Origin of the sequence: Tenacibaculum sp. (assembly GCF_048269885.1) — a bacterium.
GTDB lineage: Bacteria > Bacteroidota > Bacteroidia > Flavobacteriales > Flavobacteriaceae > Polaribacter.
Genome location: NZ_JBLWTZ010000008.1, coordinates 1 through 57,671, shown reverse-complemented (window position 1 = coordinate 57,671; position 57,671 = coordinate 1). Strand labels below are relative to the sequence as shown.

General features: G+C 33.0%; 50 protein-coding genes. 21 read left to right on the top strand and 29 right to left on the bottom strand.

Annotated elements, in window-relative coordinates; genetic code table 11:
• Positions 1 to 164: 164 nt before the first annotated feature.
• The 20 genes from ACN0WY_RS07750 to rpsL all read right to left on the bottom strand — a co-directional run bounded on the left by ACN0WY_RS07750 (position 165) and on the right by rpsL (position 12,190).
• Entirely contained in the window at positions 165 to 1,280 is a 1,116-nt protein-coding gene (locus ACN0WY_RS07750; protein ID WP_417799997.1) for an acyltransferase family protein, read from the bottom strand.
• 104 nt (positions 1,281 to 1,384) lie between these two features.
• A complete protein-coding gene (locus ACN0WY_RS07745; protein WP_417799996.1) occupies positions 1,385 to 2,251 on the bottom strand; it encodes a LytR/AlgR family response regulator transcription factor in 867 nt (288 codons plus the stop codon).
• 66 nt (positions 2,252 to 2,317) lie between these two features.
• Positions 2,318 to 2,587 (bottom strand): 30S ribosomal protein S14, encoded by a 270-nt coding sequence (gene rpsN, locus ACN0WY_RS07740; RefSeq protein ID WP_028890738.1) that lies wholly within the window; start codon positions 2,585 to 2,587, stop codon positions 2,318 to 2,320.
• Between the two features lie 4 nt (positions 2,588 to 2,591).
• A complete protein-coding gene (gene rplE / locus ACN0WY_RS07735; protein WP_047789827.1) occupies positions 2,592 to 3,143 on the bottom strand; it encodes a 50S ribosomal protein L5 in 552 nt (183 codons plus the stop codon).
• Positions 3,144 to 3,145: 2 nt separating this feature from the next.
• On the bottom strand, positions 3,146 to 3,454 hold the full coding sequence (gene rplX, locus ACN0WY_RS07730) for a 50S ribosomal protein L24 (protein WP_125068409.1): 309 nt from the start codon (positions 3,452 to 3,454) through the stop codon (positions 3,146 to 3,148).
• 14 nt (positions 3,455 to 3,468) lie between these two features.
• Positions 3,469 to 3,837, bottom strand: coding sequence for a 50S ribosomal protein L14 (gene rplN, locus ACN0WY_RS07725; RefSeq protein WP_047789829.1), 369 nt, complete (start codon positions 3,835 to 3,837; stop codon positions 3,469 to 3,471).
• Position 3,838: 1 nt separating this feature from the next.
• The gene (gene rpsQ / locus ACN0WY_RS07720) at positions 3,839 to 4,096 is read right to left on the bottom strand and encodes a 30S ribosomal protein S17 (protein ID WP_099215304.1); all 258 of its coding nucleotides are present in this window, start codon (positions 4,094 to 4,096) and stop codon (positions 3,839 to 3,841) included.
• An 18-nt stretch (positions 4,097 to 4,114) separates the two neighbouring features.
• Complete coding sequence (gene rpmC / locus ACN0WY_RS07715) at positions 4,115 to 4,306, bottom strand: 50S ribosomal protein L29 (protein WP_028890733.1); 192 nt, start codon at positions 4,304 to 4,306, stop codon at positions 4,115 to 4,117.
• 12 nt (positions 4,307 to 4,318) lie between these two features.
• Complete coding sequence (rplP, locus tag ACN0WY_RS07710) at positions 4,319 to 4,750, bottom strand: 50S ribosomal protein L16 (protein ID WP_330489038.1); 432 nt, start codon at positions 4,748 to 4,750, stop codon at positions 4,319 to 4,321.
• Positions 4,751 to 4,769: 19 nt separating this feature from the next.
• On the bottom strand, positions 4,770 to 5,486 hold the full coding sequence (gene rpsC / locus ACN0WY_RS07705) for a 30S ribosomal protein S3 (RefSeq protein WP_099215303.1): 717 nt from the start codon (positions 5,484 to 5,486) through the stop codon (positions 4,770 to 4,772).
• Between the two features lie 11 nt (positions 5,487 to 5,497).
• Complete coding sequence (rplV, locus tag ACN0WY_RS07700) at positions 5,498 to 5,902, bottom strand: 50S ribosomal protein L22 (protein ID WP_115900428.1); 405 nt, start codon at positions 5,900 to 5,902, stop codon at positions 5,498 to 5,500.
• A 9-nt stretch (positions 5,903 to 5,911) separates the two neighbouring features.
• A complete protein-coding gene (gene rpsS, locus ACN0WY_RS07695; RefSeq protein WP_028890729.1) occupies positions 5,912 to 6,190 on the bottom strand; it encodes a 30S ribosomal protein S19 in 279 nt (92 codons plus the stop codon).
• A 6-nt stretch (positions 6,191 to 6,196) separates the two neighbouring features.
• Complete coding sequence (gene rplB, locus ACN0WY_RS07690) at positions 6,197 to 7,021, bottom strand: 50S ribosomal protein L2 (protein WP_330489037.1); 825 nt, start codon at positions 7,019 to 7,021, stop codon at positions 6,197 to 6,199.
• A gap of 11 nt (positions 7,022 to 7,032) precedes the next feature.
• Positions 7,033 to 7,323, bottom strand: a complete 291-nt coding sequence (gene rplW / locus ACN0WY_RS07685; protein ID WP_330489036.1) for a 50S ribosomal protein L23 — start codon at positions 7,321 to 7,323, stop codon at positions 7,033 to 7,035.
• 8 nt (positions 7,324 to 7,331) lie between these two features.
• Positions 7,332 to 7,961, bottom strand: a complete 630-nt coding sequence (gene rplD, locus ACN0WY_RS07680; protein ID WP_330489035.1) for a 50S ribosomal protein L4 — start codon at positions 7,959 to 7,961, stop codon at positions 7,332 to 7,334.
• Complete coding sequence (gene rplC, locus ACN0WY_RS07675; protein WP_047789835.1) at positions 7,961 to 8,578, bottom strand: 50S ribosomal protein L3; 618 nt, start codon at positions 8,576 to 8,578, stop codon at positions 7,961 to 7,963. Before rplC ends, rplD begins: the two co-directional genes overlap by 1 nt.
• A gap of 287 nt (positions 8,579 to 8,865) precedes the next feature.
• The gene (gene rpsJ, locus ACN0WY_RS07670) at positions 8,866 to 9,171 is read right to left on the bottom strand and encodes a 30S ribosomal protein S10 (protein WP_024740605.1); all 306 of its coding nucleotides are present in this window, start codon (positions 9,169 to 9,171) and stop codon (positions 8,866 to 8,868) included.
• Between the two features lie 5 nt (positions 9,172 to 9,176).
• The gene (gene fusA / locus ACN0WY_RS07665; RefSeq protein ID WP_330489034.1) at positions 9,177 to 11,294 is read right to left on the bottom strand and encodes an elongation factor G; all 2,118 of its coding nucleotides are present in this window, start codon (positions 11,292 to 11,294) and stop codon (positions 9,177 to 9,179) included.
• A gap of 6 nt (positions 11,295 to 11,300) precedes the next feature.
• On the bottom strand, positions 11,301 to 11,777 hold the full coding sequence (gene rpsG / locus ACN0WY_RS07660; RefSeq protein ID WP_028890723.1) for a 30S ribosomal protein S7: 477 nt from the start codon (positions 11,775 to 11,777) through the stop codon (positions 11,301 to 11,303).
• Between the two features lie 32 nt (positions 11,778 to 11,809).
• Complete coding sequence (gene rpsL / locus ACN0WY_RS07655) at positions 11,810 to 12,190, bottom strand: 30S ribosomal protein S12 (RefSeq protein WP_028890722.1); 381 nt, start codon at positions 12,188 to 12,190, stop codon at positions 11,810 to 11,812.
• A gap of 387 nt (positions 12,191 to 12,577) precedes the next feature.
• Here rpsL and ACN0WY_RS07650 point away from each other — a divergent pair, with 387 nt between their 5' ends.
• From ACN0WY_RS07650 to rlmB, 7 genes are all read left to right on the top strand, one after another.
• Positions 12,578 to 15,838, top strand: a complete 3,261-nt coding sequence (locus ACN0WY_RS07650) for a SusC/RagA family TonB-linked outer membrane protein (protein WP_330489033.1) — start codon at positions 12,578 to 12,580, stop codon at positions 15,836 to 15,838.
• Between the two features lie 11 nt (positions 15,839 to 15,849).
• The gene (locus ACN0WY_RS07645; RefSeq protein ID WP_417799995.1) at positions 15,850 to 17,286 is read left to right on the top strand and encodes a SusD/RagB family nutrient-binding outer membrane lipoprotein; all 1,437 of its coding nucleotides are present in this window, start codon (positions 15,850 to 15,852) and stop codon (positions 17,284 to 17,286) included.
• Between the two features lie 230 nt (positions 17,287 to 17,516).
• Positions 17,517 to 18,218, top strand: coding sequence for a hypothetical protein (locus ACN0WY_RS07640; RefSeq protein WP_330489031.1), 702 nt, complete (start codon positions 17,517 to 17,519; stop codon positions 18,216 to 18,218).
• A gap of 257 nt (positions 18,219 to 18,475) precedes the next feature.
• On the top strand, positions 18,476 to 21,766 hold the full coding sequence (locus ACN0WY_RS07635) for a SusC/RagA family TonB-linked outer membrane protein (protein ID WP_417799994.1): 3,291 nt from the start codon (positions 18,476 to 18,478) through the stop codon (positions 21,764 to 21,766).
• Between the two features lie 12 nt (positions 21,767 to 21,778).
• Complete coding sequence (locus tag ACN0WY_RS07630) at positions 21,779 to 23,287, top strand: RagB/SusD family nutrient uptake outer membrane protein (protein ID WP_417799993.1); 1,509 nt, start codon at positions 21,779 to 21,781, stop codon at positions 23,285 to 23,287.
• Positions 23,288 to 23,371: 84 nt separating this feature from the next.
• Positions 23,372 to 24,106 carry a hypothetical protein gene (locus ACN0WY_RS07625; RefSeq protein WP_417799992.1) on the top strand — a complete coding sequence of 245 codons (735 nt, stop codon included), beginning with the start codon at positions 23,372 to 23,374 and terminating at the stop codon, positions 24,104 to 24,106.
• Between the two features lie 80 nt (positions 24,107 to 24,186).
• Positions 24,187 to 24,924 (top strand): 23S rRNA (guanosine(2251)-2'-O)-methyltransferase RlmB, encoded by a 738-nt coding sequence (rlmB, locus tag ACN0WY_RS07620; protein WP_330489027.1) that lies wholly within the window; start codon positions 24,187 to 24,189, stop codon positions 24,922 to 24,924.
• Between the two features lie 29 nt (positions 24,925 to 24,953).
• Here the strand turns inward: rlmB and ACN0WY_RS07615 are convergent, their stop codons facing one another.
• Entirely contained in the window at positions 24,954 to 25,655 is a 702-nt protein-coding gene (locus tag ACN0WY_RS07615; protein ID WP_330489026.1) for a rhomboid family intramembrane serine protease, read from the bottom strand.
• Positions 25,656 to 25,731: 76 nt separating this feature from the next.
• Here ACN0WY_RS07615 and ACN0WY_RS07610 point away from each other — a divergent pair, with 76 nt between their 5' ends.
• Entirely contained in the window at positions 25,732 to 27,003 is a 1,272-nt protein-coding gene (locus ACN0WY_RS07610; RefSeq protein WP_330489025.1) for a replication-associated recombination protein A, read from the top strand.
• 37 nt (positions 27,004 to 27,040) lie between these two features.
• Here the strand turns inward: ACN0WY_RS07610 and ACN0WY_RS07605 are convergent, their stop codons facing one another.
• From ACN0WY_RS07605 to radC, 4 genes are read right to left on the bottom strand one after another with little or no spacing between them, the layout of a single operon-like run.
• Entirely contained in the window at positions 27,041 to 27,784 is a 744-nt protein-coding gene (locus tag ACN0WY_RS07605) for a hypothetical protein (protein WP_417799991.1), read from the bottom strand.
• A gap of 36 nt (positions 27,785 to 27,820) precedes the next feature.
• Positions 27,821 to 28,510, bottom strand: a complete 690-nt coding sequence (locus ACN0WY_RS07600) for a YjjG family noncanonical pyrimidine nucleotidase (RefSeq protein WP_417799990.1) — start codon at positions 28,508 to 28,510, stop codon at positions 27,821 to 27,823.
• Positions 28,503 to 29,810 (bottom strand): polysaccharide deacetylase family protein, encoded by a 1,308-nt coding sequence (locus tag ACN0WY_RS07595; protein WP_417799989.1) that lies wholly within the window; start codon positions 29,808 to 29,810, stop codon positions 28,503 to 28,505. The genes ACN0WY_RS07600 and ACN0WY_RS07595 overlap by 8 nt, the downstream gene beginning before the upstream one ends.
• Before the next feature lie 27 nt (positions 29,811 to 29,837).
• Positions 29,838 to 30,524 (bottom strand): RadC family protein, encoded by a 687-nt coding sequence (gene radC, locus ACN0WY_RS07590; protein ID WP_417799988.1) that lies wholly within the window; start codon positions 30,522 to 30,524, stop codon positions 29,838 to 29,840.
• A gap of 148 nt (positions 30,525 to 30,672) precedes the next feature.
• Here radC and trkA point away from each other — a divergent pair, with 148 nt between their 5' ends.
• From trkA to ACN0WY_RS07545, 9 genes are all read left to right on the top strand, one after another.
• Positions 30,673 to 32,019: a Trk system potassium transporter TrkA gene (gene trkA / locus ACN0WY_RS07585; RefSeq protein ID WP_330489020.1), complete on the top strand. Its 1,347-nt coding sequence runs from the start codon at positions 30,673 to 30,675 to the stop codon at positions 32,017 to 32,019.
• The gene (locus ACN0WY_RS07580) at positions 32,019 to 33,518 is read left to right on the top strand and encodes a TrkH family potassium uptake protein (RefSeq protein ID WP_330489019.1); all 1,500 of its coding nucleotides are present in this window, start codon (positions 32,019 to 32,021) and stop codon (positions 33,516 to 33,518) included. The genes trkA and ACN0WY_RS07580 overlap by 1 nt, the downstream gene beginning before the upstream one ends.
• A 282-nt stretch (positions 33,519 to 33,800) precedes the next feature.
• Positions 33,801 to 34,391: a phage tail protein gene (locus tag ACN0WY_RS07575; RefSeq protein WP_417799987.1), complete on the top strand. Its 591-nt coding sequence runs from the start codon at positions 33,801 to 33,803 to the stop codon at positions 34,389 to 34,391.
• Positions 34,392 to 34,584: 193 nt separating this feature from the next.
• A complete protein-coding gene (locus tag ACN0WY_RS07570; protein ID WP_417799986.1) occupies positions 34,585 to 37,614 on the top strand; it encodes a T9SS type A sorting domain-containing protein in 3,030 nt (1,009 codons plus the stop codon).
• Positions 37,615 to 37,638: 24 nt separating this feature from the next.
• The gene (locus ACN0WY_RS07565; protein WP_330489017.1) at positions 37,639 to 37,818 is read left to right on the top strand and encodes a hypothetical protein; all 180 of its coding nucleotides are present in this window, start codon (positions 37,639 to 37,641) and stop codon (positions 37,816 to 37,818) included.
• Positions 37,819 to 37,948: 130 nt separating this feature from the next.
• Positions 37,949 to 40,804 (top strand): lamin tail domain-containing protein, encoded by a 2,856-nt coding sequence (locus ACN0WY_RS07560; protein ID WP_417799985.1) that lies wholly within the window; start codon positions 37,949 to 37,951, stop codon positions 40,802 to 40,804.
• A 21-nt stretch (positions 40,805 to 40,825) separates the two neighbouring features.
• Positions 40,826 to 41,005 carry a hypothetical protein gene (locus tag ACN0WY_RS07555; protein WP_417799984.1) on the top strand — a complete coding sequence of 60 codons (180 nt, stop codon included), beginning with the start codon at positions 40,826 to 40,828 and terminating at the stop codon, positions 41,003 to 41,005.
• A gap of 65 nt (positions 41,006 to 41,070) precedes the next feature.
• Entirely contained in the window at positions 41,071 to 42,189 is a 1,119-nt protein-coding gene (locus tag ACN0WY_RS07550; protein WP_330489014.1) for a hypothetical protein, read from the top strand.
• Positions 42,179 to 43,231: a nucleotidyltransferase family protein gene (locus ACN0WY_RS07545; protein ID WP_417799983.1), complete on the top strand. Its 1,053-nt coding sequence runs from the start codon at positions 42,179 to 42,181 to the stop codon at positions 43,229 to 43,231. Before ACN0WY_RS07550 ends, ACN0WY_RS07545 begins: the two co-directional genes overlap by 11 nt.
• Here the strand turns inward: ACN0WY_RS07545 and ACN0WY_RS07540 are convergent.
• Positions 43,228 to 44,583 (bottom strand): UDP-N-acetylmuramate--L-alanine ligase, encoded by a 1,356-nt coding sequence (locus ACN0WY_RS07540; protein ID WP_417799982.1) that lies wholly within the window; start codon positions 44,581 to 44,583, stop codon positions 43,228 to 43,230. The genes ACN0WY_RS07545 and ACN0WY_RS07540 overlap by 4 nt on opposite strands.
• Before the next feature lie 223 nt (positions 44,584 to 44,806).
• On the opposite strand from ACN0WY_RS07540, the gene ACN0WY_RS07535 reads away from it, so the two are divergent.
• The 4 genes from ACN0WY_RS07535 to ACN0WY_RS07520 all read left to right on the top strand — a co-directional run bounded on the left by ACN0WY_RS07535 (position 44,807) and on the right by ACN0WY_RS07520 (position 55,529).
• A complete protein-coding gene (locus ACN0WY_RS07535; protein ID WP_417799981.1) occupies positions 44,807 to 50,926 on the top strand; it encodes an alpha-2-macroglobulin family protein in 6,120 nt (2,039 codons plus the stop codon).
• Between the two features lie 40 nt (positions 50,927 to 50,966).
• Positions 50,967 to 51,440, top strand: coding sequence for a hypothetical protein (locus ACN0WY_RS07530; protein WP_330489010.1), 474 nt, complete (start codon positions 50,967 to 50,969; stop codon positions 51,438 to 51,440).
• A gap of 265 nt (positions 51,441 to 51,705) precedes the next feature.
• Entirely contained in the window at positions 51,706 to 54,453 is a 2,748-nt protein-coding gene (locus ACN0WY_RS07525) for a TonB-dependent receptor (RefSeq protein ID WP_417799980.1), read from the top strand.
• 2 nt (positions 54,454 to 54,455) lie between these two features.
• Positions 54,456 to 55,529, top strand: coding sequence for a phytase (locus ACN0WY_RS07520; RefSeq protein ID WP_417799979.1), 1,074 nt, complete (start codon positions 54,456 to 54,458; stop codon positions 55,527 to 55,529).
• Between the two features lie 75 nt (positions 55,530 to 55,604).
• Here the strand turns inward: ACN0WY_RS07520 and ACN0WY_RS07515 are convergent, their stop codons facing one another.
• From ACN0WY_RS07515 to ACN0WY_RS07505, 3 genes are all read right to left on the bottom strand, one after another.
• Positions 55,605 to 56,195: a hypothetical protein gene (locus ACN0WY_RS07515; protein WP_417799978.1), complete on the bottom strand. Its 591-nt coding sequence runs from the start codon at positions 56,193 to 56,195 to the stop codon at positions 55,605 to 55,607.
• A gap of 63 nt (positions 56,196 to 56,258) precedes the next feature.
• Positions 56,259 to 56,918 (bottom strand): hypothetical protein, encoded by a 660-nt coding sequence (locus ACN0WY_RS07510; RefSeq protein WP_417799977.1) that lies wholly within the window; start codon positions 56,916 to 56,918, stop codon positions 56,259 to 56,261.
• A gap of 3 nt (positions 56,919 to 56,921) precedes the next feature.
• Complete coding sequence (locus ACN0WY_RS07505) at positions 56,922 to 57,566, bottom strand: hypothetical protein (protein ID WP_417799976.1); 645 nt, start codon at positions 57,564 to 57,566, stop codon at positions 56,922 to 56,924.
• Between the last annotated feature and the right edge of the window lie 105 nt (positions 57,567 to 57,671).

The window sequence follows — 57,671 nt, the reverse complement described above, 5'->3', positions numbered from 1 at the left end:
TTTAATCAGTATTTACTTACAAGGCATAATTTACCCTATAAAAACAGTGTGCAAATATACGTAAAGTTTTCAAAAAAAAAAGAGATTTTTCAATTATCGATTTGACAATTAATTTATTGCTAAATTTTAATCGCTTTCTTCAGGATTTAAATAGTAGTTATCTTTTACTTTTTTACAGTCATATTTTTCATTCCAAAGAAAAATCTTATCCTCTTAAACGGATAAATTATCAATACATATATTAACGAAATCACAACTAGTGAAACACTAAAAAGAAGTGTTATTTTGTTAAAAATAGATGCGTTAATCTTCAAAATATAATAACCTAGCGCAATAATAATTGTTTGATGCAGCATATAAAAAGGATAAATAGCTTCGTTTAGTTTACTTAATACAAAGCTATTATTGTTCAAATATTTTTGACTATAACCTAATGTGCAAAGAATTACGGACCAAACTAAACCACAAACCAAATACCAGAGATTCCATCGTTGTTCTAAAGAAATATAAGGTGAGATAATATCAGATGGTAAGAAATAATAAAAGTAAAACACAACAGTTGAAGCGAATGCCACATACAAATACTTTCTTCTGTTACTATAAATAGTTAACCAAAGAACTTCCATACTCGCTATAAAAATACCACTTACAAAAAAGAAACCATAATATAAAGTTGAAGAAAGATTAAAAATACTTTTTGAATCACTAGGAAAATAATACTTCCCTATTACTTTCAGAATTATCAAAACTATACACCAAGAAAAAACACCATACTTAAAAGTTAGTTTAATAAGTATTGATTTAAATCTTTTACTCTTAGAAGACCTGACAAAAACAATCAAAGGAATTACGAAAAGAGACAACCAAAAAAGATTTTCAATAAACCAAAGATGGTTTACATCTAATCGAGACACAATACTAAAGTAACTTTCAAAAAATGAATTATGCTCATCATGATTTTCAAAATAGGTTTGTGGAGGAATTAATACCAATACACCAAAAATTAATGGAATTAATAATCGTAGACTTCGTTCTTTTACAAAGTGAAACCAGTGTCTTTTCGAAAAGGCAAAAATGGTTCCTACTCCTGAAATTAAGAACAGTAATGGTAAACGAAACTGTTCAAAAAAAACCATAAGATTATCAAGTAATTTACTTGATTCTTCATTCATAATATGAAAATCGTCACCATTAAAAGGCATGCAAACATGATGAACAAAAACAGTAAGAACTGAAATCACACGTAACCAATCTAAATCGTATCGTCTTTTAGTTTTCATAAATATTTAATTATATCTGTACGAAACTAGCTACGATTTAGGTGTATGCAACAGGTTATTTAAGAATTGGGACGACTAACAAAAGAAATGTTATGAGTAACAAGCTAAGATATTAAACCATTTAATTGAGCTTCAAACTTTGAAATCATAGACCTTGAAACCGGAACAATTTCAGTATGGTTTTTTAATACTATTTTATAGCCTTGTGTATTTCCTTTAATCGATGCTATTTTATTCAAGTTTACAAGAAAAGAACGATGTGTTTTACAAATAAATGCAAATTCGGATAATTGGTTTTCTAAACTTTTCAATGTTAATCTCTTTAAAGACTTACCATCAGACAAGAAAATCTCTGTATAGTTTTTGTCGGATTTAGCATTTAAAAAATCACTTAAGGTTAAGTCAAAATCATCACTCTTTACTGAAGTTATAATTTTTATAGTCTCATCTTCATTATGCGGTACAAATAAATGATGAGTTAAATTTCTACTACGCTTGTTATAGATATTCTTTAATCTCTCAATATTTACTGAAGTTATAATGAACAACAATAAACTTCCAACCAACAAGGTATTTCTTATTTCCTCAACTAAATAACTGAATGACCAATTATCGTCTTTATCATAAATAACATCCCTGATAAGAAATTGTCCTACACCAATAATGATTAGAAGAATTAATAAAAATAATAGTTCATATTTAACTAACCAATCATCACTTTTACTTCGAAACCCATTTAAAACTAAAACTAATATTAAAAAAACTATAAATGAAACTAATGAGTGAATAAGAGAGATTATAAAGTAAGGATATTTTAGCTCTTGAAAATTAACTTCAAATGGCTCAAATAAAAAACTAAATACTGTAGAGAGTATTAAGATTACCATACCTAATACCAAAGCATTTTTGAAATTATAGTAATAGGGGTATTGATTGTTTAAAAACTTATTCACTTTATTCTTACTTTTCATGCAAAATAAAAAAAGGTGCACAAACAACATGTTGTACACCTTTTTTATATTGTAATAACTGATATACTACCAGCTTGCTTTCTTTACTCCTGGAATTAATCCTTGGTTAGCCATTTCACGGAAAGTAACACGTGAAATTCCGAACTGACGCATATATCCCTTAGGACGTCCAGTTAGCTTACAACGATTGTGCATTCTAATTGGTGATGCGTTTTTTGGTAACTTTTGTAATGCTTCATAGTCTCCAGCTTCTTTTAAAGCTTTTCTCTTTTCTGCATATTTAGCAACCATTTTAGCTCTTTTGCGCTCACGCGCTTTCATTGATTCTTTAGCCATCTTATTAATTCTTTTTAAATGGTAATCCTAATTCTCCTAATAATGATTTAGCTTCTTTATCAGTACTTGCAGATGTTACAAAAGTAATATCCATACCACTAATTTTTTTCACTTGATCAATATTAATCTCTGGGTAGATGATTTGTTCAGTAATTCCTAAATTGTAATTACCTCTACCATCAAAACCATTTGCTTTGATACCGTTAAAGTCTCTTACACGTGGTAAAGAAGCGGTAACTAATCTATCTAAAAATTCGTACATTTTATCTCCTCTTAACGTAACTTTTGCTCCAATAGGCATTCCTTTACGTAATTTGAAGTTTGCAACGTCTTTCTTAGAAATGGTAGGTACTGCTTTCTGACCAGTAATCGTAGTTAACTCATCAATAGCATATTCTATTAATTTCTTATCTGCTATAGCTGCACCAACACCTTTACTTACAACTATTTTTTGTAATTTAGGTACTTGCATTACATTGCTATAACCAAATTCATCAGTAAGAGCTTTGATAACTCTGCTCTTGTACTCTTCTCTTAATCTTGGTACGTAACTCATTGTTATATTGCTTTATCTGATTTTTTTGATACTCTTACTTTTTTATCTCCTTCCACTTTATATCCAACTCTTACAGCTTCCCCGTTTTCGGTTAAAGCTACGTTTGATATGTGTAATGGAGCTTCTTTCTTTACAATTCCACCTTGAGGATTAGCAGCACTTGGCTTAGTGTGTTTAGACACCATGTTTACACCTTCTACTACTACTCTATCCTTGTCTTTAAGAATTTGTAAAACTTTTCCTTCAGATCCTTTGTGATCTCCTGCTATAACTTTAACAGTATCTCCTGATTTAATTTTAAATTTTTTCATTTTAAAATCTGATTTTATAACACCTCAGGTGCTAATGATACTATTTTCATAAATTGTTTCTCACGTAATTCACGAGCCACAGGTCCGAATACACGAGTACCTCTCATTTCCTCTGAAGGATTTAAAAGTACACAAGCATTGTCATCAAATCTGATATATGATCCGTCTTTACGTCTAACTTCTTTCTTAGTACGAACAACAACTGCACGAGATACTTGACCTTTCTTTACAGTTCCGTTAGGAGTTGCAGATTTAACTGAAACTACAATTTTATCTCCAACGCTAGCGTAACGCTTTTTTGTTCCTCCTAAAACTCTAATCACTAAAACTTCTTTTGCTCCAGTGTTATCTGCGACTTTTAATCTTGATTCTGTCTGTAACATATTATTTAGCTCTTTCTAGGATTTCTACTAATCTCCAACGCTTAGATTTACTCATAGGACGTGTTTCCATGATCCTTACAGTATCTCCTTCGTTGCAATCGTTATTCTCGTCATGTGCAACGTACTTCTTAGTCTTTAATACGAACTTTCCGTACATTGGGTGCTTTACTCTTTTTACCTCGTTTACAACGATAGATTTCTCCATCTTGTTACTAGATACTACACCGATTCTCTCTTTTCTAAGATTTCTTTTTTCCATCTTTAAAACTGACTAGAATTATTGTAATTCTCTTTTAGTTAACTCTGTAGCAATTCTTGCTACAGTTTTTCTTAAGCTACGTAACTCTAATGGGTTTTCCAATGGAGTTATGGCGTGTGCCATCTTAAGATCAGTATAATTTTTCTTCAACGCCCCTAGCTTTTCTTGTAAGTCAGCTGTTGATAATTCTTTAATTTCTGATTGTTTCATGATCTAATAGAATTAAGCGTTATAATCAAAATCTCTTGCTATTACAAACTTCGTTTTCACAGGAAGTTTCTGCGCTGCTAAACGTAAAGCTTCTTTTGCTATTTCCATTGGTACTCCACCAATTTCAAACAAAATTCTACCTGGTTTTACAACTGCTACAAAGTGGTCTGGTGCTCCTTTACCTTTACCCATACGTACCTCTAACGGTTTCTTTGTTATTGGTTTGTCTGGGAAAATTTTAATCCAAAGTTGCCCCTCTCTTTTCATATAACGAGTTGCCGCAATACGAGCTGCCTCAATTTGACGAGAGGTAAGTAAGTTCTGGTCTAATGATTTGATACCAAACATTCCGTTAGAAAGTTGAGTACCTCTACCAGAGTTACCTTTCATATTTCCTTTCGCCTTCTGTACCTTACGGTATTTTACTCTTTTTGGCTGTAACATTGTTAATTTCTTTTAAAAATTATTTTCTTCTGCGAGGTTGACGTTTACCACCACCTTTGTTTCCACTACCTTTTTGCTTAGATAGTCCAACTAATGGAGATAATTCACGTTTTCCATAAACCTCACCTTTCATAATCCATACTTTCACACCGATTCTTCCGTATGTAGTATGTGCTTCAACAAGTGCATAATCGATATCTGCTCTGAAGGTAGAAAGAGGAATTCTTCCTTCTTTGTAATGCTCAGAACGTGCCATTTCAGCTCCGTTTAAACGACCTGATAATTGCACTTTAATTCCTTCAGCATTCATTCTCATTGCAGCAGCAATTGCCATTTTAGTAGCTCGCTTATAAGAAATTCTGTTTTCGATTTGACGTGCGATACTAGCAGCAACTAATTTTGCATCTAATTCTGGACGTTTGATTTCGAAAATGTTGATTTGAACTTCTTTACCTGTAATTTTCTTAAGCTCTTCTTTTAACTTGTCTACCTCTTGACCTCCTTTACCAATAATGATACCTGGACGTGCAGTAGTGATAGTAACGGTTACAAGTTTTAAAGTACGCTCAATAATAACTCTTGATACACTTGCTTTAGATAATCTAGCATATAAATACTTTCTTATCTTATCATCTTCAGCAATCTTATCTCCGTAGTCATTTCCACCATACCAGTTAGATTCCCATCCTCTGATAATTCCTAAACGATTTCCTATTGGATTTGTCTTTTGTCCCATTTCTACTTTGATTAATTACTGTTATTTTTAGTTCCTAACTCTAAAGTTACGTGATTAGAACGCTTACGAATTCTGTGTGCACGACCTTGTGGAGCTGGTCTTAACCTTTTTAACATACCTGCGCTATCAACACAAATTGATTTTACGTATAATCCAGCATCTTCAATACTTGCATCTTCATTTTTAGCTTGCCAGTTAGCAATTGCTGATAATAATAACTTTTCTAAGTTACGTGATGCTTCTTTTGAACTGAACTTTAAGATTTGTAAAGCTTTTTCTACTTCTACTCCTCTTACTAAATCTGCTACCAAGCGCATTTTTCTTGGTGATGTAGGACAATTAGTTAACTTAGCGAAAGCTCTTGACTTTCTAGCTTCTTTTAACTGTGTTGCCATGTTATGTTTACGACTTCCCATAATTTCCTACTATTTTTTACCTTTATTTTTTGCACCAGCGTGTCCTCTAAATGAGCGTGTTGGTGAAAATTCGCCTAATTTATGACCTACCATGTTTTCAGTAACGTAAACTGGTACAAACTGACGTCCGTTGTGAACTGCAATTGTTTGTCCTACGAAATCAGGAGTAATCATACTTGCTCTAGACCAAGTTTTGATAACTGACTTACTACCTGCTTCTACGTTAGCTAACACTTTTTTCTCTAATTTATAGTGAACGTAAGGTCCTTTTTTTAATGATCTTGCCATGGTTTATTATTTCTTTCTACGTTCTACGATATACTTATTACTAGCTTTGGTCTTTGATCTAGTTTTATATCCTTTAGCAGGAATACCGTTTCTAGATCTTGGATGCCCTCCAGAAGAACGTCCTTCACCACCTCCCATTGGGTGATCAACAGGGTTCATTCTTACTGCGTTTGTTCTTGGTCTTCTTCCTAACCATCTACTTCTACCTGCTTTACCTGAAACTAATAATTGGTGGTCTGAATTAGACACTACTCCAACTGTAGCCATACAAGTTAATAAGATAAGTCTTGTTTCACCAGAAGGTAATTTAACTGTTGCATATTTTCCTTCTTTAGCAACTAACTGAGCAAAAGCTCCTGCAGAACGAGCCATCACAGCTCCTTGACCTGGGTGTAATTCAATACAAGAAATGGTAGTTCCTAAAGGAATTTCGCTTAAATACATAGCGTTCCCTACTTCTGGAGCTACTTCCTTTCCTGAAATGATTGTTTGCCCTACTTTTAATCCGTTTTGCGCAATTACATAACGTTTTTCACCATCAGCATAACTAACTAATGCAATAAATGCAGTACGGTTTGGATCGTACTCAATAGTTTTTACTGTTGCAGGAATACCTTGCTTATCTCTTTTAAAATCGATAATACGGTATTTTTGTTTATGACCTCCACCGATGTTACGTGTAGTCATTCTACCTTGGTTGTTTCGACCTCCAGATCGTTTTTTCGGAGCTAATAAAGATTTCTCCGGCTTATCAGTAGTAATGGTGTCGAACCCATTTACAACTCTAAAACGCTGACCTGGTGTTATTGGTTTTAATTTTCTAACTGACATTCTGTCTTTTCTTAAAGATTGTTATAAAAATCAATAGTTTCTCCTTCAGCTAACTGAACGATTGCTTTCTTGTATCCACTTGTTAACCCAGTAACTAAACCTTTTTTAGTGTATTTAGTTTTTCTTTGTGCTGGATAATTCATTGTTTTTACAGATTCAATCGCTACACCATAAGCAGCTTCTACAGCTCCTTTGATTTCTAATTTGTTAGCTTTCTTATTTACAACAAATGTATAACGGTTGTTTAACTCGCTATCATTTGTAGCTTTTTCTGTAATAATAGGTTTAATTAAAATACTCATCTTCTTCCCTATTTACTTAAATTAGACTCAATTCCTTCTAGAGAGCTCTCAGCAATTACCACTGTATTAGCATTTAAAACGCTGTATGTGTTAATACCTGAAGCATCTACTACTTTAGAACCTTTTAAGTTACGAGATGATAAGTAAACATTTTTACTTTCTTCACCTAATACGAATAAAGACTTTTTAGTGTCTAATTCTAAAGCTTTTAAAACATTGATAAACTCTTTAGTTTTTGGAGCTTCAAAATTGAAGTCTTCAACAACTACTAAATTGTTTTCTTTTGCTTGAATACTTAAAGCCGATTTACGTGCTAAACGCTTTAAGTTTTTATTTAACTTAAAAGAATAACTTCTTGGTCTAGGACCGAATATACGTCCTCCACCTCTAAAAACAGGAGATTTGATACTTCCTGCACGAGCTGTACCAGTTCCTTTTTGTTTTTTAATCTTTCTTGTACTACCAGCAATCTCAGCTCTTTCTTTCGATTTATGAGTACCTTGTCTTTGATTAGCCAAATACTGCTTAACATCTAAATAAATCGCGTGATCATTTGGCTCAATTCCGAATACCTCGCTAGAAAGTTCAACTTTTCTACCAGTATCTTTTCCTGTAATATCTAATACTGCTACTTTCATTATTTCTCGATAGTTACATAAGAGTTTTTGTGACCAGGAATTGCTCCTTTTACAACGATAAGATTCTTATCTGCAACCACTTTTAAAACTCTTAAATTTTGAACTTTTACTTTGTCTCCACCCATACGACCTGCCATACGCATTCCTTTGAATACTCTTGCAGGGTATGATGCTGCACCAATTGAACCTGGAGCTCTTAAACGGTTATGTTGACCGTGAGTTGCTTGTCCAACCCCGCCAAAACCATGACGTTTAACAACACCTTGAAAACCTTTACCTTTAGAAACCCCTGATACATCAACGAATTCTCCTTCAGCAAAGTGTTCAACAGTAATTGAGTCACCTAATTTGTACTCACCTTCGAATCCTTGGAACTCAACGACTTTTCTTTTAGCAGATGTACCAGCTTTTTTAAAGTGACCATCTAAAGCTTTGTTAGAGCTTTTTGCTTTTTTGTCATCGAAACCAAGTTGTAACGCGTTATAGCCGTCAACCTCTTCGGTTCTGACTTGGGTAACAACGCAAGGACCTGCTTCGATTACTGTACAAGGAATATTTTTCCCGTTTTCATCGAATAAGCTGGTCATTCCTACTTTTCTTCCTATTAACCCAGACATATTTGTTAATTTTCAGACGATTAGATATTTTTATCCAGCGCGTCTATTAATAAAATAATTTTTGAAACAAATGTTTCCTTTTTTTCCTTTGTGTTTTCAAAAAAAAAGAGCGAAAACACCTTCACTCTATGAATTTGTTTTTACCGTTTTTCCTTCGCGAAACCCTCAGGACATGTTATTTCTGAATACATTCCAGAAATTTAAACACCCCGAAACCAAAATTTCGGTGTGCAAAAGTATAAAAAACTTTCGGCTTAACAAAATTAAACCGAAAGTTATTGATTTACTTATACTTTAATCTCAACTTCAACTCCACTTGGTAACTCAAGTTTCATTAGCGCATCAATAGTTTTTGAAGAAGAACTATAAATATCTAACAATCTTTTGTAAGCAGATAATTGAAATTGCTCTCTTGATTTTTTGTTTACGTGTGGTGAACGTAATACTGTAAAAATCTTTTTATTTGTTGGTAAAGGAATTGGTCCGTTTACTACAGCACCAGTACTCTTTACTGTCTTTACGATTTTTTCAGCAGACTTGTCTACTAAATTATAATCGTAAGACTTTAACTTTATTCTAATTTTTTGACTCATCTTAATTAACCTTTAGCGTTTGCGATTACTTCTTCTGAAATGTTACTTGGAGTTTCTGCATAGTGAGAGAATTCCATTGTAGAAGTTGCTCTACCTGAAGATAATGTTCTTAAAGCAGTAACATATCCAAACATTTCTGATAAAGGAACGATAGCTTTTACTACTTTAGATCCAGCACGATCGCTCATGTCGTTTACTTGTCCTCTTCTTCTGTTTAAGTCTCCAACGATGTCTCCCATGTTCTCCTCAGGAGTTAACACTTCTAATTTCATCATTGGCTCCATAATTACAGCTCTTGCAGCTTTAGCAGCAGCTTTATAACCTAATTTCGCAGCTAATTCGAATGATAATTGATCAGAATCTACAGGGTGGAAAGATCCATCCTTTAAAGTAATCTTCATCGAATCCATTTCGTAACCAGCTAAAGGACCATTTTTCATTGCTTCTTTGAATCCTTTCTCTACAGAAGGTACAAATTCTTTAGGAACGTTACCTCCCTTAATAATAGATTCAAATTGTAATCCTGTTACACCTTCTTCTGCAGGTTCCATTGTAAATACAATATCTGCAAACTTTCCACGTCCTCCAGATTGCTTTTTATAAACCTCTCTGTGATCTGCCGTAGCTGTTAATGCTTCTTTATATTCTACTTGTGGTTGCCCTTGATTTACTTCAACCTTAAACTCACGTTTTAAACGATCTACAATAATATCTAAGTGTAACTCACCCATTCCTGAGATTACAGTTTGCCCTGAAGCCTCATCTGTTTTCACTGTAAATGTTGGGTCTTCTTCAGCTAATTTTGCTAAAGCCATACCTAACTTATCTACGTCTGCCTTAGTTTTTGGCTCAACAGCGATACCAATTACTGGATCTGGGAAGTCCATCGATTCTAAAACTATTGGATTCTTTTCATCTGATAAGGTATCTCCAGTTTTAATATCTTTAAATCCTACAGCAGCTCCAATATCACCAGCTTCAATAAAATCGATAGCGTTTTGCTTATTAGAGTGCATTTGGTAAATACGTGAAATACGTTCTTTTTTACCTGAACGGTTGTTTAACACATAAGAACCAGCGTCTAAACGACCAGAATAAGCACGGAAGAATGCTAAACGTCCTACGAAAGGATCGGTAGCAATTTTAAATGCTAAAGCCGAAAATGGCGCTTTTGCATCTGGCTTACGAGTTTCTTCCTCTCCAGTATCAGGGTTAGTACCAATGATATTATCTCTATCAACAGGAGATGGTAAATAACGACATACAGCATCTAATAAAAACTGAACACCTTTATTTTTGAATGAAGACCCACATACCATAGGAATGATAGACATATCCATTACAGCAGCTCTAAGTGCAGCATGCACTTCTTCTTCTGTAATTGAATCTTCATCTTCCATGTATTTCTCTAACAAGTTTTCGTCATAAGCAGCAACCTCTTCGATTAACTTACCACGTAACTCACGAGCTTCTTCTTTTAATTCTTCTGGAATATCTACAACATCAAAAGTAGATCCGTAGTTATCATCATGCCATACAATTGCACGGTTTTTTACTAAATCTACAATTCCTTTAAAATCTGCCTCATCACCAATATTTAATACAATTGGCACTGCGTTAGACTTTAACATATCCTTTACTTGCTGACAAACTGCTAAAAAGTTCGCTCCTTGACGGTCCATTTTGTTAACGAAACCGATACGAGGTACTTTGTAGTTATCTGCCAAACGCCAGTTAGTTTCAGATTGTGGCTCAACTCCGTCTACTGCAGAGAATAAGAACACTAATCCATCTAATACACGTAACGAACGGTTTACCTCTACGGTAAAATCAACGTGACCTGGAGTATCAATAATATTAAAATGGTATCCTTTAGCATCAGCAGTAGGCTTTCCATTTTCCGTTGGGAATTGCCATGTACAAGTTGTAGCCGCAGAAGTAATAGTAATACCTCTTTCAGCTTCTTGCTCCATCCAATCCATCGTAGAAGCTCCATCGTGAACTTCTCCAATTTTATGAGATACTCCCGTATAGAAAAGGATACGCTCCGTTGTTGTTGTTTTACCAGCATCAATATGAGCAGCAATACCGATATTTCTTGTATATTTTAAATCTCTTGCCATTTCTTATTAAAATCTAAAGTGTGAGAATGCTTTATTTGCTTCAGCCATCTTGTGAGTATCTACTCTTTTCTTAACAGCAGCACCTTCTTCTTTCGCAGCAGCTAAAATCTCAGCAGCCAAACGTTGTGCCATTGTTTTTTCATTACGCTTACGCGCATAAGAGATCATCCATTTAATCGCCATAGAAACCTTACGGTCTGGACGAATTTGCATTGGAATTTGGAACGTTGCTCCACCAACACGGCGAGAACGAACTTCCACGTGAGGCATCACGTTAGATAAACCATCTTTCCACACTTCTAAAGCCGACTTTTCTTCGTCAGTTTTCTTTTCATTTACGATATCCATTGCATCGTAAAACACTTTGAACGCTACAGATTTCTTACCGTCCCACATTAAGTTATTCACAAAACGTGTAACTAATTGATCATTGAATCTAGGATCCGGTAACAAAACTCTTTTTTTAGCTCTTCTTTTCCTCATGTCTTTACATTAAAAAAGTTACTAATTATTTTTTACTTTTTGTCTTTTGGGCGTTTTGCACCGTACTTAGATCTACGTTGGGTTCTACCCTCAACTCCTGCAGTATCTAATGCTCCACGTACCACGTGATATTTAACACCTGGTAAATCTTTTACCCTTCCACCTCTAACTAATACTATCGAGTGCTCTTGCAAGTTGTGTCCCTCTCCTGGAATATACGCGTTGATTTCGTTACCATTTGTTAATCTCACCCTTGCTACCTTACGCATTGCTGAGTTAGGTTTCTTAGGTGTAGTGGTATACACACGCGTACAAACTCCACGTCTTTGTGGACATGCTTGTAAAGCAGCCGATTTACTCTTCTTAGTTATTTTGGCTCTTCCTTTACGAACTAATTGTTGAATAGTTGGCATACTAAATTATTACTTGTTTTTAATTTGTACTTAAATTACTCTAATTTTAAGAGTGTGCAAATGTACGATAATTTTCTATTTATTCAAATATCAATAAGTTATTTTTAAAATCTCCACAAAAAAAACCTTAAAATCAATCCTCCCACATTATTCCACCCTTCTATTTACACCTAAATCAGTAAGGCTTTAAAAAAAACAAACAAACTACCACATATATGTTAAAAAAATAAACATTCCCCAAAACAAAAGACACAACAATGAATTTTAAACCAAAAACAAATATCTAATTTTAAAATATTCCAATATTTTTAGAACATTTTAACAAATACCTTGTTTTTTTAAGTTTTATTTATGACTTTTGACTCAATTAATTCAAATAATTACATAATGAAAACAAAGTTTAATGGAATTTTAACGCTACTCCTAGCGTTAATTGTGCAAATATCCTTTGCACAAGAAAAAACAATTTCAGGTACAGTTTCTGATGGAACAGGACCCTTACCTGGAGTTAATGTATTAATAAAAGGTACCACGACTGGTGTAGAAACTGATTTTGATGGAAAGTTCTCTATCAAAGCAAAAACTGGCGATGTACTTGTTTTTAGTTTTGTAGGAATGAAAACTGTTGAAAAATCAGTTGGAACTTCCAACACTTTTAACATCACTATGGCTAGTGATAATGTACTTGATGAAGTTGTAGTGACTTCTTTAGGTATAAAAAGAGAGAAAAAATCACTTGGTTACGCATCACAAGAAGTAGGTGGTAAAGAAGTATCTACTGTTAAACTTAACAACGTTGTTAACTCTTTAAGTGGTAAAGTAAGCGGTGTTCAAATTAAAGCCAACAACAACTTTGGTGGATCAGCAAACTTCTTAATTCGTGGTGTAAGCTCATTCACAGGAAACAACCAACCTTTATTTGTTATTGACGGTATTCCAATGTCTAACAGAATTAACAACTCTGCAAGACAATCAGGTGGTAGTAAAGGTTACGACTACGGTAACGCAGCTTCAGATATCAACCCTGATGACGTTGAATCTATCAACATTTTAAAAGGTGCTGCTGCATCTGCTATTTATGGTTCACGTGGTGCTAACGGTGTAGTAATCATTACAACTAAAAAAGGAAAACAAGGAAAATCTAAAATTTCTATTAACTCAAGTACTACAATAGGAACTATAGACAAGAGTACTTTCTTAGAGTACCAAGATGAATATGGTGCTGGTTACGGACCATACTACGGAAGTACTGGATACTTTGAAGACATTGATGCTAACGGTGATGGGATAGCTGATTTAGTTGTTCCAACGTATGACGATGCTTCTTATGGTGCTCCATTAGACGGTAGACTAGTATACCAATGGGATGCTTTTGTTCCTGAACACAGAAATTACCAAAAAGCAACTCCTTATGTAGCAGGTAAAGCAACTCCTGCTGAATTTTTTGAAACTGCTTTTCAATACAATAATTCTGTTTCTTTTACAGGAGGTAATGAAAGAAGTACGTATAGATTAGGATATACTAATTACGATGCAACAGGTATGTTACCTAATTCAAAAATCAACAAAAATACTTTTAATGTTAATGGTACATTAAAAGTATCAGATAAATTCAATGTTGGTTCTAATGCTACCTTTATTGCACAAAGAACAAGAGGAAGAAACTCTACTGGTTATAGCGACAACTTAATGTCTCAATTTAGACAATGGTGGCAAGTAAATGTTGATGTAGATGAACTTAAACAAATCTACAATCAAACAGGAAAAAACTACTCTTGGAACAGTGAAGCTGGATTACCTACTTCAGGAGTATCTGGTGGGTCTGCATTACAGCCACACTATTGGGATAACCCATATTGGACACGTTATAAAAACTTCCAAACAGACAGAAGAAACCGTTTCGTAGGAAACGTTAACGCTACCTACTCTGTAACTGATTGGTTAGATGCAACAGTAAAAGCATCTGTAGATACTTATTCTGAATTAAGAGAAGAAAGAAGAGCTAATGGCTCAGTAGCAACTCCGTTTGGTATTTTAGGAGATGATGAAGCTTCTGGATATGACAGAATCGACATACGTTTTTCTGAATACAACTACGACTTCATGCTTAACTTCAATAAAGATTTAACTGAAGACCTGACATTAACAGGTGTATTAGGTATGAACATAAGAAGAGATAGCTACGACTACTTACACCAATCAACTGCTGGTGGTTTAACTATCCCTGGATTATATTCTTTAAGCAACTCTGCTAACCCAAATCCAAAACCTGTTGAAACTTTATCTAAAAAAGCTGTAAACGGTTATTACGTACAAGCTAACTTAGGCTACAAAGACATGCTTTTCTTAGACTTTACAGATCGTTATGACATATCTTCTGCTTTACCTGCTAAACACAATGGATACAACTATTTCGCAGTAAGTTCTAGTTTCATCTTTTCTGAATTTTTAAAAGATGCTACTTGGCTTAGCTTTGGTAAGATTAGAGGAGGTTATGCAGAGGTTGGTAACGACTTACCTGCTAATAATATTTTTGACACATACACAGTTTTAAATAACTTTGGTAGCTCAGCTTTATTCTCTTTCCCAGGAACAAAACAAAACGCCGACTTAGTTCCTGAAAGAACTAATGAAATAGAGTTTGGTTTAGAAACAAGACTTTTCAACAGCAGATTAGGATTTGACTTTACATGGTATAGAAAAAGAACTGAAGATCAGTTAATGCCAGTATCTACAACAACAGCAACAGGTTTCTCTCAAAGATGGGTTAACGCTGGTACTATGCAAAACAAAGGGTTTGAGCTTGGACTAAAAGCAACCCCTGTTTCTACTGATAATTTCAAATGGGATATCGGTGTAAACTGGGCTAAAAATGAAAACTCGGTTATTGAACTATACGGAGATCAAACAAACTTAGTATTGAACTCATTCCAAGGAGGTATTTCTATCAATGCTACTATTGGTCAACCTTACGGAACAATTAGAGGCACAGGATTTAAATACCACGACAACGGTCAGAAGATTGTAGATTCTAATGGATATTACAAAGCTGTAGCAGACCAAGTTATTGGTAACATCAACCCAGATTGGACTGGAGGTATCACAAACACGTTTACCTACAAAGACTTATCTTTAAACTTCTTGATTGATATTCAAAAAGGAGGTGATGTTTACTCTTTAGATACGCACTACGGACAAGGTACTGGTTTACCTTATTACACTGCTGGTTTAAACGAATTAGGAAATCCTAAAAGAGACCCTGTTTCAGCTGGTGGAGGTATCTTAAACGAAGGTGTATTAGAAGATGGTACTCCTAATACTACAAGAGCTCCTGCTGATTATTACGGAGGTGCATACTACTGGGGTAATGCTGACAGAAACCCTGCAGCTTTAACTATTTATGACGCTTCTTATGTAAAGTTACGTGAATTAGCTCTTACCTATAAACTACCTGTAGATAATTTATTTAATGGAGCTATAAGCAATGCGAACCTATCTTTAATCGGTAGAAACTTATGGATTATTCATAAAAACGTTCCTTTTGCTGATCCAGAATCAGGTTTAGGTGCAGGTAATGCTCAAGGTTATTTATCTGGTTCTTTCCCTACTTTAAGAACAATAGGTTTAAACTTAAACTTTGAATTTTAAAATAAAATAGAATGAAAAAATATATAATATCAGCTATCAGTTTATTCCTTGTTTTTACTTCATGTGAAGTAGATGAAGGCTTAAACATAGACACGAAAAGTCCTACTACAGTTCCTGCTAGTGGTTTATTTACCAACGGTACTAGAAACATGTTTGACTTGATGAACTCAACGAGTGTAAATAATAATGTTTTTAGACTTTACGCTCAATACTTTGCTCAAACAACATACCCAGATGAAAGCCAGTACAACCAAGTAACAAGAAATATTGGAGGAAGCATTTGGAATACTATGTACAGAGATGTTTTACAAGATTTAAAAGGTGCTAAAGAACTAGCCGCTAAGGAAGCAGAAGGAGATCAAGTAGCCTTACAAGACTTGCCAGCAAAACTTGCTCAAATTGATTTTGTTCAAGTATATGCTTACTCTGTATTGGTTGATACATTTGGTAACGTGCCTTATACCGAAGCTTTAGACACAAATAACCCAACACCTGTATACGATGATGCCGCTACTATTTATACCGACTTATTAACTAGACTTGACAATGTAATAAGCGACATAAATACTGGTAATGGATTTGAAGCTACACAAGACCCTATTTACCAAGGAGACATGTCTAAATGGCTAAAAGCAGCTGTATCTTTAAAGTTAAGATTAGCAATGCGTTTAGCAGATAGCAATGCTACATTATCACAGCAAAAAGCTGAAGAAGCTGCCTCTGCAAGCCTTATCTTAGCAAATGCTGATAACTTTGGTATTAAGTACTTAGAAGCGGCTCCTAACACAAATCCTTTATGGACTGATTTAGTACAAAGTGGACGTACTGATTATATCGCTGCAAACACTCTTGTTGACGCAATGAACCCATTAAACGACCCTAGATTAGGATCTTATTTCGAACAATTAGGTGGTGTTTATGTGGGTGGTACTTACGGTAGTGCTAACTCTCCAACTGGGGGTTCAGCTATTTCTGACTTAATGAAAACTCCAGACTTACCAGGTAACATCATAACTGCTGCTGAAGTAAACTTTTTATTAGCAGAAGCTGCAGCTAGAGGGTATACAGTTTCTAATACTACTGAAGGTTACTACAATGAAGGAATTACACAATCTATCTTAGAGTGGCAAGGTTCAGCAACTGATGCTACAACGTATTTAGCTCAGGCAAGTGTAGCTTATCCAACAGCTGCCGGAGACTGGAAACAAAAAATTGCTACTCAAAAATGGATTGCAATGTATAACAATGGTTTTGAAGGATGGACAACTTGGAGAATATTTGATGCTCCAACTTTAAATGCTCCTGCAGGAATGAGCCTTAGCGACATTCCTACAAGATTTACTTACCCTGTAGTTCAGGCACAGCTTAACAACGAAAATAACGCTGCTGCTGGAGCCGCTATTGGTGGTAATTTCAAAACGACAAAGTTATTCTGGGATTTAAACTAAAAAAAATAACCCGCTAAAAATTAAGCTGTTAGTTTGCAAACTAACAGCTTTTTTTTTATCTTTAGTTTTTAAAATTGACTTTGTAATTAACCCCTGTTTTTATCCTAAACTTAAATGCTCTTATAAAAGACCTCCATACTATAAACTAACCAAAACAGTTTTATTTCATTTTAAATCAAAAGACTGATTAACTCACAAAAACAAAAAACTTAACTATTAAATAATCACATATGAAAAAAGTAATTGCTATTCTAGTTTTAATAATATCTCAATTCTCTTTGTTTTCTCAAACAAAAAATTGGAACACATCTGCTGGTACTAACCCAAGAAGCCTAAATTTTAAAAATGGTGTTTTTAATAATAACATGGAATATTTTGCCATGGCAAAGGTTTCAGACAAAAATAGCACCGACTATTACAAAAATGCAACTGGCCAATATTACCTCAGCAAAGATTGGGAAAAATGCCGAGTAGTTACCAAAGACAATAAAGATTATGTTTTCAATACTTGTAACTACAACATATATGACAAAAGGTTTGAATATATTATAGACAACACAACCTTCTTTTTAAAAAAAGATCAGGTATCCTCTGTTTTTATCAATAAAATGAAGTTTGAACCATCAACACTGAAAATTGAGAACGATAATAACTATTATCGACTTATATACGCCTTTAACAATAACCTTAAACTTATAGAACTTTACAAGCTAAAGAAAAAAAGCATTCCCTCTTCATCTAGTTTGGGATTGTATGTTAATAAGGTAGAAAAAAAAGTTAAAAAATTTATACTAAAAAATGATGAACTTATTCTTTTACCTAAGTCTAAAAAGAAAATATTAAGCTTGCTTGGTAAAAAATATGAGAAAGAAAAACACAAAAAACTAAATATTAACAAAGAAGAAGATCTTATCACACTAATAAAGTCATAAAATCGCACCTAAATTTAAACGAATATATAGTTACTGAGTACGTTGTTTTATTTTTCTTGTACTAACTAAGGCAACTATGATTCCTTTAATATTTTTTAATTCCTTAAGAAAAGGTGCACTTTTATAGTAATATCTTCTTATAAAACCACAAGTGTTATTAATATCTATTCTAAAAATGAACTTCTTTTGTGTTAAAAAATTGTTTATTTAAGATATATTTATGATTTTAGCGCTTAATTAATTCAAATAATTACATAATGAGAACAAAGTTTAATGGAATTTTAACGCTTCTTTTGGCGTTAATTGTGCAAATATCCTTTGCACAAGAGAGAACGATTTCAGGTACTGTTTCAGATGAATCTGGTCCATTACCGGGGGTTACGATTTTAAAAAAAGGTACTACACAAGGTACTGAAACAGATTTTGATGGAAATTATTCTATTCAAGCAAAGACAGGAGATATTCTTGTTTTCAGTTTTGTTGGTATGAAAACTACCGAAAGAACTGTTGGAGCTTCAAATCAAATTAATATTGTATTAGAAACAGACAATTTACTAGAAGAGGTAGTTGTTGTAGGTTATGGTACCACAACTAAAAAAGCTTATGCTGGTACAGCTGCTGTTATTGATACAGAAAACCTTGAAGCTAAATCATTTTCAAACGTATCTCAAGCTTTAGCGGGTGAGGTTGCTGGTGTAACTGTAATTAACACATCTGGTCAACCAGGTACCGTTGGTACAGTTCGTATTCGTGGATATGGTTCTCCTTTAGGAAACAGAAATCCTTTATACGTTATTGACGGTGTTGCATTAGGTAGTCAATTTAACTTAAACTCAATCAACCCTGCAGATATTAAAAGTACTACTGTTTTAAAAGATGCAACGGCAACGGCTATTTATGGGTCGAGAGGAGCTAATGGAGTTATCTTAATTACTACTAAGTCTGGAACTTCTTCGGCTGAATCATCTTACATTGAAGCTGATGTAAAAACAGGGGTTAACTTTCAGTCTATAGCTAGATATGATGTTGTTCAAAGCCCAGAAAAATATATTGGTTTAGTATGGGAAGGATTATACAACAGAGGTGTTGGCGCAGGAGAAGCTGATCCTGTAGCCTATGCTAATGGATTATTATTGTCTGATAATGGTATTGGTTCTGGTTACAACATGTGGGATGCTGCAACTGCGGCTGACTTAATTGACCCAAGTACGAGAACTGTAAGACAAGGAGTTAACAGATTATTCACTCCTGAAAAATTTGCTGATGAGGCTTTTGGTACTGGAATCAGAACTGAAGCCAACTTAAGATTAGGTGGTGGTTCAGAGAAATCTAAGTACTTCTTCTCTATGGGATATTTAGATGACGCTGGATACTCTATAAACTCTGATTATAACAGAATCACTACTAGATTAAACTTAACTTCTGATATCAAAGATTGGTTAGAAGTAGGGGTTAATATGGGATATGCTTATTCAGAAACTAATAATAACGGACAAACTGTTGGTTCAGAGAACTTATTTGAGTTTGCTGATAAAATGGCTCCAATTTATCCAGTTTTTGCTAGATACCCTAATACTGGTGACTTAATTCCAGATCCTGTTTATGGAGGTGCTCAATACGATTATGGTACGCCAACGGGTACTACCAATGGTTTTACAAGAGCAAGACCTAACGCAAACTTATTAAACCCTATCGGTTCAGCTGTTTTAGATATTAACAGAGCTGAAACTCATGCCTTAAATGGTAATGTTAGTGCTAAATTTAAATTATCAGATGAGTTCACTTTTGAAACTAGATATGGTGGACAGTATTCATTTGATAGATTTGCTTCTGCTGATAACCATGTATATGGTACAGGAGCTAATAATAATGGAAACTTATTCTTAAGAGATCGTATCAGATGGTCTCAAACATTCACACAGTTATTACGTTTTGAGAAATCTTTTGGAGATCATAATTTCGATGCTTTAGTTGCACATGAAACTTTTGAATACAGATTTGAAGAATCTGGTCAAAATAAACAAGAAGTTATTGTTCCTGGTTTATTAAACTTAGATAACTACTTAATCTCTGCTAGTCCTGCTTATGGTTATAAAAATGGTTCTGCTATAGAATCTTACTTTGGTCAGGTAAACTATAACTACTTAAACAAATATTACTTAACTGGTTCATTGAGAACTGATGGTTCTTCTCGTTTCATCAAAGATAAGTGGGGTGTATTTGGTTCTGTAGGTGCTTCTTGGGTAATTAGTGAAGAGGACTTTATGTCTAACAGTATTTTCTCTTACTTAAAAGCTAAAGTTTCTTGGGGTGTTACTGGTGATCAAGATGGTGCTGATGCAACTGACGCATTTAATGTATTTGGTTCAGACGTTGCAGGTAATAGATTAGCATTATTCGAAACTACACCTGGTAGAGATGCGTTAACTTGGGAAACTTCAAGAATGTTACAAGGAGGTATTGAAGCTTCTTTAGGTAACTATTTAGATGCTAATTTTGATTACTATAGAAAAAATACAGATAACCTTTTCTTTAACCAAAGAGTTGGTCCTTCTGCTGGATTTTCTTCAATCTTAGTAAATGATGGTGAATTATTAAACGAAGGTTTTGAATTTGATGTTACAGGTCACATTATAAACAAACAAGATTTTAAATTAGATTTATCTGTTAATGGGGAAATCTTAAATAACGAGTTTGTTACCTTACCATTAGACCCTACAACTGGTAATCAAAAAATCATTGATGAAAACTCAAGTTTAGATGGTGCTTATGCATATGCTCCTGGAAGATCTATGTTTGATTTCTATATGAGAGAATGGGCTGGTGTAGATCCTGCTGATGGTGCTCCAATGTGGTACCAATACTATGACGATAAAAATGACAACGGTGTCTTAGATGCTGGTGAAGGAGATTTTTCAACTCTTGAAAATGGAGACGATTCTTCTACAAGTTCATTATATGAGTATGAGAAGTTATCTTCAAATACGAATATTAAAAGACAAGTTACTAAGACTTATGCTGATGCAACTCAAGTATACTTAAACAAGTCTTTTATTCCAGATTTAAGAGGTTCTTTTAGATTATCAGGTAAAGTTAAAAGCTTTGACTTCTCTACTCAGTTTACTTATAGCTTAGGTGGATATGCTTACGATGGTCAATATGCTGAATTAATGAGTGATCGTTTTGGTGCCGCTGGTAATAATTTCCATAAAGATATATTTAACAGATGGCAACAACCAGGAGATGTTACTGACGTTCCTGCTTTAACAGATAACTTTATTACAAACGGTACATCTCAATCTTCTAGATTTATTACTAGTACAGATTATATTGCTTTAAACAATGCTAGAGTTGGTTATACAGTTCCAAGTAAGTTTATGGGAGAATCTGGAATTGACAATATCAATATCTGGGTTTCTGGAGATAACTTGTACTTAAATAGTGCAAGAAAAGGATTTAATCCTAGTGTAAGAGAAAATGGTAGTTCTGCTAGACGAATTTATGCTCCAGCAACAACCATTACTTTGGGTGTAAGAGTTAAATTTTAAAAAATTTACAAAATGAAAAAAATATTAAATATAACTTTATTAGCAGCAGCTTTAAGCATCTCTTTTAGTTGTAGCGATGAATTATTACAAAACAATGGAGTTTCAGGTGAATCTCAGGCTACTGATGAATTCACTAATGCTCAATTAGAACAAGGAGCTTTAACAAACGAAGAAATACCAGCAGCATTCATTAATGGTATATATGCCCAAATGTTCCAAACTGGTACAGGTGGTACTAACTTGAACCATGATGATTTTGGTCAAAAGGGATATGATATTTACGGAGATATGCTTTGTGGTGACATGGCTTTAAGTGTAAGTACTTATGGTTGGTACCGTTCAGAAATCACTGAATTTCAAGCTCCTTTAGACTTCACTAGAGGTAGAAACAGAATGGTATGGAGATATTACTACAGACTTGTTAGATCTGCTAACAACGTAATTCAAACTTTAGGAGGTAATGATTTTACTCCTGAAACTGATTTTAACAAGCATGCAATGGGACAAGCTTTAGTAATGAGAGCACACTCTTATTTCTACTTGACTCAATATTTCCAAAAAGAATATAATGCAACTGAAGAGATTTTACCTTTATACATTGAACCTATCGGATCTAATCTTCCAAAATCTACTGCTTCTGAAGTATATGATTTAATGGAGAAAGACTTAAGAGATGCTATTATTTTATTAAATGGATTTAATAGAACTGATAAAGTTCAAGTTAACCAAGATATTGCTAAAATGATGTTAGCTTATGTTCTTGGTGCTAAAGGAGGTAGAGATGCAGAAGTAGCTACTTTAACTCAACAAGTTATTAACTCAGGAAACTATACAATGCTAGCTTCAGGTGAAGTTACTAACGGTTTTAGTGACTACGCTTCTCCAAGTTGGATGTGGGGTGTTGACATTACTGATACAAACGAACTAGATTTAGTTTCTTGGTGGGGGCAAATTGATGCTTTCTCATATAGTTATGCTTGGGCTGGAGATTATAAAGCTATCGATTCTGACTTATATGCTGCTATCCCTAATGACGATACTAGAAAAGGTCAATTCTACAATGTTTCAACTAGTGGAAGATACTTACAGCCATTATTCAAGTTTTTTGCTTCTAGCGAAATTGGAGGTACATCAAGAACTGTAACTGCTGACTACGTATACATGCGTATTGAAGAAGCTTACTTATTAAATGCTGAAGCAAATGCAAAGAGTGGTGCTGAAGGAGCTGCTAGAACATCTTTAAAAGCTTTAGTGGAAAGAAGAGTTCCTGATGCTTCTTATATCGATGGATTAACTGGTCAAGCTTTATTAGATGAAATTTACTTACAAACTCGTATAGAATTATGGGGTGAAGGTAAGAGTTTCTTAGCAATGAAGCGCTTCAAAGCTACCACTTCAAGAGGTGCTAACCACCTTTCTTTTGTAGGTGAAGCTATACCATACAATGATGAGAGAATGCAATTTGAGATCCCTTTAGATGAGATTCAAAACAATCCATTTATCTCGAACCAAAACCAATAAACAACTTTTTTTAAAAACCACTAATCCTAATAGGGTTAGTGGTTTTTTTATTTCTCAAACCAATAACTATAAAACTCAATAATTATGAAAAACATAAAATTACTATTTCTAGCTATGGCTGCTAGCTTTTCTTTAACTAGTTGTGAAGACGAGGTTGAACCTTTAAATACAAACTACATTACTTTTAGCAAACCTTCTTATTCTACAGGTGTTGATGTTGGTTCAACTACTACTTATGATGTGACCATTTACACAGCTAATCTCACTAGTTCTGATAGAACTTTTACTGTTTCTGTAGATATGGAGGCTACTAATGCTGATGCTGGTTCTTATACTGTACCTAGCTCAATAACTATTCCTGCAAATCAAAATGAGGCTACATTACCTGTTCAATTATCTGATGTTAATCTTGGTATTGGAGTTAATAAATTAGTTTTAAACTTTGGTACTGAAGCTGGACTTTCAAACGGTGGCTCAACAACAATTAATTACATACAAAATTGTACTGAAATAACAGGAACATTAGATATTGTTTTTGATGGATACGGTAATGAAACTAGTTGGGAAATTTTAGACTCATTAGGAGGTGTTGTTGCCTCTGCTGATTTAGGAACATATAGTGAAGGACAAGCTTCTGCCTCTATACCAGTAACACTATGTGCTGGAAGAAACTTTACCTTTGTTATTAATGATGACTACGGTGATGGTTTAAGCTATCCTGCAAATGGTACGTATACACTTACTATAGGGGGTGTTGTTAAGGCTTCAGGTGGAGGAGATTTTGGTTCTTCTGAATCTACAGACTTTGACACTAACTAATAGTTAAGTTATTTTAAAATAAAAAAACCACCTCACTTGAGGTGGTTTTTTTATACCACAAAATCAACTACATTTGCAGTATGGAACAAAACACAAACATTTTTGGTATTAGAGCCATTATAGAAGCCATAGAAAGTGGTGCTTCTATTAACAAAGTATATCTTCAAAAAGGCTTAAGAGGTGATTTATTTTTTCAATTAGACAAACTTCTTAAGAAAAACAAAATATCTACTAGTGTAGTTCCTACTGAAAAACTTGATCGCTTATCTAAGCATAATAATCACCAAGGTGCAGTAGCCAAAATTTCTCCAATAGAATTTTGTGATTTAGAAAGTTTAATAGAAGAAACTTTAAATGCTAAAACTACTCCTCTTTTCTTATTACTAGACCAAATTTCTGATGTAAGAAATTTTGGTGCAATTATTAGAACTGCTGAATGCACAGGTGTTAACGGAATTATCATCCAAAAAAGCGGCAGTGCTCCTGTAAATGCTGAAACTATTAAAACTTCTGCTGGTGCTGCATTCAAAGTACCTATCTGTAAAGTAGATCATATTAAAGATGCTATTTTTCAATTGAAAGCCGCTGATATTAAATTAGCTGCTGCAACTGAAAAGACAGAATCTTCTATTTTTGATGTCGATTTCAATCAACCCATAGCTATCGTAATGGGATCTGAACACAAAGGTGTAAGTAATTCTGTGTTAAAAATGGTGGATTACAAGGCTAAACTACCTCTTTTAGGAGAAATAGAATCGTTGAATGTTTCAGTAGCCTGTGGTGCTTTTTTATATGAAACAGTAAGACAACGCTTATAAATTAAGAATCCTGCTTTTAGCAGGTTTTTTTATTCTTCCTCTTTGTAAACATAGTTATACCTTATTTCTTGTAACTCTACTTCTTCTTCAATTGGTGGTATATAATTTCCATGTTCATCAAACATCTCATCAAACTCCGTTTTAGAAAACTCAAACTTTTCTCTTACGATTCCTTTTCTTCTATACAATAAAGAAAGAACAAAACCGGTTATTAATCCAGATAAATGCCCTTCCCAAGACATTCCTTCTTTTATTGGAAGTACATACCACACCATACTTCCATATAAAAAAATGGTAATAAAAGAAACAGCTACTAATCTGTAATTCCTTTTTATAATTCCACTAAAAAGCACAAAGCTAAAAAGTAAATATACTATGCCACTTGCTCCAATATGATATGACTCTCTAGCGATGATCCAAGTTAATAATCCAGTCACAAGCCCTCCATATATCAAAACTTTTGCTGCTACTTTAGTATAAAAATAAAAAAGGCATGCAGAGAGCACAAATAAGGGAACAGAATTGTTAAAAAGATGATTGGTATCACTATGTATAAAAGGCGAGCAAAAAACCCCTTTTAAACCACTAAAATTTCTTGGAAATATTCCTAATTTATTAAAATTCCATCCAACTTTTATTTCCAACCAGTAAACAAACCATATTGTAAAAACAAATAGTAGAGGAATGGTAAAAACAGCCGGAGAAAATTTTAAATGTTCTTCAGTTTTCATACAATTGAAAGTAACAAAAATAAATCCAAAGTAGCATTTCTGAAGTTCTGTCATAAATCTTTGTTATTTTTACATTATGAATCAACCTTTGGCAGAAAGAATCCGTCCACAAAATTTAACTGATTATATCAGTCAACAGCATCTAGTAGGTGAAAATGGTATTTTAACCAATCATATAAAACAGGGAATTATTCCTTCTTTAATTTTATGGGGACCTCCAGGAATTGGTAAAACAACCCTAGCAAATATTATTGCAAATGAATCTGGACGTCCATTTTATACTTTAAGTGCTATTAGCTCTGGCGTAAAAGACGTTCGTGAAGTAATTGAAAAAGCGAAGAAAAGCGGTGGACTCTTTACACAGAAAAACCCAATTTTATTTATTGATGAAATTCATCGTTTTAGTAAATCACAACAAGATTCTTTATTAGGAGCTGTAGAAAAAGGCTGGGTAACTTTAGTTGGTGCTACTACTGAAAACCCTAGTTTTGAAGTAATACCTGCCCTACTCTCTCGCTGTCAGGTGTATATTTTAAATTCTTTTGATAAAAATGATTTAATTGCCCTATTGCATAGAGCTATGGAGAGAGATGAAATTATTTCTCAAAAAAAAATCAGTTTGAAAGAAACAGATGCACTACTGCAAGTTTCTGGAGGCGATGCTCGAAAGCTCTTAAATATTTTTGAGTTATTAGTTGCCGCTGAGGATAAAATCGAAGTTACCAATGAATTGGTACTATCTAAAATTCAGAAAAATACCGTTCGATATGATAAAACTGGTGAACAACATTATGATATTATTTCTGCCTTTATAAAGTCTATAAGAGGTAGTGATCCCAACGCTGCTGTTTATTGGTTAGCTAGGATGATTGAAGGAGGAGAAGATGTGAAGTTTATTGCTCGTAGAATGCTTATTGCTGCTTCTGAAGATATTGGTAACGCTAATCCCACAGCGTTGATTTTGGCCAACAATACATTTCAAGCTGTTTCTGTTATTGGCTATCCAGAATCTCGGATTATTTTGAGTCAGTGTGCTGTATATTTAGCGAATTCAGCAAAAAGTAATGCCTCGTATATTGCAATAGGTGAAGCACAAAATTTGGTCAAAACTACAGGAGATTTATCAGTTCCCTTACACTTAAGAAACGCCCCTACCAAATTGATGAAAGATTTAGCATATGGAAAGGAATACCTTTATTCACATAACTATGCGGGAAATTTTATAAATCAAGAATTCTTACCAGAGGAAATTAAAAACACAAAACTATACGAACCGGGTAACAATGCAAGGGAAAATCAGTTCAGAGAATTACTAAAAAAACGTTGGAAAGATAAATACAATTATTAAAAAAGAGAGTTAGGCAACTCTCTTTTTGTATTTTCAATTAAAACTTTATTTGATATTTCTTAGTCGTTTTTATACCGTTCTTATAACATTCTACATACCAAGAATCCCCATTTTTGTATAAGATTCCGTTTTTATCTTCAATCACAAATACGTTTTTCACATTAGTTTCTAATACTTTGTAAACAACTTCTGGTTTGATATTTACTAACTGAAACCCATTAATTATAGATTGAGCATATAATGTGCTTTCTGAAGTCTTTTTTTCTTCAAGATCAATGTTTTTAGGCTCCATAACTTCAACAGTAGGAGCTAACTGAACTTTTTCTTTACTTTTTACTATATCTACATCTTTTGAAGGAGTATACTTATACTGTAGCTCTCGTATAGACTTAAATGCATTACGAATGGCTTCGTGATATGCTTTTTTATATTCCTTCTCTTTACTTTTACCAATTTGAGATCTGAATACTACTGTATTATAACAATCTCTTAGTTCTACAATGTTTTTTGTTATAAACATACCCGAATCATCTTTAACAACACCTGTCAATGCCAAACATCTATTATCTACTACATCTGCTGGTAAGCTTTCATCTTCTAAAAAAGCTGTAAACCCATATTTATTAAATAAGAATTTTGTTAATGAGCTTATTTGGTATTTATCTCTTCCTTTCACAAAATCAAACTTAGTAGGTACTATAACGTACTTATAGTTATGAATAGGTTTTTGAGCAAAACATGTGGTTGTTATAAATAATGCTATAAAAAGTATTTTTTTCATTCTATTCTATTTATTAAGTGTAATTGTTCTATTTGTTTATAAACATTTCTTTAATTCTGGCAGGGTAGCTACTTGTTGAATTTCTTTTGCTTTTTTTTCTTTTGAAAAGTGTATTGCCCACATTCCAGCATTTATGGCTCCTAACACGTCCGCTTCATAACTATCTCCAATCATTACTGATTGTTGGGCCTCTGCTCCTGCCTTATGTAGTGCAAATTCAAAAACTTTGGGGTTGGGTTTTTTAACTCCAACGCACTCAGAAGTAATTATTTGTTTGAAAAATTGATGAATTCCCGATTTTTTTAATTTTAAGTTCTGTATTTCTTTAAAACCGTTTGTAATAATATGCAAATGATACTTCTTTTCTAAATACTGTAACACCTCTATCGCCCCTTCAAACAAGTAGTTATAATTCGGTAAATAACAAATATAATCTTCTGATATTTCGCTAATTAAACCATCTGAAATTGTATAATTTAAACAATCAAATGTTTCTTTTAACCTACGATATCTTAATTCTGATTTTTCTATTCTATCCTCTCTGTACAGTCTCCAATACTTTAAATTTACAGGAACATACGCTTCTAAAAACTCATCTATTGCAATGATTATTTTTTTTTCTTTAAAAATTTGTTCAAATGTAAGTTTAGAATTCCTATCAAAATCCCATAGTGTATGATCTAGATCAAAAAACAAATGTTGTATTCCTTTTTCTTCGTTATACATTACTTACTATTTTAAGTGTTGAATTGTATAACCTACTCCATCCCCTCCATCTTAAATAGTTACTCAAACTTTCATTATGGAACACTGTAATAAAAGTACCATTTACTGATTTTACCTCATTTTTTAAATCTCTAACTTTTCCTAAAGACTGTTTAGGTGTTAGCTTCATATAATCGTTTAATGTTGCATCCATTAGTGCAAAAGGGAATATTTTTAAAGGGGTTTGAATTTCAAAATCTAAGTCATAAAAATAAAATGGAGTACAAGTGCTGGCACGAAATCCTACATGTGTTGCATATCCCATTGAGTAGTCTTCCTCTATTTCTAAATCTATTAATTGTTGATAGGTTTCGGGTAACGATACTCGTAAATAATGTTGTCTTGAACGCTTGATAGGCATATTGGTTATTGTTTCTAAACGTTCTTTTTCTTTTTTTAACATTACAGAATCATTCATGGTGTAATATGAAGGGTGCAATCCTACCCTAGCATAATCAACCATGTCTTTTATTAGTAATTTAAATTTTCTTTTGGAAGCAGACACATTGGTATCAAATGTTGTGTAATCGCCTATGAGAAAGAAAAAAATGGTTTTCACATCATGAGTTCTCTTCAACTCAAGAATTTTCTGAAAGGTATCGAAAGGGTCTTTTTTAATATTAAAAAGTACAGCAAATCGATCCCAAATAGTAAAAACCTTTAATTGGGAAATATCTTTTAAAAAGCCACCTATTGTTCTTACAAAACTTTTATGTCTATATGCGTAGGCATTATCAACATCAATCGTTGATAGGTATTGAAATGTTCTTGTTGTATGTTCAAAATCAGGAAACTTTTGTTTTAGAGTCTCTAAAAATTTAAATGCCCAAATATCAACCAAAGGTTTTTCTAAGAAATTATTTTGATAAGCGATACTCTCACTTGCAGTGAATCTTCCATGTTTATCTTTTATGTGTGGTAAATATTCTTCATATCGTGAAATTAAAAAGAAACTGGCAGCAAAAATATCAAATGGAATCTCAGAAGCTTCTACAGTAGCAAAGAAGCAGGGAACTTCATCCCATTTTTGAATAATTATCTCTACATCTTTTATCCCTTGCTGAAACAACAACTCATTACTCTGAACAAAAAACTCCTTACCCAAAGGTACATTTGTATATGAAAACTTAGGTCCATTATAAGCTACAAACTCTTCTACCTTACCTGTAAAATCGATTTGAACTTGTAAAATACGGGTGAAAATGTGTTTGAAAATATAACGTACTCTCGGAGTAACTTTATGGGTATAAATAAGTATCATAAACAGTAAATAGTAATCGTAATACGATTATAAAATTCCTTCATCTGCAAAGCTAAAATACGCTTTTTCAGTAATTATTAAGTGATCTAATAATTTAATCTCTAAAGTTACTCCTGCTTGTTTAATCTTCTCCGTAATCTCAATGTCAGATTTACTAGGCGATAATTTTCCTGAAGGATGATTATGACAAACAATCACTCCTACTGCTGAAAGCTCTAATGCTCTTTTATACAACAGCCTTATGTCTACTAAAGTGGCGGTGAATCCTCCTTTACTCAATTGATGCTTTGCTAACACTTTGTTTGAGTTATTAAGATATAGTACCCAAAACTCTTCATATTGTAAATCACCGATAAGAGCTTGCATAATTTTTACAACATCAATGGAACTCTTTATTTTAGACACACTTGTTCTCTCTTCAAATAGCCTTCTTTTACCAAACTCTAGAGCAGTTACTACAGAAATCGCTTTCGCCTCGCCTATTCCTTTAAACTTCATCAACTCTTCCACCGATAGTTTTGCTAAAGCATTAAGATCATTATTTACCGACAACAATATTCTCTTAGCTAAAGCCACTGCACTTTCATTTCTATTTCCTGAACTTATTAAAATTGCGATTAGCTCAGCATCAGACAATACTGTTTTTCCTTTAGACATTAGTTTTTCTCTTGGCCTATCATCTAATGCCCATGACTTTATAGATATTTTTTCCATCTTTTTCCTTTTTTATAGCTCGATACATTATTTTATTACGTTACGGTTCGTTAATTACTTTTTCTTATAGACCTATAAATATAATTCATTTTTTGCACAACCAAAAGAAGCACAGTATCTTTGCACTCTATCTTTTTTAATTTTTAATATGAAGATTATCATAGCCGGGGCTGGAGACGTTGGTTTTCATTTGGCTAAACTCCTTTCTTACGAAGCGCAAGACACATATGTAGTCGATTTTGATGGTGAAAAATTAGAATATCTAAACAATCATTTAGATGTTATCACCAAAAAAGGAGACGCTACCTCTATAAAATTATTAAAAGAAATAGGGGTAAGCTCTGCCGATTTGTTATTAGCAGTTACTGAAAGCCCTAATACAAACTTTACAATTTCTGTAATAGGTAAAGCTTTAGGTGTAAAGAAGACAATTGCTCGAATTAGCAATCCTGAATTTTTAAACAACCCTTGTATTAACTTCAAAGATTATGGTGTGGATTTTATGATTTCTCCAGAAGAATTAGCTGCAGAGGAAATAAAATCCCTACTTAATCAGTCTTCATTTAATGATACTGTTGCTTTTGAAAATGGAGTTTTCAATATCATGGGAACCACACTTGGGTATAAGTCTCCTATTCTTGACCTTACAGTTAAAGAAACTAAAGAAAAGTTTTGTTTAGTTGACTTCATTACTATAGCCATAAAACGTGAAGGAACTTCTCAAACAATTATCCCACGTGGAGATACAGAATATAAAATAAACGACCAAGTATATTTTTCTGTACCTAAATATAGTATAGACAAGCTCTACCCTATCATAGGTAAAGAATATATCGACATTACAAATGTGATGATTTTAGGTGGAAGTCGGGTTGGTAGAAAAACAGCTAGAAAACTTTGTAAAGATAATTTTAAAGTAAAGCTTATAGAAAAAGATAAAGATAAAGCCTTACAACTTGCTGAAGACCTCCGCAATACTTTAGTTATTTATGGAGATGGTAGAGATTTAGAGCTGTTAGAAGAAGAAAGCATTAGAGAAATGGATGCCTTTGTGGCAGTTACAGGAGACTCTGAAACCAATATTATGTCTTGTTTAGTTGCAAAATCTAAAGGTGTTAAGAAAACAGTAGCTTTAGTTGAAAATATGGATTATATCAATATCTCTCAAACTATTGGTATTGATACTTTGATTAACAAAAAGCTAATCGCAGCAAGTAACATTTTTCGCCATATTAGAAAAGGTGAAATTGTAGCTTTAGCAAATTTACACAATGTTGATGCCGAAGTTTTTGAGTTTGAGGTACATCCGGGTGCTAAAGTAACCCAAAAAATAATTAGAGAATTACGTTTTCCTAGAGAAGCCATTATTGGTGGTGTGATTAGAAACGGAGAAGCATTAATGTCTTTTGGTGATTTTCAAATGCAAAGTGGTGATAAAGCCATTGTTTTTTGCTTACCAGAAGCCATTAGTATTGTAGAAGATTTATTCAAATAATGGGAAGCCTTAATCTTAAATTAGTTTATCGTTTTTTAGGAGTTACAGCCATCCTTAACGGACTGTTTATGTGGCTTGCCTTACCCATAAGTTTTTATTACGACGAATCCGCTAAATTGGGAATTCTAAATGCCGGAATCATTACCATAGCAATTGGTTCATTATTATTTTTTTTTAATAAACCCGATAACAAAAACATTCACAAAAAAGAAGGCTATCTTATTGTTACTTTAGGTTGGCTTACCTTATCCTTTACAGGTATGCTCCCTTACTTGCTTACAGAAAGCATTCCTAGTGTTGCCAATGCTTTTTTTGAAACAATTTCTGGATATTCAACCACGGGTTCCTCTATTTTAACTGATATTGAGTCTATGCCTAAAGGTATTTTGTTTTGGCGCAGCTGTACTCATTGGATTGGGGGAATGGGAATTATTGTGCTAACTATTGCTATTTTACCATTACTAGGCATTGGAGGAATGCAACTTTTCATGGCAGAAGCTCCTGGGCCTTCAGCTGATAAGTTACATCCTAGAATTACTGATACTGCTAAACGTTTATGGTTAATTTACGTTTTATTAACTGCTCTTGAGTTTGTATTGCTGAAGGTGGCAGGAATGACTTGGTTTGATGCCATTAATCATGCCATGGCAACTGTGAGTACTGGTGGATTTTCTACTAAAAATGCTAGTGTAGCTCATTGGAATAATGCTCCATTAATTCAATACATTATCATCTTTTTTATGTTTATTGCCGGTACCAATTTTGTACTTACCTATTTCGCTTTAAAAGGAAAGGTTAAGAAAGTAATACAAAGTGAAGAATTTAAGTACTACTTCTTTGGAATTATTGGAATTTCTACCATTGTGGCCTTAATGATTATCTTCTTTCAAGACCCCAATTTACAAACCAGTATTGAGCATCCTAAAGTATGGGGAGAAGTGGAAAGTGCTATCAGACACTCTTTATTCTCTGTTATATCTGTAGTAACCACGACAGGATTTGTTACCGCCGACTTTACAATGTGGAGCTTTTTTGTTACTGCAATATTCTTCTCTTTATTTTTCTTAGGAGGATCTGCAGGGTCTACATCAGGAGGAGTAAAAATTGTTCGCCATATCATTATGTTGAAGAATAGCTTTTTAGAGTTTAAAAAATCACTCCACCCAAATGCAATAATACCAGTACGCTATGATGGAAAAGCAGTAAATCAAACGATTATTTTCAATATACTTTCCTTCTTTGTGCTTTATATGTTAATTTTTATAATAGGCACTGTAGTTTTAGCTCTTTTAGGTTTAGACATAAAATCTGCCTTAGGAGCCTGCGCCTCCTCTCTAGGTAATATAGGTCCCGCTATTGGTAGTGTAAGTCCTGTAGATAATTTTAATCATTTATCAGTAGGAGCAAAATGGTTTTGTTCCTTTTTAATGTTAATTGGACGTTTAGAGCTTTTCACTGTGTTAATTTTATTAACCCCTTTCTTCTGGAGAAAGAACTAACTGAGCTAACATACTATACTACCAGTAAACAACTTTTCTATGTAAACGGATATACCTTAAAAATATACGTTTACGTATTAATCGAGCACACTTAAACAATAGAACTAAAGTTTGGTTTGGTTTGTTTTTAAATTTGGTTTAGAAAACAAATATTCAACATTTAGCAATTTCACAAACTTGTGACAGATACTGTAATAAACAAATAATTAAACAGTTACACAAAGCATATTGTTTTTTTTACTAAATTGTTGTTCTTAACATTAACTACTAAACTTTTTATTTATGGAACCATTTTTAGGTCAAATTACGATGTTCGGAGGAAACTTTGCTCCAAGAGGTTGGGCATTTTGCGATGGACAATTACTGGCAATTTCACAAAACACTGCTTTATTTTCAATTTTAGGAACCACGTACGGAGGAGACGGAAGAACAACTTTTGCTTTACCCGATTTAAGAGGTAGAGCTCCAATAGGCCCTAGAAATGGCCCTGGCTTAAGTGATTATAGATTGGGTCAAAGAGGAGGGGTAGAAACGGTTACCTTAAACATTACTCAAATGCCAAGTCATAATCATGCAACTCAAAACAATACAGCTGCTGACCAACATATTCAATTAAGTGCTGATGCTGGTATTCGTAGTACTCCTCAGGCAGGAGATGTTCCTGCTGGAGCAAGTTTTGGATCTGGTATTAGTGCCACACCTGTAAATGCTTATGGACCAGCTAACAATACTGTTAATGGACAAACTATTAGTGCTAATGCTGGTTTGAATATACTTAATACAGGTGGAAACCTACCACATACTAATGTACAACCTTACTTAGCTGTTAATTATATTATTGCTTTGGTAGGTGTTTTTCCTTCTAGAAATTAACTTATTTGCTATAATTCATTTGATAAAATAAAACTCTAGTGAAAATCATTAGAGTTTTATCTGTAAAATTATTTAACCAATCATATACTAAATAAAAATGAAACATCGTTACTTTAAATTCTTATTGAATATACTTGTTTATTTTGTGCTTATTTTTTCTAATAAGCAATTGAACGCTCAGACCCCTAGTACTATGGAATTTGGTTCATCAACTGTGGTTTTAGCAACTGGTACAAATCCTAGTGCTGATCAATCAGTTAATTCTCTATTAAATAGCTTTGATATCTCTAGTACATCTAGTGGCAACATTGTTCTTGCCTTTGCCACAAATGGGAACGGAGTAGGTACTGATGCAATTGGTGGAGCCTCGGATGCTGTATTAGCTTGGGCAGGAAACGGTACTTTTTCTGTTAGTTCTGGAACACTATCAACAGATAGTGGTGGGGAAATAGGTATTACATCAATGCAATTTGCTTACCAACAAGCTATAGGTGGTAGCACACTTGATTTCACATTCATTGGTAAAAAAGATGGTGCAACAGTTGGTACACTTGTCTTAGTAGACCCTGCTCATAACTCTGCCATAAATATAAACTTAGCTTCACCTACTACAGGTTCTTTTTCAGATATTGACGAAATAGTTATAACACCTGCTACTCCTATTTTTGGGGGATTTTCAATAGATGGTATGGTAGTTACATCTGCTTTTTCCAATACAGCTCCTGTAATTGGAGGAACAACCGCTGGTCAAAGTGTAAATGATAATAGTACTCTTTCTCCTTTTTCAAGTATCACAACTACAGATGCAGATGGAGATAACTTATCTGCTACCATTACGTTAGATAATAATGCAAAAGGAACATTAACAGGTACGGGACTTTCAGGTACTGGTCCTTATACTATAGCTAGTACTACACCTGCTGATTTACAAACAAAACTAAGAGCTTTATCTTTTAATCCAACTGATAACAGAACAGCTACTTCAGAAACAACTACTTTTACAGTTGTAATAAATGATGGTACTACTGATGATACAGATAATACAACAACAGTAATTTCAAATGCAGTTGCACCTGCTGTTTCTAGTGTGAGTGTACCTGCCAATGCTACTTATGTAACAGGACAAAATTTAGATTTTACCGTAAACTTTGATGAGAACATAACTGTAAATACTACAGGTGGAATACCTCAAATAGCTATTACTATTGGTGCTACCACACGCCAAGCAACCTATATTAGTGGTAGTGGGACAAGTGCTTTGGTTTATAGACATACGGTGCTTTCAGGTGACTTAGATACTGATGGTATTGCTGTTGGAACTTTAGCTGCCAATGGTAGTACTTTAAAAGATGCTGGAGGAAAAGATGCTATCCTAACTTTAAACAGTGTTGGGGCTACAACTTCTGTTCTAGTAGATGCTGCTTCTCCAACCGTTACAAGTGTTAGCGTACCATCAAACAATAATTACCTTACAAGTCAAAACTTAGATTTTACCGTAAACTTTAATGAAAATGTAACTGTAAATACTACAGGAGGAACTCCTCAAATAGCTATTACTATTGGAGCTACTACGCGTCAAGCAGCTTATTTAAGTGGAAGCGGAACAAGTGCCTTAGTTTTCAGGTATACAGTACAATCAGGTGATTCAGATACTGACGGTATAGCTGTTGGTACTTTAGCAGCAAATGGAGGAACGTTAAAAGATGCTGCTTCTAACGATGCTATTTTAACATTAAACAGTATTGGTAATACCACCAATGTTCTTGTTGGTATAGAAACCGTCACTTGGTCTGGATCTACTGATAACGATTGGAATACAGCATCGAACTGGAGTCCTAGTGTGGTTCCTCCTACTAATGCTAATGTTATTATCCCATCTAGTTTAACAAACTACCCAACAGCTTCATCAGCTGTGACTTTTAACTCTTTAACAATTAATAACGGTGCTTCTTTTATACCACAAAGTACTGTTACTGGTACAGTAACTTATAAAAGAAGTTTACCAACTACAAACTGGTACTTAGTATCACCTCCTGTTGCTGGTGAAACTTTAGAGGATATTATTGCTAACCATACCTTGGCTTCTGGAACTGGTGGTAATTTAGGATTAGCTCCTTATAGCAATATTACTGGACCTGCTTGGTTATATGTCCAAAGTGGTAATACAGGAACAGTAACTAATGGAACAGGTGTTTCTATTAAGTTAGCTACTCCTGGAGAGGTTTCAATTAGTGGAACAGCTAATACTTCTAATATTGCTAAAGCTATTTCTACAGGTAGTAGAACTAATTACAACCTTGTAGGGAACCCGTATACATCATATATCAATTCTGCTAGTTTTACAGCTGCAAACTCATCTATACTTACTAGTGAGACTATTTGGTTATGGAATGGTACGCAATACATCACCCGAAATGCAGTTAACCCAATTGAAATTGCTCCAGGGCAAGCTTTCTTTGTAGAAGCTGCATCAAGCAACAATGTTATTTTTGCTTTTTCAAACCAAAGTCATCAAAATTCAGATACATTCATGAGACAGGAACCTATTCCTTCAATTGAATTATCTGTTAATAATAACGATATCAAGAGGTCTACACAAGTCTTTTATGTATCAGGAAAAACTACGGGATATGATAGAAGTTATGATTCAAAAATGTTTGGAGAGGACTCTTCTGATTTAACTATTTTCACAGAGTTACTTACTAATAATCAAGGAGAAAAATTAGCAATTCAAACATTGCCAAATACTGATTATGAGAATATGGTTATTCCTGTTGGTATACATGCCGAAACTGGTAAAGAAGTAACGTTCTCTATCAATGCTAAAAACTTACCTACCAATGTAAATGTATATTTAGAAGATAGAGTTAATAACCTCTTTACTAACTTATCTGAAGAAAACTACACTGTTATGCTTGCAAATAAAACCAATGGTATAGGTCAGTTCTATTTACACACCAGTGCTAAAAAACCAACAGAAATTGATTCTTCTATTGACAACATCAGTATTTACGGTTCTTCAAATAATGAAATTACAATAGTTGGCTTACAATCAAAAGCAAATGTAGCCATCTACTCTGTTTTAGGTAAAGAAGTTTTAAATCAAAATATAACATCTAACGGTGTTAGTAAAATAAGTGTTCCTGGTATAGTTACTGGTGTGTACATTGTGAAGTTAACATCTAATTTAGGAGAAACTTCTAAAAAAGTAATTTTAAAGTAAACAAACTACTAAAGCCGAAGAATCATGAAAAAAAATATAGAAAATAACGACACAAAAAAGAACGAGATTACTCGTAAAGAAGCGATTAAAAAAATAGGGAATTACGGTAAATATGCAGCATTAACTGCTCTAGGTACCTACATGATATTAAACCCTAAAAAAGCACAGGCACAAAGCCCTGAAGACCCTGGTCAAGATTTCTAATTTTATTTAATATTTATATTAAAAACCTCGATAGTCTTATCGAGGTTTTTATTTAACATTTAACTAATACAAGCCACTTATAAACAGTTAATTAATTTTGTACTTTGTACTCTACAAAAAAGATTACAAAATGAGACAAAATTACTTTTTGATAGTATTTTTACTATCATTCTTTTCTATTCATGGGATATTTTCTCAAGAAATTTTCAATGCAGATTTTTCTAACGACGGTGATGGATTTCCCGATCATACCACATCAAATCCACCCGCAACAGGTCCACAAACAACAGCTAATTTTGGCACGTCGCCAAATCAATGGTATTTATCATATGATACAGCTCCTAATTCTGATACCTCTGCTAATTCTTTTAAAGTAATGAGTGGTGCTTTAATTTCAAGTGATTGGGGAGGACAAGGTATATTTACAAGCCAACCCATTGACATTTCTTCTACCTCTGTAATAAGCATATCTGCAATAGGTGAAAATGTTGGGGCAAACGATAACTCGTTTAAGTACTTTTACATTCTTGATGGAGGAACTAGAGTTGAAACTGAAGTAAGTCCAACAACTAATGGAGACCCAGTAAATTACTCTATTATCAACCTAGACGTTTCTGGAAGTTCTACCTTACAAGTTGGTTTCGAATTTAGCGAAAATGGTAGTGGAGATGGGTACTCTATATCCTCTTTCACTGTTTCTGAAACCTCCGATCCTTCGGTTGGATTTGACAATGCTTCAAGTTCTGAAAATGAAACTAACACTCCTTTTAATACTTTGATTCCTGTAACTTTTTCTAATTACTCTTCAGATGTAACAATAGGTGTAAATATTAATAGTTCAAGTACAGCAGAAGTTAGTGATTATACATTAAACACACCTTCCTTAACGTTTACTAGTAATGCTACCCAAAACATATCAATAACTATTAATGATGATATAGACTATGACAGCGAAACTATCATTTTAGATTTGGTGATTACTTCTGGAACAGCTAACATTACCATTCAACAACACACAATAACAATTAATGATGATGACATACCAATTGTTATCAATGAAATTAATGCAGACCCAGATGTAACCAACGGAGATGCAAACGGTGATGGAACTGTAAATACTTCTGAAGATGAATTTGTTGAAATTTATAATATCAGCGGAGTTGATCTAGATCTTTCAGGTTGGATTTTGGCAGATGCTGTTAGCGATAGACATGTTTTCCCAAATACAACTATTTTACCTGCTAATGAAGCTATTGTTATTTTTGGAGGAGGAACTCCCATTACAGTACCTGGGTTAGTTCAAGTAGCTTCTTCAGGTATATTAGGACTTAATAATGGGGGCGATTCCGTTATTATTAAAAACAATTCTGGTAATGTCGTTTTAACAGAAACATATGGAGCTGCTGGAAACAATCAATCAATTGCAAGAAATGAAGATTTTACGGGTTCTTTTATAGAACACTCAACAATAACATCTAATCCAGTATTGTTTTCTCCAGGGAGAAATAATACTGACAATACTCCCTTTTCATCAACAATAAAATGGACAGGAACGACAAGTAATGATTGGAGTACTGCTACCAACTGGTTAGACAACTCTTTACCCGTAGCGACAAGCAACATTGTTATTCCTTCTAATTTAACAAAATACCCAACAGCTTCATCAGCAATTACTTTTAACTCTTTAACGATTAACAATGGGGCTTCTTTTGTATCCCAAAACACCGTTACGGGTACAGTCACTTATAATAGAAACTTGGCAACCAATAACTGGTACTTAGTCTCTTCTCCTGTAAATGGAGAAACAATAGAAAACCTAATTAGTAATAATACTTTTGATACTGGTACAGGAGGCAATATAGGTATAGCTCCTTACAACAATAATGGCACTGCATGGAACTATAAAAATATAAGTTCTACTGGAAGTGCTACTTCTGGTAAAGGTTTCTCTGTTAAATTAGCCACTCCTGGTGATCTTAATTTTACAGGAACCATAAATAATAACAATATTACCTACCCTATCACTCAAAATACAACTAATTTTAACCTAATAGGAAATCCATTTACATCGTATATAAACTTAGGTACCTTTCTAACCGATAATAATATGGCTTTAACAGAACAAACTATTTGGTTATGGAATCAAGCTACTGGAAGCTATGATTTAAAAATGTCTGGAATAGATGCTGCTTTCCAAATTGCTCCTGGTCAAGGTTTTTTTGTTAGTGCAGCCTCTAATACAAATATTACTTTTAATGCTTCAAACCAAAGTCATCAAACAGATTCTTTCCAGCGAACACCAAGGACTACAATTAATTTAATTGCTACTAAAAACAAGGTCTCTAAAAGCACCAAGCTATATTACATAGCTGGTACTACTACAGGATTTGATAATGGTTTTGATGGTACTGTGTTTGATGGTACTACTGATAAATATACTCTTTTCACACAGTTAGTAACCAACAACAATGGTAAAAATTATGCGATACAATCATTACCAAGCAAGAAAATGGAAAGCACCATTGTACCTATTGGGCTTACGGCCTTGACTGGGCAAACAATCGAATTTTCAGCTCAAAGCAATAATTTACCAGCCAACATTAAAATATATTTAGAAGATAGAGTTAACAATACGCTAATTAATTTATCAGAAAATAATTACAATGTTACTCTTACAAGTGATGCCAATAATATTGGACAATTTTATTTACACACCAGCTCTAAGGTTCCTGAAGTTAAAGACATCAATACTTCTTTAGATAAAATTAGCATTTATAATTCTTCACATAACGAAATTACAATAGTTGGGCTTCGAACTAAAGTTAAAATAACGGTGTACTCAGTTTTAGGTAAAGAAATCCTAGCCCAAAACATAACCTCCAACGGGGTTAGTAAAGTAACGCTTCCCAATATATCTACCGGAGTATATATTGTTACATTAAAAACTGATTTAGCGGAAGTTTCTAAAAAAATAATTTTAAAATAACCTATCAAGCTATTAATAATCATGAGGAAAGACATGAAAAACACGAATACAAACTCTGAAGATATTACTCGTAAAGAAGCTCTAAAAAAAATAGGAAATTATGGTAAGTATGCTGCATTAACTGCATTAGGTACTTATATGATTTTACTACCTAAAAAAGCACAAGCTCAAAGTCCGGAATCTCCGGGTGATGGCTTTTAAAAACCATTAAATAATTTTACCAAAAACCTCGATAGTTTTATCGAGGTTTTTTATTTTTAGAAACTATGAATTATATCGTACTAAAGCAAAATATTGAAAATAAAAGCATTGTTTGGTTTGAAGACAATAACCAATATATCGTTATGGAGCCTTTAATGGCAGAAATAATTTTGCTCTTACATAAAAAGACGGAAAAGCAAAAAATAATTAATCAACTATTAAAACAAGTTACGATTCCTTACCCAGAAGCAGTTAACCTTATAAATGATGTTGAAATTTTACTTACTTCTTCTAAAAGAACAACTTTAACAGAGTTACCTCCAGTTACAAAACCTAAAAAATTCAGTAGTATAAAATACTATCATATTCATAATTTACTCTTTAAGGTTAATTATGCTTCTGAACTAGAAACCTCTTTGGTACATCCTAAATTTGCGCATCTAGAAGTTAAAGCACAACCAATATTTCAACACGAATTAAAAATATACAGTAATGACAAATCTATTTCTTTTACAGTTGATGATTCACTTATTGGAACATGGTCATTAAAAGAGATTCATTACTTTCAAGGTAAATTTTCTATGGAATTGGTGCAGAAAATTCATAAAAAAGACGAACATGATTGGATGGGGGTTTTTCATGCATCAGCAATTGGTAATAATAATAGTTCTATATTATTTTTAGGTGACTCTGGTAATGGAAAAAGCACTTCACTGGCATTATTACAAAATAGTGGTTTTACTTGTTTAGCTGATGATTTTGTTCCTGTTGATAATAATTTAAATGTACATAGCTTTCCTTCTGCTATATCTATCAAAAAAAACAGTTTAGAAACCCTATTTCCTATTTATCCTGAGTTAAAAACATCTGCTGAATATCATTTTAAAAGACTAAATAAAATTGTTCGCTATCTTCCTACAAACAATCATGATTACTCTTTAAACCTCCCTTGTAAAGCTCTAATTTTTATTAAGTATCAAAAAAACAGTGATTTAATCATTGATAAAATTTCAAATATTACAGCTTTTGAACAGTTAGTTCCTGATTCTTGGTTGTCTCCAATATCTCAAAATGTGGAGCTTTTCTTAGATTGGTTTGAAAAGTTACCATGCTATCAATTAACCTATTCTGATAATCAAAAAATGATTACAACTGTCAAAAAAATCTTTGCTGATGAATTATAAAGAAACCTTATTTTTTATTGGAAAATGTTTAACAATCACTCATGAAAAGCATAATCGTGAATTAGTTGAAAAAAAAATAAAAAACAACACGGTTGATTGGGACGCTGTAGTTAAAGTGAGTACAGCTCAGTATGTGTTTCCCGCTTTGTACTGCAACTTGAAACGTGCGAACTTTTTACAGTACCTTCCTAATGATTTGGTAGAATACATGCAACATATTACTAACCTCAACAGAGAACGAAATGAACATATCATAGCAGAAGCGAAGGAAATTAACAAGCTTTTGCTCTCAAATAACATCACTCCTATTTTTTTAAAAGGAACTGGTAATTTACTAGAAGGAATATACATAGATATTGCTGAACGTATGGTGGGTGATATTGATTTTTTAGTCAATCCAGAAAAATTTAAGATTACTGTTAATATTCTCAAAGAAAATGGATATAAAGAGAAGACTTCTGATTATTTAGATAATACAGTTTTAAATAGACATTATCCCAAAATAACCAAAAAAGAAAAAATTGCTGCCATTGAAGTGCATTATAAAATGATTACAAACGAAAAAGGATTCGACTATAATTTTATTGAAAATAGCCTAAAAAAACTGACGAATAACATAAATATCCTTTCGTATGAAAATCAAATTCTTTTAACTTGTTTTAACAAGCAAATTAACGAGAAAGCTCAATGGACTAAAACAATCTCTCTAAGAAACTCTTATGATCTTTATATGTTATCTAAAAGAGCTTCAATTAAGACGGTTTTAAACAAGTTTTATCATTCTAAATCTGACTATTTAAAAAACTTTCTTGCTATTACTAATTACATTTTTGGTTCTCCTGAATCACTCGTATATATAAAAACACATAAGACTGAGAGCTACATCAAAAAAGTACTTTTTTTCATTAACAACCCAAAAGAAAGTGCTAATAACAAAAAAAAATGGGACCTATATTTTTTAAATAAACACCGCTTTTCTGTTATTTTAAAATCTTTTTACTTAAAAAAGTATAGAAAATATTTATTTGATAATTTTTTTTAATCAACCAAAGCCCTACCCTCCTCAAAATCTAACCCTCCGTAGTTACCAGAACTCATTAACAACAAAGCTGTGTTTTCAAGGTTTTGGCTAAATAAAAATTCTTTAAACTCTTGTGGATTTGTATATATAATTAAATCATTGCGTTCAAACGCTTGGGCTATTTGCGCCTCAGACACTTCTTTTAACTGTTTAATTTGTACTGCGTGTGGAGAATAAAACACTACTGCTATATCTGCCTTATCTAAAGCTCCTTTATATTCTGATAAAAACTCCGCATTCAAGCTCGAATAGGTATGCAACTCTAAACAGGCAAACAAAGTATTATTTGAATATTGATTTTTAACCGCTGCTGTTGTAGCAGCCACTTTTGATGGTGAATGCGCAAAATCTTTAAACACCACTGTTGAAGAATTTTCTGCTATTTTCTCTAAACGCTTGCTTGCTCCTTTAAAACTAGCTATTGCCTCATAAAACTCATCTTCATCAATTCCCATGTGCTGACAAATCCATTTTGCCCCTGCCAAGTTTTGTAAATTATGTTCTCCAAAAATTTCCAACGGTAAATCTCCTTCTTCCGTTTCCAAGTAGGTAATTTCGTTATCAATAAAATAATCTGGGGTTTTATAAGAATATTTTTTTATCGGGTGATTAGAGCTTTCAACAACTTCTTTTAGAACTTTATCTTCCTCATTATACACCATAATACCACCATTGGTCAAAGAATTTGTAAAAATTGAAAACTGTTCTACATAATTTTCAAATGTTGGAAATACATTGATATGATCCCAAGCAATTCCACTAAGCAACGCTATATTGGGTTTGTACAAATGAAACTTTGGTCGCATATCTATCGGAGAACTCAAGTATTCATCACCTTCCAAAACAATAAACTCATTTTCTTCGGTTAAATGTACCATTGTATCGAAACCATCTAACTGAGCTCCTACCATATAGTCTACTTCTCTATCATGATAATTCAACGCATGTAAAATCATAGAAGTAATCGTTGTTTTTCCGTGAGAACCACCTATAACCACACGAGTTTTATCTTTAGATTGCTCATATAAAAATTCTGGGTAAGAATAAATTTTCACTCCAAGCTCCTGTGCTCTTTGTAACTCTGGATTGTCTTTTTTCGCATGCATTCCTAAAATTACTGCATCTAAATCGATCGTTATTTTTTCTGGAAACCAACCAAACTCATTCGGTAATAAACCCTTATTTGCTAAACGAGTGTTTGAAGGATCGTGAATCGTATCATCACTTCCTGTTATTTGGTATCCTTTTTGTTGTAATGCGATTGCTAGGTTATGCATTGCGCTACCTCCGATAGCTATAAAGTGAATTTTCATAGTGTTCTTATCTGTGATATAGGCATCAAAAATACAAAACCAAGCGAGAATTTTAAGTATCTTTAAATCGAAACTCTTTAAATAGCTATGTTCACTCACTCAAATAGCACCTTTACAAACTTCAACTTGTAAAAAACTGCTGTTTTTAAGTGTTTTGTTCATATAAACTTACGATTAGTGTCAAAAAAATAAGACTATAGAACTATTCAAAAAATATAGATAAATGAAAAGAATAACCCCCATTTTGCTAATGATTTTATTTTCAACCTTAGCACACGCCCAAGAAAACTATACCAACCTTTGGGAAAAGGTGCACAAATTTGAAGCTGAAAACCTACCTAAATCTGCTTTAAAAATAGTAAACACCATTTACGATAAAGCTGAAAAAAACAACAATGCTCCTCAAGTTATAAAAGCTCTGTTTTATAAAAGCAAGTACACTCTTACATTAGAAGAAAACGCACAATTAAAAATTATTAATGAGTTCAAACAACAAATTAATCAACATAATTTTCCTACAAAAAACGTACTGGAAAATGTATTAGCGAACTTATACTGGCAATATTTTAATCAAAACAGGTGGAAGTTTTACAACCGTACCCAGACACAAGAAAAAGTAGATGAAAATGATTTTAGAACATGGGATTTAAACACACTGTTTACTGAAATTCATTGTCACTATCAAAATTCTTTAGAAAATGAATCGGAGTTACAAAAAACAGCTATTTATACTTTTAAAGATATTCTTCAAACAGAAAAAGATGCTAAAAAATACCGTCCTACTCTATTTGACCTCCTAGCTCACAATGCCTTAGCATTCTATAAAACCACAGAAACTAACATTGTAAAACCTACTTATCAATTTAAAATCGATGACGCAGCATACCTAAGTGAGGCTAACAAGTTTTCTGCATTAAACCTTAGCACAAAAGATGATTTATCATTACAGTTTAATGCCTTAAAAATTTATCAAAAATTAATTAACTTTCATTTAAAAAGCAAGCACCTTGATGCACTTGTTGATGCTGATATTCAACGATTACAGTTTGTTAAGCAGCATATAACTTTAAATAACAAACAAGAGTTATTATTACAAACACTGAAAACATCAGTTCATAATTATAAAAACAACAAAATTTCTGGATTGTACAGTTATGAAATAGCTAGAATTTATAATCAACAAGCTGGATCTTATAAAGTTGGAAAAAATGAAGAGTTTCGTTTTAAAAACAGCGAAGCACTTGCTATCTGTAAAAAAGTTATTGAACAATTCCCTAAGAGTTTGGCTACTGAAAAGTGTACCCTTTTACAACAACAAATTACAGCTACATCACTCAGTATTCTTTCTGAAAAATGTGTACCCATCCAATCTCACTCAAGGTTACTAATTACTTATAATAATATTGAGAAACTATACTTCTCTGCTTATAAAATTGATTATAAACAATTAGAAGAGCTTCAAAAAATTTACAAAGAAGAAGAACGCTTTAACTTTATAAAAAAGCTTACAAAAACTACTTCATGGAATAGTAACTTACGAAATGAAAAAGATTATTTATTACACACAACTGAGGTAGTAGTTCCCGAATTAACTCAAGGAAATTATTTAATTGTAGCGCATCAAAATGCTACTTTTAACTCTGAAGACTTATATGCTACTGCTCATTTGCAAGCAACCAATTTAGTTTTAGTAGAAAATAATAATGATGGTGTAAAAACGTACCAAGTTGTTGATAGAAACAATGGAAAACCAATTAAAAATGCTGAATTATTATTACAAAACAAACAGCGCAGATATGGAAAATCGATTCACAAAAAACTAACAACTGACAAAAACGGATTTGCTTCTTTTAAAAGTGATACTAGTTATGGTAATGTGTATGTTACAGTGACATACAAAAACGATACTGCTATTTTTGGTAACTACTACCTGAATAAATATCAAAAACAAGTCTCTCCAACTGCAAATGATAGTTATACCTCTATAAAGCCGTTTATTTTTACTGATAGAAGTATTTACCGCCCGGGACAAACGGTATACTTTAAAACTATTTTTATTCAAGAAAAAAAGGACAAATCAACACCTTTTACCAATGAGTTTGTACAAGTAACATTAAATAATGTTAACGGAGAAGCAGTAAAAACACTAGATTTAAAGCTAAACGAATACGGATCGGCTTCAGGAGAAATTATACTCCCCAGTACAGGATTAACTGGAGAGTATTGGTTCTCAATTGATAAGAGTGATAAGCAAAAAAGTACCTTTTATGATACTATAGATTTTGATTTTGAAAGAGAAGATCATATCACGCGTATTTCAGTGGAAGAATACAAACGACCTAAGTTTGAAACAGAATTTAAACCTGTAACAAAAACCTATAAGTTACATGATAGCATTACGGTAAACGGATTGGCAAAAGCTTTCGCTGGATCAACTATTACAGATGCTAAAGTAAAATACCGTGTACATCGTAAAGTACAATATCCTATTTGGTGGTACTGGCGTAAACCTCAGTTTACTTCAGAAGCACAAGAAATTACACACGGTGAATTAATAACTGATGCACAAGGTAACTTTTCAATTACATTTAAGGCTTTACCCGATGAAAGTGTAAACAAAGACAACTTACCTGTTTTTGAATATGAAGTTACCGCAGATGTAACTGATGTTAATGGCGAAACTCGCTCAGCAACTGCTATTGTAAAAGTAGGATATCACGCATTACTTGCTACAGTACAAATTCCTTCTACAATACATAAATCGGATAACGAAACAACAATTGAAATATCAAGTAAAAACTTAAACGGTGAGTTTGTTCCTTCTAAAGGAAACATTAAAATATACAAATTACAAGCACCTAAAAATCCGTTACGTAAAAGACCATGGGATACTCCAGATTACCAAGATATCTCAGAAAGTGAGTTTAGAAACTTATTTCCTCATGACGCTTATACTTCAGAGGAACAAAATTTTGTAAATTGGAAAAAAGGGAAACTGGTATTTCAACAAAACTTCAACACAGAAGACTCTAAAAAAATTAGATTTAACAATTATAAAAAATGGGATTCTGGAAAGTATATTGTTATTCTAGACACCAACGATGAGTTTGGTCAAAAAGTTACTGACAAAGCTCTTTTTACAGTAATTGATAACAAAGAAAAAAGTGTAACAGACAATCAATTATTCACGTATAACACAAATAAAACGACTTACAAACCAAATGACATTGCTGAGTTACAAATTGGTTCTGCTTCAAAAGATGTTACGGTTATAGTTCAAATAGAAAAGAATCAAACCATCGTAAACTCAGAGCTCATTCATTTAAACAACAAAACCAAAACAATTAAAATCCCTGTTACCAAGCAAGACATTGGCGGATTTGTTATCAAGTATTATTTTGTGAATTACAATAGTTTTGTAAGTGGAACAATTCCTGTTTCTGTCCCAAATGAACAAGATAGCATTAGTATAGAAACCAATACCTTTAGAGATAAATTACAACCTGGAACCCAAGAAACGTGGAGTTTTACCATTAAAAACGATACAAATAACAAAGTAGCAGCAGAGGTGTTAGCGAGTATGTATGACGCTTCTTTAGATGAATTTAAACCTCATAATTGGGAGTTTTCACCTATCTCAACTTCTACATATTACTCACTCAGTGGTAATGCTAATGCGTATCAAAGTTTTGGTAACGAACGTTTCAGAGTTTTTAACAATACCTATCCTAATTCGTTTAAAACTCAGCGATACGACCAATTAAACTGGTTTGGTTTTTATTTCGGAATGAATAGAGATATTCGTTTAAGAGGCTTAGCTATGAGTGCTAAAATACAACCTTCCCCAGAAAGAGAAATGATTGTTGAAGAGAAAGAACTTATGGAAGATACTCAAGCAAATTTACTAGATGAAATGGTTGTTGTTGCTTTAGCTGAAAAGAAAACAGAGGAAGAGAAAACTTCTTTAGACGGCGTACAAATTCGTAAAAACCTTCAAGAAACTGCATTTTTCTATCCGCATTTACAAACCGATAAAGAGGGTAATATTACCTTCAGCTTTACTACTCCAGAAGCTTTAACACGATGGAAACTGCAGCTGTTAGCACACACAAAAGAATTGCAATCTGCTACCAAAACAATAACTACTGTAACTCAAAAAGAGTTGATGGTAATGCCTAATGCTCCTAGGTTTTTAAGAGAAGGAGATCAAATTACATTCAGCTCTAAAATTGCTAATATCTCTGATAAAAAATTACAGGGTACGGCACAACTTGTATTGACCGATGCTATTACAGGAAAAGAAATCAACTTGTTAAACAATTCAACAAAGAATCAGTCTTTCAGTGTTAATGCCAATGGAAATACCAATGTATCTTGGAACTTATCAATTCCTGATACGTATCAAGCAATTCAATATAAAGTAGTTGCCAAGGCAGGAGATTTTTCAGATGGTGAACAAAATGTGTTACCAGTATTATCAAACCGAATGTTGGTTACAGAAACGCTACCTATGTGGGTTCGTTCAAATCAATCTAAAACATTTACCTTAGGTAAACTAAAAAATCAGACTTCGACTACACTCAGTCACCATAAATTAACATTAGAAGTTACCTCTAACCCAGCATGGTACGCTGTACAGGCCTTGCCATATTTAATGGAATACCCGTACGAGTGTAGTGAACAAACCTTTGCACGTTATTATGCAAATACCTTGGCAAGTCATATCGCAAATTCAAATCCGAGAATACAAGAGGTATTCAATGCTTGGAAGTCTTCAGATGCTTTATTGAGTAACTTAGAAAAGAATCAAGAGTTAAAATCGTTGATTATCCAGGAAACCCCTTGGTTACATGATGCTCAATCAGAAACTGAACAAAAAAAGCGCATTGCTTTGTTGTTCGATTTAAACAAAATGAAAAACGAGCAACAAAACGCTATTAACAAGCTCTCACAAATGCAATTAAACAATGGTGGGTTCCCTTGGTTTAAAGGAAATGATAATCCTAATGCATATATCACGAATCATATTGCTACCGGTTTTGGACATTTGCAAAAATTAGGCATCACCAAGATAGATAATTCTACAAAAAAGATGCTTGTGGATGCTATCCACTTTTTAGATGTTGAAATTGAACATACCTACAAGAAGTTATTAGAAAGTGCTGAACGTATTAAAGCTGAAAAAGGTCAAAAAAAATATACTGAGTACTTAAAGAAAAACCACCTTAACTATTTCATTGTTCAGTATTTATACATGCGTTCTTTTTATAAAGATATCGATGTTAATAGTACAACTAAAACCGCTATTGAATACTACAAAAATCAAACAGCAACTTACTGGAAAGAATTTAGTTTATACGGAAAAGGACAAATTGCCTTACTACAGTTTAGAAACGGTAATACACAAATTGCTGATAAAATTTTAAAATCTTTAAAAGAAAACAGTATTATTTCTGATGAATTAGGAATGTACTGGAAAGAAAATCAACCGAGTTGGTATTGGTACCAAGCACCTATTGAAACACAATCGTTGTTAATTGAAGCTTTTTCAGAAATTGAAAATAACACTGAAACGATTGATAACCTAAAAATATGGTTACTAAAAAATAAGCAAACCAATCGTTGGAAAACTACCAAAGCAACTACAGAAGCTGTATATGCTTTATTATTACGAGGTAGTGATTGGATATCGGTAACTGATATGGTAGATGTAACAATTGGAAATCAAACCATCAATCCTTCTAAATTAGAAGACACCAAAATTGAGGCGGGTACTGGTTATTTTAAAACCTCTTGGAATGGTTCTGAAATTACTCCTAATATGGGTACCGTTCGTATTACTAAAAAAGGAAACGGTATTGCTTGGGGTGGATTGTATTGGCAATATTTTGAAGACCTAGATAAAATTACCTCTGCTAAAACTCCTTTACAGCTGACTAAAAAACTGTTTAAAAAAGTAAATACTAATACGGGTAAACAACTTCAAGAAGTTACAGAAAACACACAATTAAATGTAGGAGATTTAATGACTGTTAGAATTGAACTTCGCTCTGATAGAGATATGGAATTTGTACACATGAAAGATATGAGAGCCAGCGGAGTTGAACCTATTAACGTATTATCTCAATATAAATGGCAAGATAACCTAGGATACTATGAAAGTACAAAAGATGCTGCAACAAATTTCTTTTTTGAGCGTTTACCTAAAGGAGTCTATATATTTGAATACGATGTTCGTGTAAATAATACCGGAAAATTTAGTAATGGAATTACTACTATACAAAGCATGTATGCTCCTGAATTTACTAGTCATTCTAAAGGGAAAAGATTACTAGTAAAATAAAATAACTATCTTAGCAATACATAACATTAAATTAAAAATTATGAAAAAAATCTTTTTATTTATCGGTTTTTTAACCCTTTCCTTTTTCACTGCCAACGCGCAGGATATTTCTAAAAATGCTATTGGTCTTCGTTTAGGAGATAATGATGGTTTTGGTGCTGAAATTTCTTACCAACGTAGATTAAGCGACAACAATCGTTTAGAACTTGACTTAGGTTTAAGAAATGGAAGTGGCTATGACGGATTTAAAGCGACTGCCTTATACCAATGGGTATGGCAATTGGAAAACCGTTTTAACTGGTTCGCAGGTGCTGGTGGTGGTTTAGGTCACTGGAATGCAAAGAATGTAGATGCATCAGAAACCTACATTTTTGTTTCAGGTGTAATTGGAATCGAATACAATTTTGATATTCCATTAATGATTTCTTTAGACTACAGACCTGATATTGGATTTGGTGATTATTATAAAGATTTTAACTCTGATTTTGGATTAGGTATTCGTTACCAATTCTAAAAAGACATAAAATTTCTTAAAAGCCTTCAAAATAATTTTGAAGGCTTTTTTTTGTTTGCAAACTCATAAAATTAAATACCTACTATTTTTTTAAAGTAATTTCTATATTAAATAAAAAAGACTAAAACATTACAAAAACCTCAATTAGTTAACATATAATCAACCTTATACATATGTTTTAATAATTTTTTACTAACAAATTTGAAATCTAGTTCCTAGTTATCATAAATAATTTCGCCGTGGATAATTCACTAAAGATTTCAAAATGAAAAAATTAATTTTAATTGCTCTTTGCTTTATAAGTGTTTTAGGATACTCACAAAGTAAATCAGGATTAAAAGGAAGGGTTTTAGACGAAACAAACCAACCTTTACCAGGAGCTACAATCAGTATTCCTTCTCTACAAATTGGGATTTCTACTAATTTTAATGGAAACTATGAGCTTTTAGACCTTCCAAAAGGAAGTTATGAAGTACTAATATCATTTTTAGGTTATCAAACCCTAACAGAAACCATTACGCTTACAAGCAACATACAATCTAAAAACTTTTCTTTAACTCCTAAAATAGATAGGTTGGATGAAGTTGTTATTAAAGGAAGTATTGGTAAAGGACAAGCCAAAGCCTTAAACCAACAAAAAAACAAGGAAAACATAACCAATATTATTTCTGCTGATCAAGTAGGAAAGTTTCCTGATGCCAATATTGGAGATGCCTTAAAACGTGTTCCTGGTATTTCTATGCAAAACGACCAAGGTGAAGCTAGAGATATTGTTATCCGTGGGCTAGCCCCTCAATTAAACTCAGTAACCTTAAACGGTGACAGAATTCCGTCTGCCGAAGGTGACAACCGTAGAGTTCAAATGGATTTAATTCCTTCAGATATGATTCAAACCATTGAGGTTAACAAAGCTGTTACCCCTGATATGGAAGGAGATGCCATTGGTGGTTCCGTTAATTTAGTTACACGCTCTGCTCCTACTACTTTTAGAGCTTTCGTTGCAGGTTCTTACGGACAAAATCCTGTAAGAAATACACCTAACTATAATGTTTCTGCATTAGTTGCTAACAGAGCTTTTAAAGACAAACTAGGCTATGTAATCAATGCTTCATACAACTCTAACGATTATGGTTCAGATAATGTCGAGTTTGAATGGGAAAAAGAAAACGATAAAACTTACATTGGAGAACACGATATTAGACGTTACGATGTAAAAAGAAACAGAATGAGTGTTGCTGCCAACTTAGACTGGACTCCTGACAACAACAATACACTTTTCTTTAAATCAATGTACAATCAGAGAAACGACTATGAAAATCGTTATAGAGTGCGTTTTAGAAAAATAGACGAACCAGATGCTACAGGATTATCAAAGGCTGAAGTACGTCGTCAAACTAAAGGAGGCATCAACAATGATACCAACGACAACACTCGTTTAGAGCGTCAAAGCACTTACAACATATCTGTAGGTGGAGAACATATTATTTTCGGAAACATTAAATTAAACTGGAAAACAGGAACTGCCAAAGCTAAAGAAGAACGTCCAGACGAACGTTATATCAGTTTTGAAAATGATGATATTGAAGTTATGCAAGACTTCTCGCGAACAAACTTCCCAGTATTACGACCAACAAATAACGATTTTAACGATCCTTCAACTTTTGAATACAATGAAATAACGCAACAACAAGGATTTACACAGGAACGTAAAATCAACTCTAATTTTGATGTTTTGGCTCCTATCAATGCTACTGGAACTTATAAAAACTCTTTAAAATTTGGTTTTAAATACAAGTACAAAGAAAAAGTAAGAGATAATAGCTTTTATGAGTATGATTTAGAAAATCAATTTCCAACTATGAATACTACCACTACTAATGACTATACTATTAATGGTTATTTAGCGGGTGACGATTATAAATCTGGCCTTTTCGTTTCAAAAGAATTTTTAGGAAATTTAAGCCTAACAGGTGGTGAACTTGTATTAGATGAGTTTGTTCCTGAAAACTACGATGCTAATGAAAATATTTATGCAGCATACGGAATGTTACAACAAAATTTAGCTAACAACTTTTCTTTTATTGCTGGGGTAAGAGTTGAAAAAACAACAATAGATTATAATGGTTTTGCTATTGATGTTGAAACGGCTAATGATTTAAGTGATGTAACTAAAACATCAGGAGCTCGAAACTATACCAACTGGTTACCTAACCTACAAGCTAAATACAATATTAACAAAAACACCATTGTTAGAGCTGCTTGGACCAACACAATTGCAAGACCAAACTATTACGATTTAGTACCTTACAGAAATATTAATAGTGATGATATTGAAGCTGAGTATGGAAATCCTAATTTGGATCCTACTGAAGCGATGAACTTTGATTTAATGTTTGAGCACTACTTTAGCAACGTGGGTATTCTATCTGCTGGAGCATTTTACAAAAGCTTAGATCAATTTATTTACAATTCTATTACTGAAGAACCAATTACTATCGGAGGTGTTACAGAAACTTATGATGTCACAAGGCCTTTCAACGGAGGTACTGCCGAAATTTATGGTTTTGAAGTAGCTTTACAACGTAAACTAAACTTCTTACCTGGCTTCTTAAGAAACTTAACTGTATATGGTAACTACACCTATACAGATTCTAAAACAGATGGTATTGCAGACAGAGAAGATGGATTGCCTTTGGCGGGAGCTGTTAAAAATATGTTTAACGGATCATTAGCCTATGAAAGCTCTAAACTATCAATTAGAGCCTCTTTAAACTTTGCTGATGATTATATTTTTGAATACGGAGACGATACCTTTACGGATGTATTTTATGACGAACAATTGTTTGTAGACCTAAATGCTTCTTACCGTATTACTAAAAACTTACAAATCTTTGCAGAAGCAAAAAACTTAACCAATCAAGAATTGCGTTTTTACCAAGGTACAAAACATCAAACTATGCAGGCTGAGTTTTATAACTATAACTGGAACGCTGGTTTAAAATACAATTTTTAAGAATGAATAATGCATACAGAATAATACTTACTTGCCTTATTCTAAGCGCTTGTAAAGTTGAAAAAATAGTACATCAAAACCCACAAGCGAAACCAGTAGTAGCTTTGGTTGCTGACGCTGAAACAGCACCTGTTACTTCTTTTGACGATGCTGCAGATGACCCGTGCGTGTGGATAAATCCCGCTGATGTAACAAAATCAACCATAATTGGCACAAACAAAAAAGAAGGTTTAGAAGTTTATAATTTAGAAGGAGAACGTTTGTATTCTTATAAAATAGGACGTGTAAACAATGTTGATATTCGTGATGGATTCTTATTAAACGGAAAAAAAGTTTCGGTTGTTACTGCTAGTAATAGAACCTACAATACTATTTCTATACTGATTGTAAAACCTACAGGAGAATTAGAAGACACCGCTGCTAGAAAAATAACTTCTAACTTAAAAGAAGTGTACGGTTTAGGGATGTACAAGAGCCCTAAAACTAACAAAATTTATGTTTTTATGGTTGGTAAAAAAGGCGGTGTTGAACAATGGGAATTGTTTGAAAACAACACTCAAATTGATGCCAAGTTAGTCCGTGAATTTTCATTAGGAAGTCAAGGAGAAGGTATTGTTGCCGATGATGTACACGCTAAGGTATATATTGGAGAAGAGAACAAAGCCTTATGGAAATACGATGCTGAACCCAATGCTGAAAACAACCGTGTAAAGGTTATCAGCACCAACGATTTGAATATGAAAGATGATTTTGAAGGCGTTACTTTATACGATGCTGGGAACGGAAAAGGATATATTATTTTATCCTCACAAGGAAATAACAGTTATGCTGTTTTTGATAGAGTTAGCAATCAATACCTAGGAAGTTTTTCATTAAAAGATGGTGCTATTGATGGTACCTACGATACGGACGGAATTGATGTAACCTCTGTTAATTTTGGTACAAAATACACTAAAGGATTCTTTATTGCACAAGATGGTGCCAATACCCAAGGTAAAGACAGTTTACATCAAAATTTTAAAATCATTGACTGGCAAAAAATTTCTAAGAGTCTACATTTAGATTCGTCAAATTAGTGTGTTTGTTGTGTAATTTAAAAAGCCTCTAAATTAAATTAGAGGCTTTTTTTATGTGTATACAAAAGCTCCTTTTTAAGAAATAGACAACACTTTTTCACATTTTATTTTCCAGTGGTAATTTTCTTTTTCTAGATATACTAAAATTGAAACACCGTTTAAATGACCTATACTCATATCTACAAATACAATTGCTTTGTCAAAAGCATCATTAAAAGCTATTCGTGAAAAACTTAACAACAAGTCCATGTTATCAAAACCTTTCGATGGTAATTTTCTAAATTCCTCTTTGTACTGTATTAATGTATCTTTATCGTAAACAGTAACTCTTGATATATTTAGCTTTCTACTTTCTCTCAGGTCATTAAATTTTTCAAGTAACTTATTATTAACTACATCACATTTACCTCTAAAACTATATCTCTCTTTTACGCCAAATAAGCTATCTGTTATAGCAATAGTTTTCTTTTTAGTTAATTGTTTATAGTGATATTTATATGCTCCTATGCTATCTTGGCATGTCATTGTTCTAACATTATAGTCTTTAGCATTTGGCAATGGAGGTATAGAAAGAACAGGAGGCATAACTAAAAAATCTTTAGCGTCCTCAGTCAAAAAAGTAATAATTTGATAGGTGTTTTCTTCTTCGTAATTTCTTGTTTTCATTTTTTTACAAGAGGAAAACAAAAGAAGAAAAATTGTTAAAATCATTAATAGCCTTTTCATTCTTTAAGAAATAGATAAACCTTCTCTACATTTTATTTTCCATTCCCCCTTCTCTTTTTCTAAGAAGTACAATGCTGAAAAACCATTTAATCTACCAAAATTTGTAGCCATAATTACTATAGCTTTATTTTCTTCTTTATTAAAAGCTATTCGTGAAAAAGTTAAAACCATATCACATTTATCAAACCCTTTATTAGACATTTTGGGATAATAATCATGATAAGGTATAATTACAGAATACCTATTATCTTTTATTTTTGTTAAATCTAAGGTTTGTGTCCCTTTTATTTTGATAAAATCATTGTATAAGCTATCAAAGTTCTTTGTTATACATGGTATATTTCTTTTACTTAAATCTATACTAGGACTTTGCTTTTTATCAATACATACTACACGTCTACCTCTACTTTTTATATAAGAGTTAACTATTTTGGTTGTATCTTTTATAATTTTCCTATCTCTCTCTATGATTTTTTGTAAAGAATCAAACTCTATTTTGGGATCGGGTGGGGATACAGGAAAAGCTAAGATATGGGTGTGATATTTAGTGATGTAATTATAAAGTGTTTGTACAACTTCATATTTAGCTTCTTTACCCTCTTTCTGTGTTTTCTTACAATTAAGAAAGAATAGCAACGGTAAAATTATGATTAACTTTTTCATTTATTAGGAAATAGATATCACTTTTTCACATTTTATTTTCCAGTGGTAATGTTCTTTTTCTAGGTAAATAAGTGTTGAAATACCATCTAGTTTTTCAAAAATTACCCCAACAGATATCAATGCTTTAGTATAACCTTTATTAAAGGTTATGTCAGAAAAACTTAACAGTACATCTATTTCATCAAACCCTCCTCCTAACATTTCTTTATGCTTTTCAGTATAATAAATTAAAGAGTCTTTCTTTGAATTGGCTACTTTGTTTATGTCTATCTTAATATTATTTCCCGACTTTAAAAATGATGTTATTAGTTGGTTATCATTTGTACATTCATTTATTATTTGTAACTCTTTTTCTTTATATTTTTTTTTCGAAACAGAAATCTGAGGCCAAAAAGCTATTGTTTTTTTTCTTACTGTTTGTTTGTAAAAATATTTATAACTCCGAAGACTATCCTTAGTTGTAAAATTATAAACACTACCGTCTGGTGGTGGTGGAAACCCCGGAGGTAATACCATTGATCCTCTTAGGTCACTTAATAATAGCCCAATAACTTGATACGTATTTTCTTCTTCTATAGTACTAGCTTGTTGTTTTTCTTTACAGGAAAACAAAAGAAGGGCTATAATTAAAAAATAGTTTACTTTCATTTATCGTGCAATTACTGTTCTAACTACTTTAAACTTCAAATATTTATCCTTTTCAATCCTTAATAAAAAATATAAATCTTTAAATAATATATTTGGATTGTTTTC

Coding starts and splice junctions, on each gene's coding strand:
- rpsQ (WP_099215304.1), bottom strand. CDS start 4,096: ATGGAAAAAAGAAATCTTAGAAAAGAGAGAATCGGTGTAGTATCTAGT.
- rplW (WP_330489036.1), bottom strand. CDS start 7,323: ATGAGTATTTTAATTAAACCTATTATTACAGAAAAAGCTACAAATGAT.
- ACN0WY_RS07510 (WP_417799977.1), bottom strand. CDS start 56,918: ATGAAAAAGTTAATCATAATTTTACCGTTGCTATTCTTTCTTAATTGT.
- ACN0WY_RS07630 (WP_417799993.1), top strand. CDS start 21,779: ATGAAAAAAATATTAAATATAACTTTATTAGCAGCAGCTTTAAGCATC.
- rplD (WP_330489035.1), bottom strand. CDS start 7,961: ATGAAAGTAGCAGTATTAGATATTACAGGAAAAGATACTGGTAGAAAA.
- rpsS (WP_028890729.1), bottom strand. CDS start 6,190: ATGGCAAGATCATTAAAAAAAGGACCTTACGTTCACTATAAATTAGAG.
- ACN0WY_RS07625 (WP_417799992.1), top strand. CDS start 23,372: ATGAAAAACATAAAATTACTATTTCTAGCTATGGCTGCTAGCTTTTCT.
- ACN0WY_RS07595 (WP_417799989.1), bottom strand. CDS start 29,810: ATGATACTTATTTATACCCATAAAGTTACTCCGAGAGTACGTTATATT.
- fusA (WP_330489034.1), bottom strand. CDS start 11,294: ATGGCAAGAGATTTAAAATATACAAGAAATATCGGTATTGCTGCTCAT.
- ACN0WY_RS07600 (WP_417799990.1), bottom strand. CDS start 28,510: ATGTATAACGAAGAAAAAGGAATACAACATTTGTTTTTTGATCTAGAT.
- ACN0WY_RS07540 (WP_417799982.1), bottom strand. CDS start 44,583: ATGAAAATTCACTTTATAGCTATCGGAGGTAGCGCAATGCATAACCTA.
- rplV (WP_115900428.1), bottom strand. CDS start 5,902: ATGGGAAGTCGTAAACATAACATGGCAACACAGTTAAAAGAAGCTAGA.
- ACN0WY_RS07635 (WP_417799994.1), top strand. CDS start 18,476: ATGAGAACAAAGTTTAATGGAATTTTAACGCTTCTTTTGGCGTTAATT.
- ACN0WY_RS07505 (WP_417799976.1), bottom strand. CDS start 57,566: ATGAAAGTAAACTATTTTTTAATTATAGCCCTTCTTTTGTTTTCCTGT.
- ACN0WY_RS07550 (WP_330489014.1), top strand. CDS start 41,071: ATGAATTATATCGTACTAAAGCAAAATATTGAAAATAAAAGCATTGTT.
- rplN (WP_047789829.1), bottom strand. CDS start 3,837: ATGTTACAGACAGAATCAAGATTAAAAGTCGCAGATAACACTGGAGCA.
- rpsJ (WP_024740605.1), bottom strand. CDS start 9,171: ATGAGTCAAAAAATTAGAATAAAGTTAAAGTCTTACGATTATAATTTA.
- rpsC (WP_099215303.1), bottom strand. CDS start 5,486: ATGGGACAAAAGACAAATCCAATAGGAAATCGTTTAGGAATTATCAGA.
- ACN0WY_RS07570 (WP_417799986.1), top strand. CDS start 34,585: ATGGAATTTGGTTCATCAACTGTGGTTTTAGCAACTGGTACAAATCCT.
- trkA (WP_330489020.1), top strand. CDS start 30,673: ATGAAGATTATCATAGCCGGGGCTGGAGACGTTGGTTTTCATTTGGCT.
- ACN0WY_RS07610 (WP_330489025.1), top strand. CDS start 25,732: ATGAATCAACCTTTGGCAGAAAGAATCCGTCCACAAAATTTAACTGAT.
- ACN0WY_RS07615 (WP_330489026.1), bottom strand. CDS start 25,655: ATGAAAACTGAAGAACATTTAAAATTTTCTCCGGCTGTTTTTACCATT.
- ACN0WY_RS07750 (WP_417799997.1), bottom strand. CDS start 1,280: ATGAAAACTAAAAGACGATACGATTTAGATTGGTTACGTGTGATTTCA.
- rplC (WP_047789835.1), bottom strand. CDS start 8,578: ATGTCTGGGTTAATAGGAAGAAAAGTAGGAATGACCAGCTTATTCGAT.
- ACN0WY_RS07525 (WP_417799980.1), top strand. CDS start 51,706: ATGAAAAAATTAATTTTAATTGCTCTTTGCTTTATAAGTGTTTTAGGA.
- ACN0WY_RS07640 (WP_330489031.1), top strand. CDS start 17,517: ATGAAAAAAGTAATTGCTATTCTAGTTTTAATAATATCTCAATTCTCT.
- ACN0WY_RS07530 (WP_330489010.1), top strand. CDS start 50,967: ATGAAAAAAATCTTTTTATTTATCGGTTTTTTAACCCTTTCCTTTTTC.
- ACN0WY_RS07545 (WP_417799983.1), top strand. CDS start 42,179: ATGAATTATAAAGAAACCTTATTTTTTATTGGAAAATGTTTAACAATC.
- ACN0WY_RS07520 (WP_417799979.1), top strand. CDS start 54,456: ATGAATAATGCATACAGAATAATACTTACTTGCCTTATTCTAAGCGCT.
- rpsL (WP_028890722.1), bottom strand. CDS start 12,190: ATGCCAACTATTCAACAATTAGTTCGTAAAGGAAGAGCCAAAATAACT.
- ACN0WY_RS07605 (WP_417799991.1), bottom strand. CDS start 27,784: ATGAAAAAAATACTTTTTATAGCATTATTTATAACAACCACATGTTTT.
- ACN0WY_RS07555 (WP_417799984.1), top strand. CDS start 40,826: ATGAGGAAAGACATGAAAAACACGAATACAAACTCTGAAGATATTACT.
- ACN0WY_RS07645 (WP_417799995.1), top strand. CDS start 15,850: ATGAAAAAATATATAATATCAGCTATCAGTTTATTCCTTGTTTTTACT.
- ACN0WY_RS07650 (WP_330489033.1), top strand. CDS start 12,578: ATGAAAACAAAGTTTAATGGAATTTTAACGCTACTCCTAGCGTTAATT.
- rplP (WP_330489038.1), bottom strand. CDS start 4,750: ATGTTACAGCCAAAAAGAGTAAAATACCGTAAGGTACAGAAGGCGAAA.
- rplX (WP_125068409.1), bottom strand. CDS start 3,454: ATGAAAAAATTTAAAATTAAATCAGGAGATACTGTTAAAGTTATAGCA.
- rplB (WP_330489037.1), bottom strand. CDS start 7,021: ATGTCAGTTAGAAAATTAAAACCAATAACACCAGGTCAGCGTTTTAGA.
- ACN0WY_RS07575 (WP_417799987.1), top strand. CDS start 33,801: ATGGAACCATTTTTAGGTCAAATTACGATGTTCGGAGGAAACTTTGCT.
- ACN0WY_RS07515 (WP_417799978.1), bottom strand. CDS start 56,195: ATGAAAACAAGAAATTACGAAGAAGAAAACACCTATCAAATTATTACT.
- ACN0WY_RS07745 (WP_417799996.1), bottom strand. CDS start 2,251: ATGAAAAGTAAGAATAAAGTGAATAAGTTTTTAAACAATCAATACCCC.
- rlmB (WP_330489027.1), top strand. CDS start 24,187: ATGGAACAAAACACAAACATTTTTGGTATTAGAGCCATTATAGAAGCC.
- ACN0WY_RS07535 (WP_417799981.1), top strand. CDS start 44,807: ATGAAAAGAATAACCCCCATTTTGCTAATGATTTTATTTTCAACCTTA.
- ACN0WY_RS07565 (WP_330489017.1), top strand. CDS start 37,639: ATGAAAAAAAATATAGAAAATAACGACACAAAAAAGAACGAGATTACT.
- ACN0WY_RS07560 (WP_417799985.1), top strand. CDS start 37,949: ATGAGACAAAATTACTTTTTGATAGTATTTTTACTATCATTCTTTTCT.
- rpsN (WP_028890738.1), bottom strand. CDS start 2,587: ATGGCTAAAGAATCAATGAAAGCGCGTGAGCGCAAAAGAGCTAAAATG.
- rplE (WP_047789827.1), bottom strand. CDS start 3,143: ATGAGTTACGTACCAAGATTAAGAGAAGAGTACAAGAGCAGAGTTATC.
- rpmC (WP_028890733.1), bottom strand. CDS start 4,306: ATGAAACAATCAGAAATTAAAGAATTATCAACAGCTGACTTACAAGAA.
- ACN0WY_RS07580 (WP_330489019.1), top strand. CDS start 32,019: ATGGGAAGCCTTAATCTTAAATTAGTTTATCGTTTTTTAGGAGTTACA.
- rpsG (WP_028890723.1), bottom strand. CDS start 11,777: ATGAGGAAAAGAAGAGCTAAAAAAAGAGTTTTGTTACCGGATCCTAGA.
- radC (WP_417799988.1), bottom strand. CDS start 30,524: ATGGAAAAAATATCTATAAAGTCATGGGCATTAGATGATAGGCCAAGA.